The organism is Ottowia thiooxydans DSM 14619, from assembly GCF_000422885.1.
GTDB lineage: Bacteria > Pseudomonadota > Gammaproteobacteria > Burkholderiales > Burkholderiaceae_C > Ottowia > Ottowia thiooxydans.
The window spans coordinates 55,133-112,803 of the sequence record NZ_AUGX01000012.1 but is presented as its reverse complement, the minus strand read 5'-3'; the positions used below and the strand labels follow the sequence as shown (position 1 = coordinate 112,803).

The following is a 57,671-nucleotide window of genomic DNA, read 5'->3' as shown; positions in this document are numbered from 1 at the left end:
GAACTTCTTTCAGCATCGATTCGACGATTTTGTTCGCGGAAAGGACCGAGTCTGTAAGCCCAAGATGCCCATGGCCGACTGTCATATGCAGGCCCGGTAGTCCTGTGCTGCCAATCTTGGGGACCGAATCTGGCATGCAGGGGCGGTGACCCATCCAGTGGGTGGTAGCCATCCCTTCCAGCTCAGGAAATAGATCGCGCGCCATACCTTCAAGAATCAGTGACCTTTTTGCATTCGGTGGGCTCTGAAGCCCAGCGATTTCAACTGTGCCTCCTATCCTCAGCCCGGTTTCCATAGGAGCGAGAAACACTTTTTTGTCCGTGAGAAGAATGGATCGAGAGATGAGCGATCCCCCGCCAATGAACTGAACGTGATAGCCGCGCTGGCTTTCTATGGGCACGTGTATTCCTGCGGTGTGGAGCAACTGCTTAGACCAAGCTCCTGCGGCCACCACCAATTGAGAAAAGTCTTCAGGACCCCGTTCTGAGTGAATGCACCAACCCGCGCTTTCTTTGCGCTCCAGGCGGTGCACTTCTCGCTTCCAAACCTGCCCTCCAGCAGAAACAAAAGCTGCCACGATAGCTTGAACGTATCGCAACGGATTAAGGATGGTCGCGTCGTCGTTCAGAAAAATCCCGACTGGATAGCGAAATCCCATGCGAGGTTCCATCTCTGCGATATCCGCAGCATCGAGCTCTCGAAACTTCAAGCCGTGCTGATGACGCAGCTTCCAGGCGGCTGAGTCGCCTTCCAGAGCAGCTTTTGACGGATAAAGGTGGATTTGACCTCGGTGGACGAGGAGCTCAGGAACACCGATTTCTTTGGTGAGATCCGCGTGTGCTTGAACCGCTCCTGCATGGAGCTTTACCAGCTCAGCAGAGTTTCGGGCCACCACACTTGGGCGGGCGGACATCACAAAGCGCGCAAGCCACGGCGCCGCTTTAGGAAGATAGCGAAGCGGCAAAAACAGCGGGCTGTTGGGGTCACTCAGCATGGACGGCGCAGATTTGATCACGCCAGGCGTTGCCAGCGGCACGATGGAGCTCATGCTGATCGCTCCAAGATTGCCGAAGCTGCAGCCTTCCCCGGGCTCGCCTTTATCAATCAAGACGACGTCAAATCCGCGCTTGTGCAAGGCGTAAGCGGTGCACGCGCCCACGACCCCAGCTCCTATGACGCCGACGCGGGTCATAGGGGGGAGAACTGAATCGCTCATGATCTACTGGCTGAATTCGCGAAGCACACGCATATAGTTGCCGCCAATGATCTTCACCACCACATCCTCAGGCATACCGCGCTGCAGCAGCGCCGCTGTCAGGTTTGGCCACTGATCCCATGTTTCCATACCGTAGGTTTGGGCATTGGGGTCGAACCGATCTTCCGGACGCCAACCGATCCAATTGAATCCTCGTTGCGGTTTCACCATTTCGGGGGTCCAAGTGAGTGCGTTGTAGTACGGCTTGCCCCAGTCTGTGCCAACACCCACATGATCAGTGCCCATCACATTCACCAGGTGAAGGATGTGGTCTACCACCACATCCAAGGTTGCCCAGGAGCGTGGCTTTCCTGCCCTCTCTGCGTTGTCATTGCCATTGGCTCCCACAATGAAAGCTGGAAGAATTACAACGCCGGCATAACCTCCTGTGTCTGAGATGCCTTTGAGCACCTCGTCCCAAAGGCCTCTTCGGTGACCACTGATGTTGCGCGCTGCCGTGTGTGATGCGATGACAGGCCTGCGCGACGCAGCCACTGCATCTTTCGCCGTTCCGGCGCTGGCGTGCGAGAGATCGACTATGATGCCTGTGGAATTCATCTTTTCAATAAGAGCCTCACCAAATCGACTCAGGCCACCATCGTTGGTTTCCAGGCAACCATCTCCAAAACGCGTTCGCAGGTTGTAGGTCAGTTGCATGCTCCGTACTCCAAGCTCGTGCAGCTTGTCGACACGATCCAGATCACTGCCCACCGGCTCTGCGCTTTGCAGATTGAACATGACGACGTGGTGCCGCGCTTTGTAAGCGGCTTCCACCTCGTTGGCCGTGTTGGCAACACTCAGCTCGCCGTTGAAGAGCTGGGCAAATTGCTGGGCTTGCTGCGCGGCTCTCAAGGTCGCTTCATAGGCGGTGTCTGGAGGTCCCGAAGCGTAAAGCGTGTAGTTGCCTGCCGTTACCCCCGCACGATCCCAGTAATCTAGGTACTCCCTGCGGGTCTCATTGTCCTGTGTGCACTGCTCGATCAAGCGGCGTGCCATGGCTTCCTTTATGGCTGGGCGGGTGCCTCCCTTTGCCTGGACCTCTAACCCCACTTCGCGCATGGATGGTGTGACTAACCATTCATCAATGAACCCAGGGGCCAGAGAATCAAAAACAATATTGTTCTTGTGCAAGTCACGTGCATGCTGAACGTATTCATCAGAAGGAATAAACGAATGTTCCATAGATTTCATTGCACCCTTGCGTACTCTTTTAACTATTGCTTTTCGATTCGCGCTACCTTGGCTAAATCGTCAAAAGCGGTGACGTCCTGGCGGATCAGTGTGGCAAACTCTTCCGGTGAGTTGGCCATGACCCTCGCGCCGGAGGCTTGAAGCTTTTGAATGAGGCCGGGGTTTTTCAGTACTTCGGCGAGCTCCTTGCCGAGCTTGTCTACTACTGGCTTGGGCGTACGGGCTGGAGCCAGTATTCCTTGCCAGCTTCGAACCGAATAGCCGCTGAGCCCACTTTCATCGCACGTGGGTACGTTGGGCAACAGGGCTGCACGGCTGGTGTCCCCCACACATAGCGCAAGTAGTGCTCCATCCTTCAGGTAGGGCAAGTACACCGTGGCGGCGTCTACCGTAGATTTGATCTGCCCGGAAATGATGTCTCTGACGACTTCGTTGGTGCCTTTATAGGGCACTTGATTGACCGCAATCCCCGCCATGGTGTTGAACTGCACCTGGGCCATATGCCCTGACGATCCAATGCCAGGTGATCCCATGGTCACGGTACCCGGGTTTGCTTTGACATATTTAATGAAGTCGGCTGTGGTGCGCGCCGGTACTGACGGATGCACCACCAATGCATTCAATGTCTTGGTTGTGGAGCCAATCGGAGAAAAATCTGCAACAGGGTCGAATGGAAGCTTGTTGTAGAGCGCCGAGTTGATGGCCAGAGCGGCCGAGGTGTAGAGCAGGGTGTAGCCATCTGGTTGCGACTTGGCTACTGCGCCTGCTGCAATACTGCCCCCGGCGCCCGGTCTGTTCTCAATGATGACGGTTTGACCCAACCTCTCGGAGAGCAGCTGCGCAATGAGGCGGGCCTGCACATCCGTAGCTCCACCTGCCGAAAATCCGACCAACATCCGAATGGGCCGTACGGGAAAATCGTCTGCGGCATGGGCTGGAATCTGAGAGGTAAAGGCGCATACGGCCAGAAAAATAAGCAGCTTAAGAGTCGACACTTGGCCCATGGATTAACTCCTGCGTTACGCTTGAATCATTTGACGCCGATGCTATCGAGATCACGGCACCTCATCCAATCCTATTTTTCTTTGACCTCATAAGTACAAGATATGGTTTACAGGAACGCTCTGTGTGAGCGATGTGTGCTGTTCACAGGAAATCTCAGAAAGTGAGAGTTGGATGATTAAGTTAAGACAGCTCGAAGCTTTTCATGCGGTGATGCTTACAGGTACTGTGACCGCAGCGGCTGGAAAATTGAAGATTTCACAACCGGCTATTAGCGATCTTGTAGCTCAGCTGGAAGAACAATTGGGTTTCCCGCTTTTCTCCAGAGAGAAAAACCGCCTCCACCCGACCGATGAAGCGCGCTACCTCCATGCATCAGTGGCCAACGCCCTGGATGGTTTGAATGGGGTTGAACGCCTCGCGGAAGACATTCGCAACGCCAATGCCGGAACACTCCGGATAGCGGCCATGCCGATGTTGGCGCTCAATTTTCTTCCGCGTGTTGCATCGGCATTCTTGGCGCGGCATGAAGACGTGAATGTCGTGCTTCAAGCGCGCAGCTCACCCACTGTTGTCAGGCTGATCGCCACGCAACAGTTTGATATTGGATTCGCTGAAGGCGATTTCGACACAGAATGGATGGACGCCCGCCGAATGCGCATGCCTTGCGTTTGCATCCTTCCTGGCGACAGCCCACTTGCCGGAAAATCCGTCATTCAGCCTGAAGATCTCAATGGCCTTCCAGCGGTCATGGCACCGCGGGAACATCTCCGTACCGAGAGTTTGCGGAAAATATTCTCAGAGCGTGGATGTCATCTGAATTTGAAGGTGGAAACACCGCTGTTCACCTCGATGTGCGCATTTGTGGCTGGTGGATATGGCTACAGCATTGTTGATGCAGTAACGGCTCAGACTGCATCTAAGGAAGGTGTTGTGATCAGGGAATTTTCTCCCGGTTTTTTCAATGATTTCGCGGTGCTGTTTCCCAATGGGAAGCCGAAGTCAATCACAGCTCAAAGCTTTATGGGCAGTGTGATGGCTGAGCTCGCCAAGCTGTGCGTGACCGCAGATTGAGAAGTGCATCAGTTCGACTTTGATGTGAAGGCGAACCGACAGTCGGATAACCTCAAGAGCATGAAAAATCCAATTTTCTTTCATACTCCACTGGACTTTCGCTCATGGCTAACCGCGAACAGAGCTACTGCGCTGGAGCTGACCGTGGGTTTTCACAAGGTCGCGACTAATACACCCTGCATGACTTGGTCGGAGTCCGTCGACGAGGCGCTTTGTTTCGGTTGGATAGACGGTGTCCGAAGGCGTATTGATGATCTGAGCTACTCTATCCGTTTTACACCCCGCAAACCAGGCTCCATCTGGAGCGCTGTGAACATGGCCAAGATGGCTCGGCTTGAAGCCGAAGGTCGGATCACAGCCGCAGGGGCTGCTGCGTATGCAAGGCGAACAGCGGCGAAGTCTGCCGTCTATTCCCACGAACAGGAATCGATTGCGGAACTGCGCCCAGGGGAGCTGGCGGCGTTTCGGCGCAACCAAGCGGGATGGACCTTCTTCGAAACCACGCCGGCTGGGTATCGCATGCGCGTATTGCACTGGGTCACTACTGCGAAGAGGGACGATACCCGAGACGGACGGCTTGCCAAACTGATGGAAGCGTGTGCGCAGGGCGCCCGTTTGCCGCAGTTCAAATGAGGTATCTGCAGGTTCCCTGAGTTGTATCTCCGAGCAGTGGGGTACCGGCCAACGCGGGTCAGACGGAGATGAGTCAGAATTCAGACATCAAGCAGGCGTTCGCGCTATCTGAGGAGCCACGTTGGATAGTTTGATTTTGGAGCGGTTGCTCGCGCCGACGCATTTAGGCGCGCAGATTTCACGGCAAATGAAACTGGACGGGGCGCTGCTGCTATCGGCGAGGCCCGAGGACATCGATGCATCGGGTTATCTATCCGACTTGGTCGGAGTCACGTTGATATGGAGCGAGCCGATCGGTGCGCCCACCCGTGCTGTGATGAAGATCTCGCATGCCGGGTTTGGACAGCCCGAGTTGCCTTTTTACGAGAGCATCGCAAGTCACCTGAATTGCAATGTGATTCCTGAGTTTTACGCTGGTGGAGTCGACGAGACCACGGGGCGAACCTGGCTCCTGATGGAAGACCTCTCAAGCACCCATGAGCGCCCCAGTGATGAGCCGCTACCGCCTACGTTTTCGCGGAACGCGAGCATCGTGGAAGCCTTGGCGAAGTTCCACGCTGCTGGTTGGAATAGAAATGATTGGCACGACGTGGGTCCCACGTTGTGGGACCGGCTTCGTTCTTCAGATTGGCTCGAAGAAGCATGTCATTGCTTGTTCGCTCAGGCCGGAGATGCGTTGGACGACCGCGATCGAGACGCGTATGCACGTTTCCTGCGTGGATTTCCAGTACTCATTGAACGAGCCGACCGTATGCAGGGAAGGACCCTCATTCATGGCGATGCGCACGTCTGGAACTGGATGTTGCCTCGGAACGGCATAGCGCATTCGCCGAAACTCATCGATTGGGATGGCTGGCATTTGGGCGTGGGCGTTTGGGACCTAGCCTACATGATGGCCACGCAATGGGATCGCGATGTACGCCAACGGTTCGAGATTCCGTTACTGGAACGCTATCACGCAGCGCTCATCGATGCCGGTGTGACTGCTTATTCGCGGGAGGCGCTTCAGAACGACTACAGGCTCGCGGTGCTACTGCACATGCGAACGCCGATTGCGCGATTTGCACGGAACATGTCGGCTTTCGTGTGGTGGCCGCAGCTTACGCGCATCCAGCACGCAGTGGAGGACCTTCAGTGTCTCGATTTACTAGACTGAGTTGGGTACTTTTTGGGCAGATCAATTTGATGGTGGCTCCCCGTGAAATCGAACGATAAGCTGTGGGGCTGAATTATCTGTTTGTGAGCATCCGCGGGTAAGCCAAAATTAAAAAAAAATTTAAAGTAGTCAACGTACTATTGAGGTGAGGATGAAAACGGAGGAGTGGATGAACGCAAGAGCCTGGATATCCGGCGCAACGTTGATGGCGTTATTCGCCAATACAGGAACGGCGCAGGTGTACCGATGCGAAGTAAACGGAAAGGCGAGTTATTCGGACGAACCTTGTTTGGGCGCCAAACGTGTGGATGTGACACCTACTCGGGGGTTGGACAAGCTTTCCGGGAAGAGCCAGAAGAGCCAGGAGGTTCGCAGGGAAGAGCTCAATAAAGACATGGCTGCTGTCGAGCGACCGCTCCTGCGGCAGACCCCGGAAGAACGCGCGACATGGCGCAGACGCGCCCGCAACCATCTCACTCCTGAGGAAATGGCGGAATGCTACGTGAGAGATCCCCGCATTGAAGGCCTTGAAAAGCAGGAGAAGACTGCGAAAGGGGTTGAACTTCAGCAGGTGCAACAGCAGCTTTTGAAGGAGCGTCAGCGCCAGCGAAAGCTAAAGTGTTGAAAGATACTGAGCGCTGATTTTCCTGCGGAACTTGCGCTCAGCGTGCTGACCATGATTCCCGGGCTTGTGACAGGTGTTGCGCAAGCGGAGAAGCCGCGTCTCAGTCGGGAGTTTTTGAGCTCACCTTTTGCTTCCTCAACCTCTTTTGTGCGTGATAGGTAAGAGATGCACCAATACAAAATGCCAACTCATCCGTGGGCAAATTGTCGGAGATGTTGAACACCAACGCCCGGTTACCTTCAAACTTGAAATCGTCGGGAAACAGAGTGCGAAATGTGTCAACGAGGTTTGTATTGCAATTGAAGTAGAGCGCAAATTGTTCAGGTTGCTTGTTCTTCCAATCCATGCGGATGGTGCTGCCACTCCTGGTTGCAGCCGTCACATAAGCAGGCTCCCCCCATTTGAGGGTTTCCTGGATTTCGCCAACGCCATCCGTCGCTGCCGCCACTTTGAAAATCAGGTTTCGAAGAGACCGCATTTTCTGGCGCACATGCGGTGGATAGGCGTTAAAACGAGCTTCAACGTCAGGGTCTGCAAAGGCTTTCATAAAACCTCCTCAATGCGCCAATCGCTGGCGTATTCTGAGTTTAAACAAGGCTTCGTTGATTGACCACTTGCGAAAGGGCGTGAGCGTCAGTTCGTGAATCTGATGTCAAGCAAGCGAATGCTTCAGGCTGCGGTTCAGGAATTCCAAAGTGCGGGCATCTGCCAGCTCGGCCGATTCGGTGTGGAATTCACTTCGATCGCGGTTCGCAAATCCGTGATCCGCATCTGGGTACACGATGACCTCTGCGTTGTCGAGGCCTGCCAGAGCTTCGCGTAGCGCACGGCGGAACTCTGGTTTGGTGCGATCGTCATGGTAGGCGAGGTGGATTTGCTGCGGTATGCCGACAGTGCTTGCCGTGTCTATTCCGCTAGGGAGGTTGCCTGGGTAGTAGGAGACGATGGCGGAAGCCTTCGCTTGGTTGGCCGCCTGGTACGCATACAACCCACCCCAGCCCAGCGCGACGATGGCCAGTGGCAAGCTGTCGCCTTGAGGAATGTGGGCGCGCAGGGAGTTGGCTGTTTGAGCGATATCTGAGCCGATCAACTCGGACTGCAATTGGCCGATGGCTTTGCGAGCGTTGTCGCGGTCTGCGTACTCAAAGTCCAGGTTGGGCGAAACACGCCAGAGCAGGTCTGGGGCTACGGCGGCGTAGCCTGCCTTCGCAAGCCAATCTGCCACACGGCGCACTTCCTTGTTCACGCCGTAGATTTCCTGCGTGACCACGATCAGGCCTTTGGCGTGGCCTTCGGGCAACGCGAGGTAGCCGCTAAAGCTGCCTTGTTCGGTTTCGATTTTCAATGTCATTTGGTGGGTGTCCTTCGTGCTTTGGAGTGGATCAGTTCGTCATGGCTTCTTCAACGGCAGGTTTTGCGTCTGGGTCTGAGTCTGTGGGCGAGTCAGGCTCAGCAGCGAGCAAGAAGGCATTCACCTTGGTCCAGTCCTGACCAGGTTCTAAAAACAAAGCGCAAGACCGGATGCGGGCATAGTCGATGTTCGCCGCGTCCTGCAAACCCCATGGGGCCTCACCACGTTGAACCGCATCTGCTGCCCTCAGTAGCTGTCGCCTGACGTGGATGATGGTCTTGTCGCTCTGGCTCAGGTATTCACGTGTGCGGTCGACAATAGCCCCCATGGACTCCTGAACGATCATGTCTTCTTCGAAGAAGTGGCGATCTGGAAACCCGCTGAAGTGACCTGCCTTCATGGCCACGCGATCTTGCCCCCACATATCGTCTGGGCCGCTGGTGGGGTTGAGGAAATTGTCGGGGTCAGGGTTGGCATGGCGCCAGAAGTCTTCTATCTCACCAGGCTCGAATGCAGCGTCTGTTCGGTAATTGAGCACCCACTGCGTGCAGGTCTCATCGTCTATGGGAACAGACATAACCAGCTTGCGCCGAGTGGGCTTGCCTGGGAAGCCAGGAAGAAACGAGCAATAGGGTGCCACGAACTCGCGAATCTTGGCGAAGCGGCGGCCATCTCCAAAATCACGGATGGCACCTTCGCGAAAACCGTAGGGCTTTTCGAGAATTTCGAATGTGGGTGAAGAGACGGAAGTGGTCGCGGTGAAGTTGGCTCGCATGCCTTCAGACATGGGAGTTTCGCTCACGGGCCGGCTGAACAGCACTCCGCTATGGAGAAAACTTAGGTGTGCTGAGTCGAGTACCGATTCAAGCAGTTGCAGCCAGTTGCTTTTGATGATGCCCAGGCGCACGTCGATCTGGTCATCTTCCAGGTTGACGAACTCGAACGCCGGGAAGGGCGGTGCTGCATTCTCTTTGTCGATGTGCACCCACACGATCCCCCCCGCTTCACGCACGGTGTAGTGCTTGAGTGGCACCTTCTTTGCGAAGGCTTCTCGGCGTTCGGGTTGCTCTGTGGGAACATCTACCGTCTTGCCGCTGACATCAAACTTCCACCCATGGTAGAGGCAACGCAGGCCGTTGCCTTCGTTGCGTGCCAACGCCAGCGAGGCGCATCTGTGTGGGCAAGCCTCATCGAAGAAGCCCACGCGCCCATCGGTGGCGCGGAAGACGACAAAATTCTGTCCAAGCAGGCGTATGCGCAATGGCGCTCCATCTCGCTCCAAGCGGGCTGATCGCGCAACTGGGTGCCAGTAGCGGCGCAGTGTCTTGCCCATGGGCGTGTTGGGCCCTACCCGGCATAGCTTTTCATTGTCTTCGTGGGTAAGCATCTGGTCTGGCTCCTATGGCGACGCAGGCGTCAGTTGACGCAGGCGCGGTAGAACACGCGAGCTTGTTTGGCGAAATCGCCAATACCGCGGTGCTGTACGGTACGGTTGTCCCAGAGCACCAGGGTGCCGGGCGTCCAACTGAATCGTCCTTGAACCTCGGGTGACTTGATCGCTTCGAACAAGATCGTGAGCAGGCTCTGGCTTACCGTGCGGCTGACGCCTTTGATGTAGGTGGTGTAGGACTCGTTGACGAAGAGCTGCTTCTGGCCGGTTTCGGGATGCACACGCACGATCGATGTTTCGATAGGTGCGTTCAGAGCGCGCTGGCGGGCGTACTCTTGCTTGTCCAGAAAACGGTCGGACATGTGTCCGGTGGCATCCCAGTAGTGCGCTGCTGTCAGTGTTTCCAGGTACGCTGCAAACAAGGGGTCTAGCCGTTCGTAGGCGAGGACCGCGTTGCTGAAAAGCGTGTCACCACCGAACTCCGGAACGGCCTTGCCAAACAGCGCGGTGTAGTTGGGCGGGTTGGGCCGGAAAGCCTGGTCTATATGCCAGATGTAGTTTCGAGCCACTCTTTTATCGGTGGAGTCGACGATGTTGGCTTGGGTCTCTGCGGACACTGCGGGAGTTTGTGGGCCGCTATAGAGTACGACCTCTCCAAAGGCCTCCAGAAACTCCGTAAAGTTCTGCCCGGTTACCGTGCCTGGTTCGAACGAAAGCAGCCCATGCGTGAGCAGCGCTTGTTTCAAAGCGGCTCGAGAGGCCTCCGGTAGCTTGCCGCCGCTGTAGCGCAATCCTTTGACGACAGACCCCACAGCGGGCTGCCAAGGTGTGATTGTGAAGCCCAACGCGGAATCGCTTAACGCGGGAGGGCTTTCTAGAAGTTCGGCTTCAGCAACGGACACGGTGAGCTCCGGAACAGATAGTTGGAAGAGAGCGAAATCGGCTAGTGCCTGAGCACTGCGAAAACAGATTCATTTTTGGTCTCATTGACGTATTTGCGAAGGACGCAGTTCGTTTATGAATAGATGAAATCCGTGCTTTGGGGAGGGAGACGTCGCCTCTATTCTTTGTCGTTCTCTCTTTATTTCACGATGGAGTTTTGATGACACACAGCAAGTTTTCCGCTGTTGGGCTTTGGGCGCGCACAGCAAAAGCTGTTTCTCGTATGGCGCTCATACTTGGGTTGGTTGTGGCCGCCACGACCTCGTTTGCACAGACCAAGATCAAGTTCGGCTTGATCGGGACCAATGAGTCACAGCTTCCCATTTGGGTGGCGGTGAATGAGGGTTTGTTCAAAGCAGAGAAGATCGAGATAGACCCGATCTCGTTTCGCGGGGGTGGCGTTGCAGTGCAGGCGTTGGTGGGTGGCTCGATCGATCTCGCGGCCTTCGCCACTGACCACGTGCTTCGCTTGAACAATAGAGGCGTGGAAGCGCGCTACCTGATAGGTATCGACCGTTTCATTACGCACATCCTGGTGATTCCAGCAAACAAGGAGTACAAGAGTCTCCGGGATCTAAAGGGCAAGAAAATTGTGGTCTCAGCACCAGGCAGTTATTCCGACAACGTACTGCGATGGTCCATTAAAGAGTTGGGCCTTGATCCAGACAAGGACTTCACCATCCTCGGTACGGGCGGTGCCACAGCGGGCCGGGCGGGCTTGGATTCGGGGCAGGTCGACGCGCTCATGTCAACCACGCCTGACTTCATCAATGATGAGCTGGAATCCCCAGGCAAGTATCGAATCCTGTATGACTGGCGCACCATCCCGCATTCTGGCCAGGCGGTCGTTGGCAAAAAGGACTGGATTGATAAGAACCCCGAGGTTGCCAAAGGCGTCGCACGCGCGATCTACAAGGCAGAGCAGTTGATTCAGACAGACCCAGCGGTGACGCAGCGCGGGGTGAAGAAACTTTTTCCTGAGCGCAGTGATGAGTTTGTGAAGCGCTTCGCCACGGTGGCGCCGAAGATTTTGTCGACCGATGGCAAGATATCTTCGCCCGGGTTCTTGAAAATGATCGACATCTTGCGTTCGGTGGAGCCTGATCTCAAGCCTATCAAACAGGCCGATGTGGACTTGACGGACAAGCTCTTGGGACGTTGATCGGGGCAGTCCGTTTGCTCCGGAAATGCCAAGCGCAAGCTTGGCATTTTTTTGCGTTGGTGGATGGGTCGTCATGCCGAACTCATGCTCGGCACTGCCGCGCTTGAAGAGACTTCTGTGAACCGATCTGGAACTGGGTGGCGCCCGGCGTCCGACCAGGTCGCCCGCACCGAAAAGTCGTGCTCGCTGTCTCAGGCGATTGAAGATAAGCTTGTTTGAGCCAGCTGGGTGCGCGCTCAATGGCCTGGGCTGATCTGATGAAGTTGTGTGCCTGAAAGCGGCCTACTACCCGCTGCACATCAACGGGAACGCATCGAGAAGAGGGCCAACTTCATAGCCCGCGTTCGGTGGCGCATCGCGCGTATGGTTCAGCGCTCGCGCTAATTTTGGTTCAGTGTCCTGGTCGCCAACTGGTCGCGCTGGTTCCCCTGATCGGGGTCTGCGCTCCAGGTACGACAGCGGCTTAGCTGGCTCGCACGGTTTCGGTCATGATGTCGTTCCAGATAGCATCGACATACTGATGGAACGCAGGCAGCTTGCGCACGTTGCGTGAATCACGTGGGCGCGGCAGGTCGATTTTGTATTCAGATTTGATGCGGCCGGGGCGCCCGGTCATGACCACTACTCGGTCAGACATGCCGACTGCCTCTTCGATGTCGTGCGTCACAAAGATGATGCCCTTGCGGAAGCGGCTCCAAAGGCTCAGCAGTTCCTGCCCCATGAGAAGCTTCGTCTGCGCGTCCAATGCGCCAAAGGGTTCATCCATCAGGTAGATGTCTGGTGAGTACGCCAGGAGGCGGCACAAAGCTACGCGCTGGCGCATGCCTCCCGATAGGGCGCGTGGATAGTAAGCGCCAAATTGTTCCAGGCCAATGAGGGCCAGCAGTTCGTCGATGCGCTGCTCCCGGTCCTTGGCCGGGTAACCAGCGCATTCCAGTCCGACAGCGATGTTCTCGCGCACGGTGGCCCATGGCAGCAGCACGTCGCGCTGAAACATGAAGCCGATACCTGGCGGTGTCCCCCTGACGGGCTGGCCACGCACTAGAACCTCGCCAGCGGCAGGTTCGGCGAGTCCAGAGATTAGCTTCAACAAAGTGGACTTGCCGCATCCGCTGGGCCCAACGATGGACAGGAATTCACCTTCCTTCAAGCTGAGGCTGACGTCCGTGAGGGCCAGCACTGTGCCGCCGTAATCCATGGCGACGTTCTTGATCTCCACCGCAGGTGCGAGGGAGTTCGCGGCGGCTTGCCGCAAAAGTTCGGGGTCGGAAACAATGGCGTTCATGGCGTCAAATCCAAAGGAATCAGTAGCGGTTGCGTATCAGGCGGACTTCAGCCAGCTTGACCAGCTCGTTCAACACAATGCCGACCACCATCAAGATGACCAATCCGGTGAAGACGCCAATGACGTCTATTCGCCCAGCGGCATGCTCCACATACCAACCCAGCCCTCGGTTGGAGCCCAGCAGTTCTCCCACTACCGAGCCAATCAATGCCAGACCCACGCCTACGCGGATAGAAGCAAAAATCCACGGCACGATGGATGGCAGCGTGACCTTGCGAAAGATGTAGGCACGTGAGGCACGCATGGCCTTGAGCATGTCGACGAGGTCTTTATCTACACCGCGCATGCCTTCGTAGGTGTTGAGGATGACCACGAACACCACGAGCGAGAATGCCATGACAATCTTCGACATCGGGCCTATGCCGAACCACAGGATGAAGAGCGGTGCGAGCGCGATACGCGGAATGCTGTAGAGACCCAGGAAAAAAGGCTCCAGCACGCGCTCAACGAACTTGCTGTAGGCAAACAGCAAGCCCACGGGAACGCCCACCACCAAGCTGAGCACAAGCCCGGCGGCTGCCTGGGTGACCGTGGGTGTCATATGCCAGAGAAGATCGTTGGAAACGATCAGGCCCCACAGCCGTTGAGCTACTTTGCTGGGCTGACCGATCCAGAATGGATCCATGAACCAGCGTGCCGCAGCTTCCCACAAAAGCACGAACACCACTGCGAAAATGATACGGGCAATGATGACGCGTCGGTTCTCCTGGCTCGCCTTGGATTTCACGGATGGAGGCGCCGCAGCGGGGGCAGGAGTTGATGGGTTTGGCTGTCCTTGCTCAGGTAGAGGGTCCAGTGGCTTCGCTCGGAAGATGAAAGTTGGCGCGGTGCTCATGCCTTGGCCGCCACTGCTTGCGCGGAAGACGCCGTGGGCGCTTGGTTGCGAACAGGTCGTTCCACCGGGAGGTCCTCACGGTTTCCCCACTCGCCCCAGGAACCGGTGTAGTTGCGCGGTGTAGGGTAGCCCGCAATCTTCAGCGCGAAATACGTGTGCGCCGCGCGCACGCCGCCTCCGCAGTAAACCGCGACTTCACGCTCTGGTTGCAGGCCCAGACTTGAGAAAGCCGCTCGCAGATCGGAGGCCGGTTTGAAGCGACCAGACACATCGATGTTGTCTACATAGTCGAGGTGTGACGCGCCGGGTATGGCGCCTGCCCGGTTCGCACGAATTTCCTCACCGAAGTATTCCGTGGCACGGCGGGTGTCGAGAATTTGCAGCTTGGAATCATCGCGGCGGGTCAGGATTTCAGCGTGACCAATTACCGCTTGTGCCACCGGCGTCGCCTTGAAGCGGAATGGTGCATAGGCGGGAGCTTCGGTTGTGAGCGCTGTTTGGCGCAAGGCTGACAAACCGCCGTCTAATATGGAGACCGCTTCATGTCCAAGATACTCCAGCAGCCAGGCTCCACGCGCCGCGCGCGAATCGGAGCGGTTCTCGTAGAACACGACGCGTTGGTCCCGCGAGACGCCCAGTAAAGAGAAGATCCATTCATACTGGGAGACCAGAGACGTCAGCCCAGCGGGGGAGGTGTCATAGTGGGAGAACAGGCTGGTGTCCAGGTGGCGCGCACCAGGAAGATGGCCTTGCCAGTAGTCGTTTGCGGACCGCGTGTCGATCAGCACCACGCCGGGGTCGGACAAGTGGCTTGAGAGCCATTGCTCATCGACCAAAAACAGATCGAGATCGCCTGAAGCGCCTTCGTTCTTGAAATTTACTGTGCTCACGCGGGCTACTCCTGAAACATTGAAGCTGAAAGGGCGTTCAATGAGAATAGGATTTAGCGAGACGCGTAAAAAGGACTATTTCCGTATATCTTTATTTCAAACGGGATTGGTGATGGGGCTTTGAGACGCGTCGGCGCTCTCTGAGACTGTCCTGGAAGTCGGCATAGGTGCCAGGCCACTGATGTTTAGATTCAGCGCACGGGCTTGCGCAGGGCCTGAATGGTGTTGTGCTTGCGAATCGGACTGGACAATACCAACGAGGTCGTCACCGAGCCGTATACGGCCAAGGCGTCCACTACGCGCTCCAAGTCGGCAGGTTCTGCAATGGCGCAGCGCACTACAAAGCAGTCTTGCCCCGTCACGCGATCGACCTCCAGCACTTCGGGCATGGTTTCGAACAACTTCAAATAGGGCGCTATACCTTTGTGATCGGTTTCGATGCGGATGATGGCGTTCAGGCTCACGCCGATCTTGCTCAGGTTCACGCGTGCGCTGTAACCTGCGATCACGCCCGCTTCTTCCAGTTTTCGCACGCGTTCGCTCATCGCCGGCTGTGACAGGCCAATGAGCTTTCCCAGTGCGGCCATACTCTGCCGCGCATCTAGTTGCAGCGCCTGAACAATCAGCCAGTCTTTCTTGTCGAGTTGCATGGATTCAAAAGGCAATTGGTGTGCTGCTGTCAAAGGAGGCCGATGATTTATCGGTATGCAAGGCATGTTTCCGATGTCTTGCCCTGTCCTAACCAAGCTTCGCCGCCTATCGTACAAGCCAGGAGACCACTCCTGCCCACTCTATTGGAAAACTTCAATGCAACTCATCGGTATGCTCGACTCACCCTACGTTCGCCGCGTGGCCATCTCTCTGCATTTGCTGAAATTGCCGTTTGAGCACCGACCGCTCTCTGTTTTCAGCACCTTCGAGCAATTCAGCCAAATCAACCCAGTCGTGAAAGCGCCTACGCTGGTAACCGATGATGGCACGGTGCTGATGGATTCAACACTGATCGTGCAGTGGGCCGAGTCACTCTCTGGACATCGGCTCGAGCCAGTCGACTCGCGAGAGCGGCTGCGCGACCTGCGGCGTATCGGGCTGGCTCTTGCCGCGTGTGAAAAGGCCGTGCAAATGGTCTATGAGCGCCAATTGCGGCCCTCCGAAAAACAGCACCAGCCGTGGCTGGATCGTGTGGGCCGCCAGTTGGATGCGGCGTATGCAGCTCTGGAGGCAGAGGTTTTGGCTAGTTCAGAGGGAATCGAATCTCACCAAGTGACGCACGGCCAGATTGCCACGGCTGTGGCTTGGAGTTTCACTCAACTGGTGCTGCCTGGGCGTGTATTAGCGTCGGCTCACCCTGCAATTGCCCAATTCACCGCCGCAGCCGAAGAATTACCCGCCTTCCGTGCCTGTCCTCAAGTGGAGTCCGCTTCATAACCTCAGGAGCCGAGGAAAACGTCGATACCCTCAAGACTCAGTTTTGCAACCGCATGGGTCCATCTGCTGGTTTGGAAGAGATTCTGTTTTGACCGATATGGGGTTTCGAGCCATTGGGGAGACTGCAGGAACAGCGGATAGGGTCGAGATAGCGCTTTCAGCGCACCTCATCCACGAGAGCTCGAAACTCGTCAATATCCTCGAAGCTCCGGTACACACTTGCAAAGCGTACGTAAGCGACTTTGTCCAGCTTCTTCAACTCCCGCATCACTAGCTCGCCAATGCGAGAGGAGGGCAACTCGCGCGCTGCGGCGGACAAGAGCTTTTCCTCTATGCGCTCAATCGCGCTATCTTGCTGTTCCGTACTGACCGGGCGTTTGCGCAGCGCGAGGTCAAGCGAAGCTTGTAGTTTTGCGCGGGCATAGGGTACGCGCCGGCCGTCTTTCTTGACGATGCTCGGGAAGCTGACGTCAGGCCGCTCGTAAGTGGTGAAACGTTTGGCGCAGTGCGCGCATTGGCGGCGCCGGCGGATGAAGTCACCATCGTCAGAGACGCGCGTGTCCGCCACTTGCGTCTCGTTGTGGGCACAAAAAGGGCACTTCATCTGTTTGATCAGTAATGACCGGCGCTACCGGCGTCACCGCCGATGGAAAACGACGGATAGGCCATGGTAGCGCTCATTGGTCATCAATGCCAAGCAGCGGGGAAGCTGCCGGTTAGCCGCGGTACACCGGGAAGCGACGTGTCAGTTCAGCCACCTTGGCGCGCACGGCGGTCAGGTTGGCTTCGTCACGCGGATTGTCCAGAACGTCGGCCACCAGATTCGCCGTGGCGCGAGCTTCTTCCTCTTTGAAGCCACGTGTGGTCATGGCGGGCGTACCCACGCGCACGCCGCTGGTCACCATTGGCTTTTCAGGGTCGTTGGGGATGGCGTTTTTGTTGATCGTCATGTGCGCCGCGCCAAGAACGGCTTCGGCTTCTTTGCCGGTAATGCCTTTGGGGCGCAGATCGACCAACATCACGTGGCTTTCGGTTCCGCCGCTCACGATGCGCAAGCCGCGCTGGGTCAGCGTTTCGGCGACGACCTGTGCATTTTTGCGAACCTGAAGGGCGTACTGCTTGAACTCAGGTGCCAGCGCTTCTTTAAAAGCGATCGCTTTGGCTGCAATGATGTGCATCAGCGGGCCGCCCTGCAGGCCAGGGAATACCGCGCTGTTGATTGCTTTTTCGTGCTGAGCCTTCATCAGGATGAAGCCCGAACGAGGCCCGCGCAAGCTCTTGTGCGTGGTGCTGGTCACGATATCGGCATGCGGCACCGGATTGGGGTACTGGCCGCCGGCGATCAGGCCCGCGTAATGAGCCATGTCCACCATGAAGATGGCGCCCACATCCTTGGCCACTTTGGCGAAGCGTTCGAAATCGATAGCTAAGGAGTAGGCGCTGGCACCTGCCACGATCAGTTTGGGCCTGTGCTCATGCGCCTTTTTTTCCATCGCGTCGTAGTCGATGGCTTCTTGCGCGTTCAGGCCGTAGCTGACGACGTTGAACCACTTGCCGCTCATATTGAGTGGCATGCCGTGTGTCAAATGGCCGCCTTCTGCCAGGCTCATGCCCATGATGGTGTCGCCGGGCTTCAGGAAAGCGAGAAACACGGCTTCGTTGGCTGAAGCGCCGCAATGTGGCTGCACGTTGGCGGCATCGGCGCCAAAGAGCTGCTTCACGCGGTCGATCGCCAATTGTTCCACGACGTCAACGTGCTCGCAGCCGCCGTAGTAGCGCCGGCCTGGGTAGCCCTCTGCGTATTTATTAGTCAATTGCGTGCCAGCGGCTTCCAGCACGGCGGGGGACGCGTAGTTTTCGCTGGCGATCAGCTCGATGTGATCTTCCTGGCGCTGGTGCTCAGCCTGAATGGCGGCCCATACTTCAGGATCGGTTTGTGCGGTGAGATTTTTGCGGTCGTACATGATGTGGCAGTCCTTCAGTAGAAGGGAACGTCCCGGGGACGCGATTGATTAAAAGCGTCCCTTGCGGGCTGCCCAGGCGAACGGCTGAAACGCCAGCATGAAGTGCCAGCGGTGCGCTTCCCAGTGGTGTTCGGAAGGCAAATGCTCCGGATCCACGTCAGCGGCCTGAAGGTCGCCTATCGCCAGTTGCGCACGTTGATAAGTTTATCCGACAGCGATGCCCATAGGCAGTCGAGTGTCGTTTTTTGTCTGTGCGCTATCACTTCACGTGAGGCGTGTCATTTTGTTCATGCTATATTAGAATGAGAATGACTTTCATTGTCATTTGCATTGGTGTTCGTATTCAATGCTTGGCTACCATCAAAAATATCACCCCACCTGTCATGCCTGTTTCTTCTTTTCGCTCCGCGCGTTGGCTGCTCCCTTGGCTAGCGGTGGCCTCCGCCCAGGCGCAGTCGCAGCCACAAGAAGTGGAGCCGGTTACCTTGAAGCCTGTCGTGGTGACTGCCACGCGCACTGAACGCGACATAGACGAAGCGCCAGTGCGTACCGAGGTTGTGACGAGAGAGGAAATCGAAAACACCAATGCTCGCACGCTCAAGCAAGCCCTGGAAAACGTGCCAGGCCTGCAGTTGCGCGAGGTTTTGGGCAAGTCGGGCTATGAGCTGTCTCTGCAAGGGTTGAGCGCAGACCAGGTGCTGGTGCTGATCGATGGATTGCCCATCACAGCGAGCACCAGCTCCACCGTCGATCTAAGCCAGTACCTTCTGGATGAGGTGGAACGTGTAGAGGTGGTGAAGGGGGCGAGCTCAGCTCAGTATGGAAGTTCAGCCATGGGTGGCGTGGTCAACGTCATTACGCGGCGGCAGGCTGCGGGGTTTGGTGGTACGGCTTCGGTTGACGCAGGCAGTTACGGCAGCCAAAACGATAGTGGGCGTTCACTTAATGCGAACAATCGCAACGCCCGCTTTAGTCTGGGCGGGGGCGGCGAGAAGTGGCGCATGTCTGTTTCGGGCGAGCGGCTGGATAACGCCGGCTTTGGCATCAATCCCAGCAGCTATCCACGTCAGGGCGACGCCAATCTGCGTCAGCAGTTCGCGGCTCGGGGTGAGTGGATGCCCAGCAAAGATGGGCGCGCCTGGCTTGAGGCATCGCATTACTCGGAAGACGATACACAGCGCTACAACCTGTTTGTGCCGCCCAATCAGGTGCCGCAGCGCAAATTGGAGAGCATCACTCGCGACCGCGTGAGCGGCGGAGTGGATTGGCGCTTTGCTAACGGCATGCGGGCCCAGGTTAAAGGGGTGAATGAGCGCTACGACAGCCATTCTCCCGGCTATTCCAACGAGGTATTGGCTACTGACCGCCGGTCAAGCCAGCGCATGCAGCACTTGAGCACGCAGCTTGAATTGCCGGCCTGGGGGCGCCAGCTCTGGATGGTGGGCACGGATTGGCACCACGAAACTCTGTCGCAGACCAGCAATGGCTCTTCGGAGCTGGGCACTTTGGGCAATGCCAAGCGCACCAACGCGGAAGTGTTCGTGCAAAACGACATCATCCTGAATGACGCCTGGGAAGTGTTGTTTGGTCTGCGCGGCCAGAATGATTCCGACTTCGGCAGCCACTGGGCGCCCAAGGTCAGTGTGCGGGCCAACCTTTTGAATGGTGCCGAATGGAAGGGCGTGTTTCGCGCCAGCCTGGGACAAGGCTACCGTGTTCCCAATCTGAAGGAGCGGCATTACCTGTTTGACCACAGCGCCCTGGGCTACAAGGTGGTCGGCAATCCCAATCTCAAGCCAGAGTCTTCTACCAGCCTGCAGTTGGGCGCTACCTTTAAGCGGGGATCGCGTTTGACGATTGACGTCAATGGTTTCTACAACCGCGTGCGTGATCTCATTCAGACCGATGAGGCCAATACCTCCGTCGTAGATGGCATTACCCAATATACCTACGCCAACATAGCGCGTGCGCGCACCAGCGGCCTGGATACCAACCTGGTTTGGCGTGCGAACTCGGTGCTTTCGCTCAACGCCGCGCACACCTACACCTCCACGCGCAACGAAACCACTGGCCAAGAACTTACGCGCCGCCCGCAACAGATCGTGCGTCTGGGGGCTGACTGGCGCGTCCAGCCGAACACGATGCTGGGCCTGCGCGTGCGGCACCAAAGCAGCGAACTGGTGGACACCGCCACGCGCGCTCGCTCGCCAGGTTGGACCACATTGGATTTCAGCCTGAATCATCGCATTGGCCGTGAGGTGACGCTGTTCTTCGGTATCAACAACATCACCAATCGTCAGCGCGACTTCGTCAACACCAACGATTTCGGGCCCATTGCTGGCCGCTACATCTATCTCGGTGCCCGGTTTGCATTTGGCAACGCCATTAAGTAACACATCAACAGTAAGGAGCTAGTCATCATGAAATCCTCATACCTGAAATACGTTCCCGCGGCTTTGGCCGTTTTGGCTCTTACCGCGTGCGGCGGTGGCGGAGATGATTCTCCTGCTCCGGCACCAACTCCTGCACCAACCCCAGCGCCAACTCCCGCACCTACACCGGCGCCAACGCCTGTGCCCACGAGCAAATTCACGCAAACCGCCACTTGGGCTGTCGTTTTGCCTGCCACTGGCCAGTCCGTTTGCTATGACTTCGACGCCAAGGCAGAGGCCGCTTGCAGCGGCGCCGCTTGGGATGTCAAGCTGGTGAGCGGCGGCCGTTCGGCCAGTATCTTCACCAACAGCGGCCCTAGCGGCAGTGGCACGGGCGGCGCATTTGGTAGCCCGTTCACCCACAAATGGTCTGACCTGCAAAAGTGGAACGATGCGTTGGCCGATCCTGCAGGTGGTGCTATTCCTGCCACGCTGTACGCAGCTGACACGGCCAAGAGCGCTTTCTCCGGCACCAATGAAATCCAGGCTGCGGCGTTTGAGTATGACCTCTCCGGTACACATCAGCTGCACCCTAATTTCCGTGTCTTCCTGGCTACTACGAACAGTGCATCCGCAGACATCACGGGTACGGCCGGTGCCGTGTTTGCGTTGCAAATGACGGGCTACTACGGAGGCGCTACCGGTACAGCTTCCGGCTGGCCTTCGTTCCGTTGGGTCAATACGGCCAATCCATCCGTGGTGAACACCGCCAGTGTGGATGCAAGCGCTGGCTGGGTTTACTACGACTTGGCTACGAAGAGCGTTTCCACTCAGGCCGGTACATGGCACGTTGCGTTCAATCGGTATAACGTCAAACTCAATGGTGGTACCTCCGGCAGCAGCAAGGTGGCTGGCTTCCTGAGCAAAACCCCAGCGGGCTTCTACGCAGCCGACGGCAAGACACCAGTGGTCGCGAAGTTCAATTCCACCACCAACCTGGCCGATACCCTGGCGGACCTCACCGGTGCATTGACAGGCCCAACGGCAGCTTCGGGCTGGGTGGTGGATTCCATTGGTTCGCAGCTCTCGCCAACCTACACCGGCACTTATCCAAATGCGCTGAACTACGGCTGGTTCAGCTACTACCCCACTGACGCTGCAGCGGCTACCGTAGGCTTGACTCAGCACATGCTGAAGGCAGACCCCGAAGCGGCTTCACTGGTCAAGTCCAGCACGGGTAACAGCTATGCGCGCATGCATCTGGCCAGCATTGCGTATGCAGCGGCTACGCCGGCCTACGCCGGTGCGCAAACCTGGACCTTCGAGTTCGGTATTCAGCCAGCTACGCCTTGATTTTTTGCTCCGCAAGCACCCGGGCCGTATGCGGCCAGGGTGCTTGGCAGTCATTCAAACTCTAACTATCCCATCCCATGAACGTAGACATATTGAGAACTCGTTTCGCGCAAGCCCGCGCTGCAGGCAAGCGAGCCCGTGACGCCGCCGAATCGATCGGTGTGAGCGAAGGCGAAGCCGTGGCGGCCCACGCCGGAAACCACGAAGGCCCTTTGAAGGCCGTTCCGCTGGGCAAATCCTGGCTGGAAATACTGAAGGCCCTCGGCGAGTGTGGTCCCGTTCTCGCGCTGACGCGCAATGAAACCACTGTGCATGAGAAAACCGGGGTTTATGAAAACGTCTCAGCCGCTGGCCCTGTGGTGGGCTTGGCGCTGGGTGGCCCCATCGATCTGCGTTTGTTCTTCATGCACTGGCATGCCGGCTTTGCTGTCACGGAAGCGGCTGCTCAGCCTAACGTGCCGGCCTCGCTGAGTTTGCAGTTCTATGACGCGAGCGGTCTGGCCGTGCACAAGGTGTTTTGCCGTGAAGCAACGAACAGAGCTGCCTTTGAGGCGCTGATGCAGCGCTTTGCCGATGCTTCCCTCAGCCCTGAGTTCAAGCCAAAGGCACCAGCTCCTGCTATTCAGGACGACGAAGCCATTGATGCTGATGGCCTGCTGGAAGCCTGGGGCGGCATGAAAGACACCCATGACTTCTACGAAATTCTGAAGAAATTCGGCGTAGAACGTCAGCAGAGCTTCCGTTTGGCCGATGGGCGTTTTGCACGCCGCGCTTCACCGAGTGTGGCTCGTCAATTGTTGCAAGAGGCTGCATTTGACGGCGCGCCCATCATGGTGTTCGTCGGTAGCTTGGGCTGCATTCAGATTCACTCCGGTCCGGTGACTCGCATAGAACCTATGGAGATTCGCGGGGTTCAGTGGCTCAACGTGCTCGACCCAGATTTCAACCTGCACATGCAGGAAGACTCCATCGCGAATGCCTGGGTGGTGGAAAAGCCCACAAGTGACGGCATCGTGACCTCCGTCGAATTGTTTGACGCCAAGGGCGAGCTGATGGCCATGTTCTTTGGCGAGCGCAAACCGGGCAATCCGGAGCGTGAAGATTGGCGCGCCATTGTGCGCAAGGCAGCGCCGACTTCGGCTGTGGCTGCGTAAAGGTGGGAGCGGGACGGCCCATGTTTTCAACTCCTTCGCGCCGTCAAGTGCTGGGCGCGGCTCTTGCCGCGGGCCTGCCGCTGGCGGTGAAAGCTCAGCCTGCAGGGGCCCGCCTGCCGCGTCTGGTTACTATCAACGGCGCCATCACTGAAGTGGTTTATCTACTGGGCGCAGAAGCCCAGTTGGTAGGTACGGACACCACCAGCCTTTTTCCGTCTGCGGCACAGAAAACGCCCAAAGTCGGTTATTTGCGCCAGCTCTCAGCGGAAGGTGTGCTTTCGCTGAAGCCTGATGCTGTGATCGCTACCTCGGATGCCGGCCCTCCGGTAGTGCTGGATCAGCTGCGCAGTGCTGGTGTTCAGGTGGAATTGGTGAAGTCCGAATACACCTGGAACGACGTGAGCAGCAAAGTCCAAGCCGTAGGGCGTGCGGGCCGTCGAGAAACCGCTGCGCGTGAGCTGCAGGCACGGCTGGATGTGGAGTGGGCTCAGGTTAACCGCCAGGTGGCAGGTGCGAGCCGGGCCAAGCCGCGTGTGCTGTTCATTCTTTCGCATGGGCCGTCGCCGCAGGTCGCAGGGCAGGGTACCGCAGCGGAAGCCATGATTCGTTTCGCGGGTGGAGTGAACGCGCTCTCTGGTTTCCAGGGTTACCGGCCCATGACGGCCGAAGCCATGGCAAGCGCCGCGCCGGATGTCATTCTTTCCACAGATCAAGGCATCGAAGCGTTGGGCGGTATCGACAAGCTCTGGCAGCGGCCGGAGTTGGCGCTTACGCCAGCTTATCGCCGGCGCGCTTTGGTGTCTCAAGACGCTCTTTTGCTGCTGGGTTTCGGCCCACGCCTGCCCCAGGCTGTGCGCGAACTCCATAGCCGGTTTCACGCGTGAGTGGCCTGGTTTCGCCAGCAAGGCTGGCGCCTCGCAGCGCACTGACGCTGGGGTTGCTGCTGGTCGCGTTGGCCTTCCTGGCGGGCAGTGCAAGTGGGGCCTATCACATCTCGCCCGCGCAGCTGCTGCGGCTGCTCGGTGAGGCTCTGTCTGGCAGCATTACAGATTCGCCAGAGCACCTGGTGTTTCTTAATATCCGCCTGCCGCGTCTGGTGTTGGCTGTGGCAGCGGGTGCGGGCTTGGCTATGGCCGGGGCACTGATGCAGGGGATGTTTCGCAATCCTCTTGCAGACCCAGGGCTTATTGGCATCAGCAGTGGCGCCGCACTGGCCGCAGGGGTGGCTATCGTGCTGGGCCAGAAATGGTTTCCTGAGCTTCCGCATTCGCTAGGTAGCTGGACCCTGATGCTCGCGGCCTTCATTGGTGGCCTCCTGGTCACGTTATGCATTTACCTTTTCGCGCAAGGGCCTTCAGGTACCCACATTGGGGTCATGCTGCTGGCGGGTGTGGCCGTGAATGCTTTGGCTGGAGCGGGGCTGGGGTATCTCAACTTCGTTGCCACAGACGAGCAATTGCGCAATATTCAATTTTGGTTGCTGGGGAGCCTGGGCGGCGCGCGATGGAGCGCGGTGGCGCTGGTCGCTGCAGTGGTGGCGGCGTCCTGCGCAGCGGCTATGGCGTTGGCTCGGCCACTCAACGCCATCGCACTGGGTGAGGCGCAGGCGGAGTTGCTGGGAGTCAATGTAGAACGTACCAAACGGGCGGTGGTGGTTATCACCGCGTTGGCAGTAGGAGCCGTGACCGCCACGACGGGCATCATCAGCTTCGTTGGGCTGATTGCGCCGCATTGGGTGCGTCTGATGGCTGGGCCTGATCACCGTGTGGTCTTGCCCGGGTCCGCGTTGCTGGGCGCGGCGCTTGTATTGGCAGCCGATGCTGTGGCTCGCACAATAGTGCAACCGGCCGAAATGCCTCTGGGTGTCCTCACAGCCTTCATTGGTGGACCCATGTTCCTATTGATGCTGCGTCGGTTCAGGGGGCGGGTATGACACTGCAGTGTATTGATGCCCGGGTAAGTCTGAATGGCCGTACTTTGCTGGAAGGGGCCTCGGCTACGCTCCACCCAGGGCGATTCACCGTCATTCTGGGGCCGAACGGCGCCGGAAAATCCACGCTTCTTTCATTGTTGTCGGCACAGCGCCGGCCCGAGGCCGGAAAAGTACTGCTTGATGGCCAACCGTTGGCATCGATGTCCGCGCGCACGCTAGCCTTGCGACGTGCGGTGATGCCGCAGGAAAGTGCGGTGGCTTTCGATTTCACGGTACGCGAAGTGGTGGAGTTGGGCCGCTACCCCCACCGCCAACATCCTGACGCCAACGAGGCGGGGATTGTTTCGAAGGCTCTCGAGGCGACTGATGTGGCTTCACTGGCTCCGCGGATTTTCAATACGCTATCCGGCGGTGAAAAAGCGCGAGTGCATCTTGCCCGTGCCCTGACCCAGGTCTGGTCTCCTAGGCCTGATGGCGCGGCACGTTGGCTGTTATTGGACGAGCCCACTGCCGCCCTGGATCTGTCGCACCAGCACCAGGCGTTGGGGTTATTACAGGATCGGGCTCGGGAGGACGGGATTGGCGTCATCGCCGTTCTGCATGATCTCAACTTGGCGCTGAGGTATGCTGACGATGCCCTCCTTCTGGCGAATGGAGAGGTCGCCGGGTTCGGCCCGGTAGCCGAAGTGCTCACTCCGGAGCGAATGGCACACATCTGGGGTGTTGTTTGTACGCCAGTAAACAACGCTCAGGGCTTGTTACAGTACCTTTTCGAACCTGCGTCTCGTTGACAACCGTGCACGAAACCTTTAATCGGGATATACTTCATCATCGACCTAAGGCGTGTTCGCTGCCTTGGGTCAGTGTTTGACCTTACGGAAGCCCTTGCTTCTGTCGCTTGGTGATTCATCCCCAAGCCAAAGACCGTCATCCCCCGCTTTTGGCGAGCTTCACTCGTTTCGTAGAAACGTCTACGGATCGATCCCTCCTGACCCACAGCAAGCGCCTTTCGGCCCGGGTTCTCAAGAACCGCTGTGCACGCGTCGGGCTCCTTATTAGAAAGTTAAATGGTTACCACAACAGCCCACAGTATTGGGCGGTACCTTGTCACGCCGATTACCCGTCGCACAGATTCTGGTCTTTACCAGGCGTCGGTATCGATCCGTCGTGGCATGCATGATCGGATTTTTCGTTTCATTCCGCAGTTTTGCAGTGATAGCGGTGCCCAAGTCTATGCAATGGCCCAAGCCCGCAGCATGCTGCTGAACCAGCAAATCGGCTGAACCGCCTTCTCCATTCCCCAATTTTAAAAGGACATTAATGGCCAAAGAAGAACTCATCGAGATGCAAGGGAAGGTAGACGAGGTTCTGCCGGATTCGCGTTTTCGCGTTACGCTGGAAAACGGTCACACACTCGTCTGCTATGCAGGCGGGAAAATGCGCAAGCACCGCATCCGCGTGCTGGCGGGCGATCGTGTATCCCTCGAAATGTCGCCTTACGACCTGAATAAGGGACGCCTTACCTTCCGCCATCTTGAGCCGAGAAATAACTCTTCGAGCAATTCTCGGCCGGCCGGGCCGCGCCGCTGATCTTCATTGCCCCATTTTTAGCAATCCTTTCAACCTAGATTTTTCCCGAGGACTTTTATGAACAACAAACTTTACGTCGGTAACCTTTCCTACAACACCCGTGACGAAGACCTGCAACAGGCGTTTTCGTCTTTTGGTACTGTCAACTCTGCCAAAGTCATCATGGAGCGCGACACTGGCCGCTCTAAAGGCTTTGCATTCGTTGAAATGGGTAGCGACGATGATGCTCGTGCAGCCATCGAAGGCATGAACGGCAAAAGCGTTGACGGCCGTGCCGTGACCGTGAACGTTGCTCGCCCAATGGAGCCACGTAGCAACGACCGCTCCGGCGGCGGCGGCTACGGTGGTGGCGGTGGTGGCGGCTACGGCGGCGGCGCTGGCGGCGGTCGTAACCGTTATTGATTTTTAGTCGCCCGAGTATCGGGCGCGAAAAAGGCCTCTGCGGCCAATGCAGCTCAGTTAAGTCAGAGCAGCGTGGCCGCAGAGGCCTTTTTTCGTTAACGGCTCATGCGTCTTCTGGAACCCCAGCCCATCAGGGCAACCAGCAAACTCATGAGCATCAGACCAAGCTCAGATACCGAAGGTACAGGCTCCACGCGTGATGATCCCCCACCCCCGGTAAGTGATGTGCGCACACATAACGGGTCTCCTGCTGTGCACTGTGCCGCCGGAGTGCAGGTGGATCCACTGCAGTTCGGTGGGGTGGGTGGTGCTTCACACGTGGCTCCGGTGCAGCTGGCAGGTGCCGTGGCAGCGTTCACGATCTGCGACAGGCTTGCTGGCACAGACGCCAACACCTGGAAGGTCACCGTCACAGAAACGCTGGCACCTGCAGAAACCACAGGGAAGCTGATGTTGCAGAGCGTGCCAGCAGTAGCGCCCGCAGCACAAGCCGAGGTGCCGCCACTGACTGATACCCAACGCGTACCGGTCGGTACGACTTCGTTCATGCTGTATCCGGTGACGGGGGTGCCGCCCGTGTTGGTGGCTGTGAGCACGTAACTGACGGTTTGGTTCAGCGTCAAGGGCACCGCAGTTCCCGGTGCCAGCGTTTTGCTGGCTGTGACGCTCGCGCCTGCGGGTACGGCAATGAGCAACTCTGCGCAATGTCCAGGGGCGGCCGGGTCGAGCGTGGTGCAGGCACTTCCAGGCGCCGGCGTGACGCTGTTGTTGAACGGATCTCCTCCACCAGCCACAGACGCTTGGCTAGGTGCTGCGGTTGCCAAAGGAGCCGTGATGCTCATTGGCAAGGGGATACTGCTGGTGGCCCCGTTTGCCAAAGCGGTAGTGGAAGTACAGCTGACGGTCTGCCCAGCCGCTGTACAGCTCCAGTTCCCGAAAGTCTGTGTGCCTGTCCAGCCAGGAACGATCCCTGCTGGCAGGGTGTTGAGAACCGTCATGGTGCCTGTGGTGCTTGCTGCCCCAACGTTGTTCACTGTGAGTGTTAGCACAGCGCCGGTTTGGCCAATGGTCCATGGACCGTTAGCGCTGTTCGTGATCTGCAGTTGCGGTGCGTTAACGTCTCTGACCACGGTGCTGGTGCAGTTGACCGCGTTCGGGCAAACCGGATCGCCTCCGCCCAGAACCGTGGCCGTGTTGCTCACGCTTGGCGCTGCAGCAGCTGTGGGCGTCACGGGAATGGTGAAACTGACGCTTCCTCGTTGTGCCAGGCTAGCTGTTTGGGTGCAGGTGACCTGCTGACCGCTGCGCACGCAACCGGAGGGCAGGGTGCCGATGGTCAAGCTGGCAGGTATGACGTCGATCACGGAAATATCGCCCACCGTCGCAGCGCTTCCTGTGTTTTCAACCCGCAAAACGTAGCTGCCCGCGACGCCAACCGCGAAGTTATCGCTTGCAGTCTTGGTCAGCGTGAGCTGCGGTGCACTGATGGGGGTCGTGACCGAGCCTTGGCAGCGGGCAGGCAGTGAAGCGAGTGGTGTCCCTACGGGGCAGCCAGGATCGCCTCCGCCTGTAGCCGAGGCGGTGTTCTGTATGGATTGACCGTTGATGGAGTTCTGCGCCGTCACGGGGATGGTAAAGCTGGTCGTGCCGTTGATCGCGAGGCTACTGATGGTGCAACTCACGGTTTGCCCGGTGGCGCCGCAACCGGACGGCATGCTGCCAAGCGTCAAGCCTGTGGGTACCACGTCGCTGACGGTGATGGCCGCATTGGTTGCCGCGCCGCCGTTGTTGGAGATGGTCAGAATGTAGTTCGCGCTTTGGCCTACGACCAAGGTGCTGGGCTCAGCGCGTTTGGTGATCAGCAACTGTGGGGCGGTGATGGTGCCGCTGGAGTTGCCTGAGCAGTTGGTGCCGGTGGGGCAGGCTGGATCGCCACCACCTGTCACGGTTGCGGTGTTGTTGGCCGCTTGGCCTACGGCGCTGGACAAGGGCGTGACAGGCAAGGTGTAGCTGACCTGCCCTCCGGTGAGTACGCCAGCAGGCACATCGCAGCGCACCCCTTGCCCGCCCGTGCTGAGGCAACCTGCAGGGAGGGTGCCAATAGCAAGCGTAGAAGGGACCACGTCATCGATAAAGCCAGCCAAAGTAGCGGCTTGGCCGTTGTTGGTGGCCGTGATCACATACGCATTGGGAACGTCTGCCACGAGGGCGCTGTTCTGGAGCGTCTTGCTAACATTGAAACTAGGTGCGTTCACTGGGGTGACCACGGTGCCCTGGCAATGCGGTGCAAGCGTTCCGGTGACCGGGCATTGCGCGTCTCCACCGCCCCTGACGACAGCGGTGTTGGTGGCAGGCGAGCTGACTACTGCAGCAATGCTCACAGGGATTGAGATACTTGGCGCAGACGTGCTGAACAGCAATGCTGCTGTCCGCGTGCAAGTGATGGCAGTGGTCGTGCTGGTACTGCAGTCCCAGCCCGTGCCAGTGGGTAGGCCGGTCGCCGTGATCCCTGGTGGGAGCGTGTCGGTCACGGTGATGGTCCCGCTGGTAATGCTCGTGCCTGTATTGCTCACCAGGAGCGTGTAGAAACCGGTCTGGCCCACCGCAAACGCCGTGGGCGTTGCTGCTTTTGTGATCGTCAGTTGCGGGGTTCCCGCATTGGTATTGGTGACGGTGGCGGATTTCTCGCACGGGACCGTCGTGCAGCTCGTGGTGGCTGGTGGCGTCGCAGTGACCGAATTGACGATGTCGCCCAAGGCAGATGGGGATGCCGTGCCAGTGACGATGATGGCGATTGCAGAACCAGCGGGCAGCGTCACGTTGCCGAGGCTGATGTTGTTACCGGTGCCGTTGGAGTTGACCGTAGCGCCGTTGCAAGCGCCGCCTGCGTTGCCAGCGCAGGTCCATGTGCTGACGTTGACGTTCGCTGGAACGTTGTCGGAAACGTTGACGCCTGCGAGATCGCTGGGGCCGTTGTTCTGCACCGTGACGGTGTAGTTGAGCGCCTGGCCGGGCAGGTAAGTGCCATCAGTGGGTTGCGTGGCCGCTTTAGTCACCACCAGGTCGGCTCTGGGCAAAAAGCTGTTGCTGTCTTGGGCGCTGACGCTGCTACCTCCTGCGGGCGTCGCAGAGGCGGTGTTGACAAGGGGATTCGTGCTCAGCGTGGATGCAAAGCGAACGGGCAGGGAATAGGTCAGCGCATTGCCCGACCCGGCCGTAATGCTGGCCCCCGTAGCTCCGAATGAACTGCCACCCGTTGCGCCCGAGATGGTTCCGCAAATCGCTGAACCTGTAGGGGTGCAAGTGGGCGTTCCAGTCAACGTGACGCCTGAAGGCAGCGTGTCTGTGACGGCGATTCCCGTCGAATCGCTGAGGCCGATACTATTGACGGTGATGACATAGGTTCCCGTGTCCCCGGGCGCGTAGGTCGTGCGGTTGTCGGTCTTGGTAATCGACAGCCGCGAATCCACGATCACCGTGTCGGTGTCCGGGGCAGTGTTGTTGGCGGGATTGGGGTCTACCACCGTGCTGGGAGGAAAAACGGTGGCTGTGTTGGTTATGGTGCCCGTTGCGCTACTTGCGATTTGCGCGTTGACCGTGAAAGTGACGGTGCCCACACTGGCGGGAAGCGTTACCAGGCCTGATATGGGGCCGCTACCACTTGGTGCGGGGCACAATGCGCCTCCGGAAGGGACACATGTCCAACTGGTGAAGGTCATGCCGGCAGGGGGCGTGTCGGTGAACTGGGCGCCAGCCACACTGCTGGGGCCTGCGTTTCGCACGACTACGGTATAGACCGTGGTGCCGCCTGCTGTGACCTGCGAGACACCATTAGTCTTGGTTACGCTCAGATCACCGCTACCAGTGGCTGACAATGTTGCAGACACGGGGTTTAGGTTGCTCGGCCCCTGATTGGAGGTGAGGCTGCCGGCTGGAATGTTGTTGATGAGGTTGCCAGCATCGTTGGCCCGAACATTCACAGTGAGCGTACATACGCTGCCAGCCGTGATGCTCGCGCCGGCGCCTATCAGAGCGACCGTGCCGCTTCCCGCTACAGCGCTGATCGTTGCCGCTGCGGCCGTACAGCCAACGCCGGTGAAAGAGGCGGCGGGTGGTGTAGCGACCACCATGCCGCTGGGCAGCGTGTCGGTGAGTCGAACGCCAGTCAGATTGATGGCGCCAAGGCTGTTGTTAAGAATTTGCAGCTCGAGTTGTGCCACACCGCCCATGGCCACGATGGTGGGGTCGAAGCCCTTGGCCAGGTTGACCGACGGATCCCTGGCAACCAGGACGGCTGAGGCAGCTGCCTCGTTCCTGACGGTTTCGTTGCTGGAAGTGACGGAGCCCACCGCTAATGTATTGGTGGCAGAACCATTGGACAGCGCGGGTGCCGTGACGGGCACTGTGACAGTGCACGAAGTCTGGGCACCGCCCACTCCCGCAGGCAGCACGGCGCCACTCAAGCTCACGCTGCCACCTCCCATAGGTGCTGTGACGGTGCCACTCGCACATGTGGTGGAAGCTGCACCGGCCACCACCATGGTGTAGGGGGCTGTCGGAAGCAAATCAGTGAACGCGAGATTGGTCAGCGCCGTGGCGCCTGCAGCCCGAGTCAAGGTAATGGTGAGAGTAGAGTTTTGCAGGCCGGAAGCGATCGGGCTGACTGAGAACGACTTGGCGACGGTCAGGGCACGGGCCACGGTGATGGCAGCGGTAGCGCTCGAGGTGGTGTTACCCAATGTGGTTACCAACGCGCCGTTGGCTATGGTGTTGGTGCGAGTGGTCAGCGCGGCATTGCCTGCTATGCGCACCGGTACTGTGATGGTGCACGTGCTCGCGGCCGGTATGGTGCCACCGGTCATGGAGATCAGGGTAGCTCCCACTGTGGCGTTTAGCGTACCTCCGCAGGTGGTGCTCGGGGGTGGGGTGATGCCTATGCTGATCCCGGCGCCCATGGTGTTCAGATTGTCGGAGAATGATGTAATCCCGGCGGGCGTGGCGCTGCCGTTTCTCAACGTGATGGTCAGTGTCACGGTGCCGGTTTGTACTGGCGTACCGGAAAATACCTTGCTGGCATACACGTTCCCTACGGGGTTGATCAGCACCGAGGCCGCCACGACGGTGGGTGTTACGACGCCGAAATCCACACCGCTGAACTGAGCTGCTCCGTTGGTGCTGGTGACGGCTGCCCCGCCAGGGTTGTTGGCGGTGTAGTTCACAGTCAGCACACAGTTGGTAGACCCGGAGCCTGCTGGCGCTGCGTTCACGCTGCCACCCGTCAGTGAGACTGCACTGCCCGAAATACTGGGTGTTCCACCGCAAGTGTTGCTGGCAATACCGGTGGGCACAACACCTGCCGGTAGCGTGTCAGTGAAATTGATCGGCATCGCCGCACCGACGTTAAAGTTCTGGATGGTGATGGTCAGCGTGGAAGCGGTGCCGTGAAATACCGGGCTGGCGGCGAAACCCTTGACGATGCGGGCTCCCGTTTGAACTGCGACATTGGCGCTGAATGGTGCGTCATTGCTGGCAGCTGGGCCTTCAGCAGTGGTCACGGCCGCCAGTGGAATGGTGTTGGTGGCCGTAACGCTTTGATAGGTATTGGAGGTGGTAGGCCGCACTTGTACCGTGACTGTGCAACTTGAATTAGGTGCAATCGTGCCTCCTGTCATGGAGACTGAAGTGGCATCGGCAACGGCCGTAACCACTGCACCACAAGTGGTGGTGGGATTGGGCAGCGCTGCGAGTCTCAGTTGCGTAGGCAAATTGTCGGTAAACGCAACGTTGTTGAGTGCAATCGTATTGTTGTTGCGCAAGGTGATCGTGAGTGTGCTTGTGCCGTTGCCATGCGCGACAGTTGGCGAGAACGCCTTGCTCCCTATGACTGGTACGACGCCCATGACAGTCAAACTGGCATCTGCTGCCTGTGCGTTCGCGCCTTCAGAAGAGGTGAGTGCCCCTATGGGAATCTCGTTGAGATAGGTTCCGCCGGATGCCGCAACTACATTGACAGTGAAGGAGCAGACTCCAGGCCCTGTGGACGAGGGCGGTACGGTGGCTCCGCTCAATGCAACAGAGTTACTTCCTGCCACAGCGGTCACCGTCCCTCCCGCACACGTTGTACTGGCGTTGGGTGGGTTGGCGATCAACAAGCCCGGAGGCAATGAATCGACCATGGCAGCGCCGGTTGCCGCGACGGTATTCGAGTTGAAGAGAGAGACCGTCAGCGTGGAGGGTTCGTTGACCGCTGTCGATATGGGGTCGAAGCTCTTATTGACCCCGACGGCTGAGTGTGCGGGGCCGAAAAAAATGAGAGCCAAGCTGAAGGCAAGGAATCTGGGTGATAGTGCTTTCGCGGAAACACGGAACATTCTTGCTCACTCCTGCCATGGGTTTGAGAGATTGACGACCTACGACAGACTCATTAATTCTGTAGAGAGATGAATTAAGAAAATAATCTGGCAGGCGACCACTTTGCTTTAAATCAGATTTCTTTGATTTAATTAATATTTGTGATTTATATGCAGGCCCTATTAATTTTTTAATACGACTTAGCACATGCCAAATTGATTTTAGGTACAAGCTCTTTCAAAGCAAAAATTTTGATACAGAATCTATGACTAACCGTGACTTTGTTCTCGCTAAACGTTTGAGCTTGAGCGCGCAAGTCAATTTACTCGCAGGAATAGCCGCGAGCACGTGTTAGTAGAAACCGAGGGGTAGAGCGGGCCGCTTGGGTGGGCTGGTGTGCACGACACCATGGCGGCGGTGGACAGCTTTTAGCTTGTCGCAGGCGCGGTAGCGCTAAGATTTGATTTAATTCCAATCAAGCCAACTTGCTGTTGGAGTGGAAGAAAATTTAATATACCAACCGAGTTTTTATTCAAAGATGAATTAATACTTTCATGCTCAGAAATGAGGTGCTGAGCAATCGAAATTACAGCGGTAATTTGGGTTTTATGTGCTGCGGCAAGAAACCAAGAAAACGCTGCGCAACCTATAACCGCTATGGGATGCCGATTACCCTGTCAATCATGATTGATTTCAGCGTTCTCGGAATTCGCGATGTAGACTTTGGTGGTGCTTGCAAAGCTTCGCTTAAAGGGAAAGCGAAAACAGCGGGGCGCTGCTCATGGCGCCCCTCCGAGGTAGGTCAGCAAGCCCGGGGCAATCCGCCAGCGCACTGGCTCTCAGGAGAGCGAGGCGACCTTGGTATCCGTGGTATTTGTGGCGTCGACTGGCGGCGTTGCAGGCATTTGCGTGCGCGGCGGTGCGATAACTGCCCGCAAACCGGGTGTGTTGTTTGGCAACGGACGGCCTTTTGCTACCTGATACAAGCGTGAGTGCTCCTGAAGTACCTTCTGAGCGTAGCCACCATCGCTTGGCAAATTGGCTGCTCCCACGTAATAGCGCAGTCCGCCCTCGACCGAGCCGGCACGCGCGATGTAGTCCTGCAGAATCTTAACCCCAACGCGTAAGTTGGTCTTGGGGTCGAAGGCAGCGTATTGGCCGCCGTAATGCATGTACTTGTCAGAATGGATTTCGGTCATGACCTGCATCAGTCCTTGCGCCCCGACCGAGCTTTGTGCAAATGGATTGAAACTGGACTCGACCGCCATCACGGCCAGGATCAGTGTGGGGTCCACCTGGCTACTGCGACCCACGTCATAAGCCTCTGCAACGAGGGCCGCCAGGGGTTCAGGAGCTATACGGTACTTCTTGGCGATCCAGAAGGCCACATTGGCTTGCTCACGCGGCAGCTCGCCCGGATTGGCCGCTGTAGCGCGGTCGATGGCACCAGGCTCGGGCCGGATGCCCGTGGCTGCCACTTTGCGCTCGGTCAGCCACGTGGTGAGGCGTTCCTCGCCCTGTGCACGCAAATCGGGCCGGGTGCTCAGCATGACAATGCCGAACACCACAGCCAAGCCTACCAACGCGAAACCGTTGTGCATGATTTCGAAGAAGCCTTCGGCTACGTCACCGCAGAATGTGCGTATGCCGCGCGCCATGCGGCTGGAACCAGATGCGTTCATAGCATTCCTTATCTTGCCGTCAACGCATCGCCCGAGCCCTGGCGCTTCATCTAAGTGGCCAAGGGGGCGGTGCTCGTTGACGGAGTCGCTTAAGAGGGTGCCCGTACGCGCGCGCCGGAAAAATGACCGGCGCTGCTTGCGTTCTATCTTTTGAACGGGCCTGCCAGGATTGGCAGCAGACCAGGGTATTCCTGGGTTTTGATCGAATGGCGCGATTCTAGAAGCGGTACATATACTCAGTCAATAATAAAGACTTGAGTAAAACCTCTAAATTCGGTATAAAAAAGTCTCAAATTGTGTCCGGAAGCCGCTTGCTGAGGCTCTTTTGGGCATTGAAACCTTCAATCGCTTCCCCCTGCAGATTGATACTTTCATTTGACTGTTTACGGCCTGGAGGTTTAAAGTGAAGTCGTTCGATGCTCTCGGACACTCTAGGCACAAAGGAGCCGTCTGCTGTAGACGATACATCGGAATAGCTACCTTGAGCCAACCCCTGAAGGCAATACCTTGCCTTCTACCGCCTTCCAGGAACATCAAGCTTCCAGGAAGCGGAAAACGGTGGTATTTGACGCTTTTGTCACACCGCCTAAAGGCCCGGCGCTCTCGACTTCAGGTTGAGTCGCTGGGCCTTCTGCCTTAAATTTTTCCTAAAGTTGCACTTGGTATAGCTTTATTTCACATGAGGCGCTCCTGGATGCATGGACAATCCAGCCCTAATGGAAGAAAACGGCTCTAACGACATTTCCCCGCCCAAGGCCCAAGGATTTCTTGCGAACCGCTGGGTTCGCCGAGGGGCTTACACGCTGGGATCCCTGCTGGCTCTTTGGGTCCTGGCCTGGTTGGCCGTGCCACCGCTGGCCAAGTGGCAAGGAGAAAAGATCGCCAGCGAACAACTGGGCCGCCGGGTCAGCATTGGCGCCATAGATTTCAAGCCCTGGACGCTGGAGCTCACCCTACGAGATGTGGCGTTGGCCAGCGCTGACGGAAAAACCCAGCAGCTCACGGTGAAGCGTTTGTACGCAGACGGGGAGCTGGAGTCGCTGTGGAGGCTCGCGCCGGTGGTGGATGCCATCCAGATCGAGGAACCCGTGCTGCATGTGACCCATCAGGGCGATGGCCGCTACGATTTCGATGACATCCTCTCGCGCCTGGCTGCAAAGCCGAAAAAGGAAGATGACGGCAAACCGGCGCGCTTTGCGCTTTACAACCTCGACTTAAAGGGGGGCTCGGTCGATTTCGATGATCAAGCTGTAGGCCATAAGCACGAGGTCCGCGATCTGCAACTGGCCTTGCCCTTCATTAGCAACTTGCCATCCCAGCGTGAGATCAAGGTTTTGCCGCATCTCGCCTTTGTGGCTAACGGCAGTCGCTTCGACTCGACCGCACAGACCTTGCCTTTTACAGATTCTCGCAAGACCGACGCCGTCATGCGTCTCGCGAAACTGGATCTGGCTCCTTATCTTGGCTACATCCCAGCCGGCCTGCCTGTGTCGCTGCGGCTGAAGGCGGCCGTTGTTGATGCTGATCTGAGCTTGGGATTCGAGCAAACACCACAGCCGTCGCTGCGCCTGGGTGGAAGCTTCGAAGTCAGTGGATTGAAAACCGTAGACGGGCAAGGAGCAGATGCGCTCTCGTTCGACACCTTAAAGGTCGAGCTGGCGGATGTACGTCCCCTGGAGCAACGAGTGCATTTGGCATCCGTTGAGTTGAATGGGCCAAACCTGGCTGTGCACCGAGATAAGCAGGGGCGGATTAACCTTCTGGTGGCCACTAACGAGGAAGCTGGATCAAAGGCGATTGCCAAGGCAGAAGTTCCCGCGAGTGCCGCAGCGCCAAACGACAAACCCGCAGCTGGCTGGCAAGTTTCGATCGACAAGTTGGCAGTGCACGGCGGTAAGGCAGGCTTTACTGATGAAATGCCAGTAGAAGGGAACGGGCCCACAGCCAAGTTCCAGCTCGATCAGTTCGAGTTGGCAGTGGATTCAATAGGTTATCCGTTTACCAAGCCGCTTTCCTTCAAGGGCTCTGCCGCACTGGTCGGCGCAGAAGGGCTAACGCCTTTGCTGTCGTCACCGGTACCTGCGCCGCCTGCAACGGGGCGGCGCCAGTCCAAGCCGCCTGTGACGCAAGTGGTTCGCGGAGCGCCCGCGCTGGCGTTCGAGGGCACAGCGACTGACAAGGTGGCTGAAGTTTCGGCCAGCATCGATCGCGTGCCCTTGGCACTGGCGGCTCCTTACCTTGCGCAAGCCATCCATCCCCGCTTAACCGGCAACCTCGATGCCAAAGTGGCCTTGCAATGGGCGGCGCCCAAGACACCTGAGTTGCCGGCGGAGATCAAACTGAAAGCAGAGCGAGTGGCGCTCAGCGATCTGATGTTGACTGACACCAGTGCGGCCGGGCAAGCCGTAAAAAATACAAATGCGGAAAGCCGAAGGCAGTCGCGTGCAACGTCCAGACGAGGCGCTCTGGCCTCGGTGCGCCAGATTGAAGTGGTTGATGCCCAAGTGGATTTGTCTGCCAGAGTCGCCAACCTCGGCAAGCTCACTATTTCCGAGCCTAACGCGGACGTGGAGCGCGATTCTGCCAAGCGCTGGATGTACGAATCCTGGCTGCGCAAGCCTGTTGAAGCGGCGCCTGCACCTACTCCGGACGCGAAGCCGCAAGGAGGCTCGCAAGCTGATGCGCCGTGGAAATTCGCAATCGACGAGTTCGCTCTGAGCGGCGGCACGATCGGTTGGCGTGATGCAGCCACCGCGCGGACGGTGAGGGCTGAGCTGAGCCGCCTCAAACTGGAAGTGCGGCAGCTCAACCTTGACTCTGGCAAACCCATGCCGGTTGCACTGTCCGCTGCATTGGGTGCTGGCCGGGCTGAGCCTGGTCTTATTTCGTGGCGGGGCACTGTAGGCTTGGCGCCGCTCACTGCAAAGGGTGACGTGGAGGCGCAGCGCCTGCCTGTGCACGCGTTTGAGCCTTATTTCGATGATGCAGTCAATATAGACATTCTGCGAGCTGATGCCAGTTTCAAAGGGCAGGTCGCTTTTAGCGATTCGCCGCAGGGACCTCGTCTAAAGCTAAGCGGCGATGCGCAACTGGAAGAGTTGCGAACCCATAGCCGACCTATCTCCACAGCGGGCACTGGCGTTGCGCAGCAGGGCGAGGCGGAGCCCTCAATTCGTTCTGTGGGCGCCAGCGCGGTGGCCGCAGCCGCACAGCCGTCATCCAGCACCCGAGCAGAGACGCGCCCGCAGGTGGGTGGGGTTTCAGCATCACAGGCCTTGGTCGCGCCGTCTGCGCCTGGCGCCGGCACGGCTTCGGCCGGTGGCAGAGGCCTGGGCGAAGAGTTGCTGAGCTGGAAGCTGCTCAAGCTCGCAGGGCTCGACGTGGCGCTGGAGCCAGGGCAGCCGCCTAGAGTGGAAGTTAAAAACACTCTGCTGTCGGACTTTTACGCCCGGCTCATCATTGACCCGAGCGGTCGCATCAATCTGCAAGATCTGCTGAAGTCAGGAAAGAACGACGCTGCCACTTCCGCTAGCACGCCTTTGGCTACGGTGAGCGCCGGTTCAGGAGCCAATGGCATGCCGGCGGCGGGGGAATCTTCGGCTGGGGCTGGGGGGGCGGTTGCCGCATCGGCTCCCGCCTCGGCGCCCGTGGCCAGTGATCCCAATGCCCCGGTGATTCTTTTTGGACCAGTTCAGCTGGTCAACGGAAAAGTGTTGTTTTCAGACCGCTTTGTCCGTCCGAACTACTCGGCTGACCTGACCGAACTGAACGGCAGCTTGAGCGCGTTCTCTTCAATCGCTCCCGCTGGAGCGCCGCAAATGGCTGATCTCAAGATCGTCGGGCGAGCCGAAGGAAGTGCGGCGCTCGAAGTGACCGGTAAGCTCAATCCGCTGGCCAAACCATTGGCATTGGATATCAAAGGTAAAGTGACCGATCTGGAGTTGCCGCCCCTGACACCCTATTCCGTCAAGTACGCAGGACACGGCATTGAGCGGGGCAAGCTCAGCGTGGACGTGTCCTATGCCGTGCAGCCTGATGGTCGCCTTACCGCTACCAACCGTTTGGTGTTGAATCAACTCCAGTTCGGTGAACCGGTAGCCGGGGCGCCTGCAAGTCTTCCGGTGAAGCTGGCTACGGCGCTGCTAGCCGACAGCAATGGCGTGATCGACCTTGATCTGCCGATCAGCGGCTCCTTGAATGATCCTCAGTTCAGCCTCGGACCTATTATTTTCAAGGCCGTGATCAACCTGATTGGGCGAGCCATCACTGCCCCATTCACGCTTTTGGCACGCGCACTGGGTGGCGGCGCAGGCGGCGATGATTTGGCGCAGGTCCCGTTTGCCCCCGGCAGCGCCGCTTTGAGCACGGATACGCGCGAACGACTGGACAAAATTGCCAAGGCGCTTAACGATCGTCCGGCCTTGAAGCTTACGGTGGTTGGCACCGCCAACCTGCCTGTAGAAGCTGACGCCTGGCGACGGGAGCGGCTGAAAGCCTTGGTGGCAGCGGAAAAGCGCAGCGAGGGCAGTGCGGGTGTTGCGGGTGTTGCGGGTGTGGCTAGCCGGCCAGTGGAGGCGAGTTCCTTGCCGAGTGCCGCCTCTGCGCCGTTACCGGCCGCGAGCGCGGCCCAAGGTACGGCTACAAGCGTAGCGTCTGCCTTGGGTGAGGCCGACTACCCGGCACTGCTCAGGCGCGTGTACCGGCGCGCGGATTTGCCGAACAAACCGCGCAATGCCGTGGGTTTGACCAAGGATGTTCCTGTGGCCGAGATGGAAGCGCTTTTGCTGGCCCATATAGATGTGGGCGAAGATGCCATGCGCCAGCTTGCCGTTCAGCGCGGCGTGGCTGTGAAGGACTACTTGGCGAGCAAGAAACTGCCGACGGAGCGCTTGTTTCTGGGGGCTGCGCGGACCGGTGGGACCGCTCCAGAAGGTGCTGCAGCGCCCGCGAGTGCGGCAGGCGGGTCAGGCGAGGTGGCCAAGTGGTCTCCCCATGCCGAGCTGAACTTGAGCGCGAAGTGATCAGCCTTGCGCGCGTGTCTGGAAGTTGTCACGGCCGACGCGCCATGCTCGGCAAGGCCAGCTCGATGCGATGAAAACATCCAATGAAAGTACTCTTTAAAGTGGTCGAAGAAGGCATCTGCCTAATGCCCTTGTTGGCAATGTTCAATAATTGATCCACTTTCCGTATGGGAATGCGCGATGGAGCGGTGAGAAAATGCCGCGTTGACTGCGCTCTCCTGCCCGTGAATTCCACTCCAGCAGCGATGTTGAATGGGTGGTTTCTCACCGCCAGTTTTACTGTTTTAGCCAGGGTTTGTGCAATCCGGCGAAAATAGCGTGTTCGAGCCGCTTCGGCTCCTCTTTTTTTTAGACCTATGTTTCCCTTTTCTCGCGATCACAAAGAACAGCCAGAAGAACCGCAGGCTGCCCCCAAGCCAGCGCCGGAGGTGCATCCGCTTGATGCGCTCACTGGTGGCGTTTTCTCCGCCGCTACTTCGGGTGAGCGCGCTCAGCGCGTGCGCGAGTGGCTGACGACTGAGCCCTCTGCCGATCAGATGCAGGAGGTTTTCAAGGAGCTTTCTGGCAAAGACAAGGGCGCCGCCAAGGCACTGCGTGAAAAGCTCGATGAGCTGCGCCGGGCCAAAGGTCAGGAGGCCGTGGCTGCAGAATGGGCGAGCAAGGCAGAGGCCTTGCTGAAATCCTCACGCCTGAACATTGCTGACGCTCTGGCGTGGCAGCGCGATGCCGCCAAGGCTGGCGCGCCGCTTTCGCGTGAGCCCCTGTCGCTGCTGCGCGCCGAATTGGTCGAGCGCATCAAGACGGTGGAAGATCTTCAGCAGCGCGTGATGGTTCAGCGTGAAGCAGCCATGCTGATGGCTCAGCGCATCGAATTGCTCTCCACCAAGCCATGGCGTGACGCCCAGGCTGCCCAGCCCACGCTCGAAGCAGACGTGGCGCGTTGGCTTGGTGAGGCGCGTGCGCTTCCGCAAGATTCCCAGTGGCTTAGCGTTGATGTGCGCTTTCCGCCGCAACTGGAATCTGCACAAAGCCAGTTGAATGCTGTGTGGGAGGCTTTCAGCGCTGTGCTTGCGCAAGCTGTGATGGCTGCGCAGGACAAGAGTGCTCCGCTGCCCGCCGTACCCGTCTGGGCCGACGAATTGCGTGCAGACCGCGGCGAGTCCGCCGCCCCTGCCGCAAGCGACAAACCCGAACGCCCGGCAAAACCCGCCGTGGCACCAGAGCAGCGCGCAGCAGCCAGCAAGGCTGTAGAAGCTGGCGTCATGCTGCTGGAGCAGGCCGTAAGCAGCGGCAACACCAAAAATACGCACAGCGCCACCGCGGCCCTGCGTCAATCACTGAAGGCCCATGGCCGTTTGATAGACGATGCCCTGGAAGCCCGTGTGCATGGCGCGCTGGTGTCAGCGGGCGAGCTGGAAGGTTGGCAACGTTGGAGCGCAGATAAGGTGCGCGAGCAACTGGTGGCCAAGGCGGAAGCCTTGTTGGTCAAGCGCAAGTTGAAAGGGCCGCGTCCTGCGGCCCCTGAATTGCCAGTTCCTGAAGCGGCTTCCGAGCCAGCCACTGAGCAGGCTCATGAGCCTGCGGCTGAAGTTGCGGCAGAGGCGCCCGCCGCAGAGCTAGCCGCTCCGTCCGAAGCAGCAACCGCAGACGCGGAATCCGCTCCCGCGCAAGCTGACGCGGAAAACACTGCGTCTGCTGATGAAGCGGCCCCTTCAAACGTAGAAAAAGCAGACGAAAAGCAAGCGGCAGCCGCTGCTGAAGCGTACGAAATCGTGCCGGCCATGGGCGGGCGCAAGCTGCAGGAAACCATTCGCAAGCTCCGTGAGGAGTGGAAAGCGACCGATCAGGGTGGCGCGCCCAACCACGGCCTGTGGAAGCGCTTCGACCGTGCATGCAGCGAAGCCCACAAGTTCGTCGAACAATGGCTGTCTACCGTGCGCGCGGAGGCTGCAGCGCATAGAGCTGAGCGCCTGGCTTTGATTGAAGAGGTCAAGGCTTGGGGCGCTAAAAACGCCAGCGCTGGAGAAGGCGCTGATTGGAAATCTGTTAATCGCCATTTGCACCAGTTCTCCGAACGTTGGCGCAATGCGGGCCACTTGGCCGAAAAAGCGTTTGCCGAATTGCAACCCCAGTGGAAAGACGCCATTCACACGGCGGCAGCTCCCCTGGAAGCCGCTCAAAAGTCCAGCACCGAGCGCCGCCAGGCCATGATTGCCGAAGCCGAAGCACTGGGCGCCGCACCAATGCTGCGCATTGACGCTGTCAAGGCGCTGCAGCAACGGTGGCAGGCTGAGGCGCAGACCGTGCCTCTGGATCGGCGTTTCGAGCAAAAGCTCTGGGATGCGTTCCGCAAACCGATTGATGAAGCATTCAACCGCAAAACTCAGCAGCGTGAGCAAGTCAGTGCGGCGATGAGCGCCCATGACCGGGCCGTACTCGACGCCGCCAAGGCCCTGGAAGCGGCCAACGCCAGCGGCGATGGTCAGCGTATCCGTGCTGCCCTGGCGCAGTTAGAGGCTGCCACGCGTGGGGAAGCCGTGGTGACCCCGGACGCTGGCCCTAAAGCCGCTCCTGAGCAAGCTGCCGTCGCCACCGAATCCGCACCAGCGGCTGACGGGCAGGCGGGTGACGCACCGGCGGGCGATGCTCCTGCAGACGACGCTGCAGCGGAATCCGCTCCAGTGGCGGCCGCTCCGGTTGCACCGCCAAAACCGGCCAAGCCTTTGGTCGCCATGCGTGGTGATGACCGTCCTGGCGCTCGGAAAATCGAACCGGCCGCTCCGGCGCGTGGTGGCAAGTTCGGTGATCGCCGAGATGGCCGCCCGGGAGATCGGCGCGATGGTCCAGCGAAAGGTGGCTTTGGCCGCGATTCGCGCGGCCCTGGTGCTCCAGGCGGTCCTGGCGGCTTTGGCGATCGTGGTGGTCGTTTCAATGACCGTCCCGAGCGTGGTCCACGCTTGGGAGATGCTGCTTTCCGTGCGCAACGGGACGCCATGGACCATGCACAGGCCCAACTCCGTAAACTGGCAGCGCAAGCGCACGGTGAGACCCTCACGCAACTGCTGGGCGCCTGGGCTGCACGCCAGCCTGAGCAACTGCCGAGTGCGCAGGAGCTGGGCCGTGGCGTAAGTGGCGGTGCGCGCAGTACCTGGGTTCAAGCCCTGCAAGCTGCGCCGCAAGGCAGCACTTCAGAGCCGTTGCTGCGTCTGGAGATGGCCGCTGAGGTGCCAACACCCGCCGAACAACTCGATGCTCGCCGTGCATTGCAACTGCAGCTTCTGACACGTCGTAATGAGCCAGGTCCTGCGGACACATGGGCAGCTGACGCCGGTAAGGTGCTGGCCGCTCCGCATGATGAAGCTGCGGCGCGGCGTTTGCAGAATGCGTTGAAAGTGTTGATGCGCAAGTAAGCAAGAGCAGGGGGGAAGTTAAAAACTTCCTCGTGCCCTGGAAGCAAAAAGCCCGGCGAGTTGCCGGGCTTTTTGCTTTTCTGATCCCGCGAAATTGACTGTTCCGTGGGGCTTCTGAGCGTCAGTTTGGCGTACTAGAGGGGTTCCGAGCGTCGCAGTCGTCGCCCTTGCTGCCGTCCACGCTTCTAGAGCTCGTTCAACATCAGAACGCTCACCTCTTCGCCCGCCGCTACATCACGCTGCCCATGTGCCAGCACGATCAGGCCGTTAGCTTGCACCATGGATGAAAGCACCCCGGAGCCTTGGTTGCCTGTGGTTCGCACGCTCAAGTGACCATCGGCGCGTTGGCTCACGACGCAGCGCTGGTATTCGGTACGGCCGGGTTTCTTGCGGATGGTTTGTTCGCTTGCGGCCCGAAGCAACACAGAGGCTTCGGGCTTGGCGCCCATCATGCGCAGCAGGGCAGGGCGCACGAAGGCGATGAACGTCACCATGACAGCGACCGGATTTCCGGGAAGACCAAAAAGCACCGCGCTTGAAGGTGAAGGAATTTGGCCTACTCCATCTGCTTGTCTGTCTTCACAGCCTGTAGAGATGTGTCCCACGGCCATTGGGCGACCGGGTCGCATGGCTATGCGCCAGAAAGCGACGTCGCCAAGTTTTTTCATCATGGCGCGTGTGTGATCGGCTTCGCCGGTACTAACACCGCCGCTGGTGATCACGGCGTCGGCGCGGGCCGCAACCTGAGTAAACGCAGCTTCGAGCAGAGCGGGGTCGTCTCGGACAACTCCAAGATCGATCACCTCGCAGCCCAGTTGCTTGAGCATGCCAAAGACGGTGTATCGATTGCTGTCGTATACAGCACCTTCGCGCGGTGCGTCTCCTGCGGAGAGGATCTCGTCACCAGTGGAGAAGTAGGCGACACGTACGCGCCTATGAACCCGTACGTTGCGTAGCCCCAAGCTGGCCAGCAGCCCCAGCGCTGCAGGGCCCAGGCGCTCGCCTTGCTGGAGGGCCGCCTTGCCGGCCATGAGGTCCTCACCGCGAAGGCGGCGATTATCGCCAGCCTTGAGAAGGTCAGCAGGAATGCTGATGGTGTGGCCTTCAGTCCGCGTGAATTCCTGGGGCACCACGGTATCCAGGCCCGGCGGCATGACAGCGCCAGTCATGATTTTCACGCATTCCCCAACGTGAACTGTGCCTTGCCAAACCTTTCCGGCCAAGGCGGTGCCCACTATGCAAAGATTCAGAGGCAGGCCGGGTTGCAACTCCGAGCCGTGGAAGGCGAACCCATCCATGGCGGAATTGTCGTGCGGAGGCACACTCAGGGGGGAAATGATGTCTTCGGCCAGCACGCGGCCGAGGGCGTCGAACAACTCTACTTGCTCCGTCTCCAAGACGGGCTCCACCAATTCGCTCAAAAACGTGCTCACGCGTTCGGTGGTCAGCGCGTGCGGGTCGTAACCCTGTAGTTCCGCCGCGATTTGCGAAATGCTCTTGCTCAAGGCATCTTCTCCCACCACTGCAACTCTGCCAGCGTATGGCCGGGCACAAGCACACGCCCGGAGATATTTTTAGCGATAGGCGCGGCAGAGTCAGGCAAGCCGGGTTTACTCATAGAAAGGAAAGGAGAGCTCATGGGATCACCAACTGCCAGCAGCCGCTTCGAGGCTTAACCGCCGATATAGCTCATCTCCACTCGCCGAGAGCTTTTCTGCGGTGATTTTTCCGGCAGACTGGCCCGCAACTCGCTGTAGCGGTCGGTGCGTCCTTGCCAGATGGCTGAAATAGCCTCTTGAATTTCATCGTCGCTTGCGCCGCCGCGCAGCATGGAACGCAGGTCGTATCCCTGGCCAGCGAAGAGGCAGAGGTACACGCTTCCTTCGGTCGAAAGCCGGGCGCGGTTGCAGTCACCGCAAAAAGCATGGGTGACACTGCTGATCACGCCAATCTCTCCTAGAGCTGGGTCGTATTTGCCATCCAAGCCAGCGTATCCCCAGCGTTCCGCGGTCTCGCCAGTGGTAGTGGGCTCCAGAGGGATCAACGCAAATTCTGATTGAAGTTGGCGCACCACCTCCGACGAAGGCAGCACCTCATCCATTCGCCAGCCATTGGTGGCGCCGACGTCCATGTACTCTATAAAGCGCAGCGTGATGCCCGTGCCGCGAAAGTGCCGTGCCATGGGCAAAATCTGGTGATCATTGGTGCCGCGCTTGACCACCATGTTCACCTTGATCCGATCAAGGCCTGCCGCGCTGGCTGCGTCGATCCCGGCCAACACATCGGCCACTGGAAAATCGACGTCATTCATGCGGCGGAACACAGTGTCATCCAACGCATCGAGGCTAATGGTGACCCGGTTCAGGCCAGCTGCCTTCAGGGCCTTGGCTTTGCGCTGTAGGAGGGCGCCGTTGGTGGTCAGCGTGATGTCGAGAGGATCCCCCTCGAGTGTTTGCAATGTGGCCAACTGCTCGATAAGCGCTTCCAGGCCTTTGCGCAGAAGCGGCTCGCCGCCGGTTAGCCGCAGCTTTCGTACACCCTGGCCAATGAATAGCCGTGCCAGGCGAGTGATTTCTTCGAAAGTGAGCAGGCTGGCATGCGGCAGGTATTGGTGGTTCTTGTCGAACACCTCCTTAGGCATGCAATAGCTACAGCGGAAGTTGCAGCGGTCTGTCACGCTGATGCGCAGATCGCGCAGTGGACGGCCTCGAGTGTCGACCAAATGCCCGGGTGCAAGAAACGGCTGTGCCGCGCGCGGCACATCAAGAGGCCGGCTGCGCTGGTCTATCAGTGGGATCACGCGTTCAGCCATACAGACTCAATTATCCCCGACTACGCATTGACCCGTGATGAACTAGGTCAAGTTGCGCGTCGGCGGTACTATTGCCCTAGTTGACCATCCTGAAGATTGCCATGCCTTTATCTCGCCGCCGCTTTGTTCAAGGAGCCTGTCTCGCTGCGCCATCGCTCGCGGTGCAAGGGCAGAAGCCGGTAGCGGCTCCCATGCCCGCGACGGGTACGGTGCTCCGCCTAGGGGCTGTGCCCTTGCTGGATGGTGGGCGCTTTGAGCCTGCGCAGGCACAGGGGAAGGTACTGGTCTTGTATTGGTGGGCCAGTTGGTGCCCGTTCTGCGCTATGCAGAGTCCAGAGATGCAAAAACTTTGGGATGCGCAGCGGGGGCGTGGCTTGCAGATACTCGCTTTGTCGATCGACAAAAAGCCTGAAGAGGCTACTGCTTACCTGAAGAAAAAGGGCTATACCTTTCCGGCGGCTTGGTTGAGTCCAGCGGATGCTCGCCTGTACCCTAAGCCCGAGGGTCTGCCGGTGACTATCGTGGTTGGGAAGGATGGTCGGGTGGCGCAGACGGAGAAGGGGCAGTTGTTTCCGGAGGATGTGGAGCAGCTGGCGCGTTGGATTTGATTTTTATTGCATTCAGGGTGGTTTACTTCCTCCCCCTCTGGGAGAGGCCGATGCAGGCGCGCCTGCCGACGTGAGTCTCAGAACCCGAGGCTGTGAGCTGGTTTACACCTTCCCCCGCTGGGGGAAGGTGGGGATGGGGGCAAGCGGCGGTGGTTTGTTCGAGGCGCTTGATTACTGTCTTCTGCTCATGGGATGGCCGGCCCCTCGATCTTCGCTTGTCAGCGCGGTCAGAGGGGTGGGATACCCGTTCGGGCCATAGCTGCGCTCGGCCTTTGGGTATTATTCTTTCCCTATTGGGAAAGAATAAATTCAAGACTCTGAATGGCTTGGCTTTACACGCAACGCGCGCCATCCACCTCAATGCACACGCCGCTAATAAACGCAGCCTCATCGCTCGCGAGATAGAGTGCCGCATTCGCCACATCCAGCGCCGTGGAGAAGCGCCCTAGAGGAATAGTCGACAGGAATTTGCCCCGCCGAGCTTCATCCAGAGGCCCACCAGCAAACTCGGCTGAAAGCCCGGTATTGGGGTTGAACACGGGGTTGATGCAATTGACGCGAATGTTGTCCGGGCCCAGCTCAGCGGCCATCGATTTTGATGTAACGATCACAGCCGCCTTGCTGCCGTTGTACCAGGTAAGGCCTGGGCGTGGCCTGACTCCCGCAGTGCTCGCAATATTGATGAAGCTGCCACCACCGGTCTTTTTCATCGCTGGCACGGCATGGATGGCACTCCAATAAATGCTCTTCATGTTGACGGCATAGACCTTGTCGAAATCGGCTTCGCTCACCTCCAGCATAGGGCGGTTGCGATGGGTCCAGCCGGCGTTGTTGATCATGGCATCAAGCTTGCTATTGAGCTGGAGCGTGGCAGCTATCAGCGCCTGCATCTGTGCGCCTTGGGTCACGTCAGCAGCCACGAATGCGGCTTGACCCCCTGCGGCACGGATGGCCGCGGCGACTTGCTCGCCTAGTTGGGCATCGATGTCATTAACGATCAGGCTTGCACCTTCCTCAGCCAGCCGCTCGGCAATGCCCCTGCCAATGCCGCTACCTGCTCCTGTGACGATGATGGATTTTCCTGAAACGCGCACGATGTGGACCTCGTTGAAAAAGGGATGGAATGCGGGGTGGGGTGCTGCAAACGCCTTGGGCGTTCACACCGTCTCAGTTTATGAATTCGTTTTCAGAACTAATCATGCTTGATGGCCACGGTTTTCAGAGTGGTGAACCCATGGAGCGCTTCCAGTCCCTTCTCGCGTCCATACCCGGATGATTTAACGCCGCCAAAAGGCAGTTCCACCCCACCACCAGCGCCGTAGTTGTTGATGAACACTTGGCCGCTTCGCACCTTGCGTGCCATGCGAAATTGGCGCCCACCGTCTGCTGTCCATACGCCGGCCACGAGGCCAAAACGGGTTGCATTCGCCAGCTCCACTGCATGACTTTCGTCCTTGAATGACATGGCTGAAAGCACGGGGCCGAACACTTCTTCTTGCGCCAGCCTATGCGTGACCGGTACATCGGCCAGCAGAACGGGTGCCTGATAAAACCCCGATTCAGGCGCCTGCTCCACGACTACGCCCTGCGCCACCAGCGGAATGCCCGCAGCTTGGGCATCGCTTAGAAAATCCCATACGCGTTGCTGTTGGGTCTGACGGATCAGCGGGCCCACGTCTAAATCCATCGCTGCCGGGCCCACTCGCAGCGCTTCAAATGCCTGGCACAAGCGGCCGAGCACTTTTTCATAGATGGCTTGTTCGATCAGCACGCGGGAACCGGCCGAGCATGTCTGCCCGGCGTTTTGCACGATCGCATTGATAACCACCGGGATGGCGGCGTCCAGATCGGCATCGGCGAAGATGATCTGGGGGCTCTTGCCCCCAAGCTCCAGCGTCACCGGGCAGTGCCTTTCAGCGGCTGCCTGCTGGATAAGGGTACCCACGCTGGGGCTCCCGGTAAAGCTGATGTGGTCTATTCCCGGATGACGCGCCAGCGCATTGCCCACCTCATGCCCATAGCCAGTAACTATATTGATCGCGCCAGCAGGGAAGCCTACCTCGGCGGCCAGTTGTGCCACCCGGATGACGCTCAGGCATGCGTCCTCTGATGGTTTGACCACGCAGCAATTGCCCGCCGCCAGCGCACCGCCCACGCTGCGCCCGAAGATCTGCATCGGGTAATTCCAGGGGATGATGTGCCCCGTGACCCCATGCGGTTCGCGCCAGGTGAAAACGCTGTAGCCCGCTTGGTAGGGCAGAGTTTCGCCGTGCAGCTTGTCGCAAGCACCTGCATAGAACTCAAAGTAACGGGCCAGGGCGGTGGCGTCTGCACGAGCCTGAGTGGTGGGTTTTCCGCAGTCGCGTTGCTCAAGTGCCGCCAGCTCTTCGACATTTTCCAGGATCTTGTTTGAAAGCGCTGTCAGCAGGCGCCCGCGTGCGGCTGCAGACAGGGCGCTCCAGGGTCCCTCGAAGCATTGGCGTGCGGCGCGTACAGCTGCGTCAACGTCGCGTTCATCGCTGCGCTGAATCTCATCGAAGGGCTGACCATCCGATGGATCGATCACCTGCAGGGTTTGGCCCGAAAGCGAGGCGATGGCGCTGTTATGAATGAAGTTGAGCTGCATGTCAGCCATTGTGCGCTGGATGCTCTCGCGTGTTTCAGACCTTTGGAAAGTGCTTGGAGAATATTTACCTCCTCCACGCTCCCAGCCATCCTAGTGCGCGGCGGTGGCTGCTCCCAAACGGGTAGGGCCCACACGTGCCTCGATCTCTTCCTGCAGCTGGCGACGGAAACCGAGGAGAAACAACAATTCGGCGGCAACGAACAGGGGGCCAATCACCAAGCCCATGATGTCGTCGACAAAAGCGGGTTTGCGCCCTTCATAGATATGGCCTACGAACTGGATCACCCAACCCACAAGAAACAAGCCCACGCCAATCCAGAGCCACGTAGCGGTGCTCTGGCGGGCGGCTGCTTCTGCCACCAGCAAACCAATGAATAGGCAGCCAGCCATGAGCAATCCCAGGGGCTTGTCGAGTCGGAGGTAATACAGCGCAGTCAGAACGCTGGCCGCAAAGGCAAGCGTCAGCGGCAGAGGGCCCAGCATCAAAGTAGGGCGTGCCAGCAACACCTGCACGGCTAAAACGATCATGGGAATGCCCACGAAATGGGTGGCAATGTTGCGGCGCTCCCGGTGATAGGCGGCGTAGTTTGCCAATTGATCGACCAAGGTTTTCATGTGGCGCTTCCCTGTTTGAGTGGGTGCTTAGACACTAGGGCGTGTTCACACTAAATTCACCCCCGCGCCGGGGTGAATTTAGTGTGAACACGCCCTAGCATCCTAAGACGGAATCCGCACACGTTCAACCGGGTGATTCCCAAGGTCTGAGATCCAGGAAGCGTTGCCAAAGCTTCAGCCATGGCGCCCATTGGTGACCGCCTGGGGTCACGAACACCCGCTCGGTAGGCAGACCGGCCGCCAAAAGGCGGTGGCTGAAGGCGAATCGGTCGCTCTCTCCATAGCCCAGGTAGAGAGGCATGCGCTCACCTGGAGACGATGCATACGCTCGCAACCAGCGCCAAAGCGCCAGGTCATGCGCATCGGCATTGGGCATCTGCGCATCCCAGGCGGCCAATCCGCCCGCGCTATGAATGGCTGCTGGCAAGTCTCGCCGGCCCAGGAATGGCGCCATGACGAACACGCCATTGATCATGGCGGTGTGTTCGAGGGCAAACAGCAACGAGCCGTAACCACCCAGGGAAATGCCCGCCATCCAGATCCGTTTGTAACCCAGTGCGCGAGCCGGTGCGATCACCTCATTTTGCAGGCGTTGCACGATTTGCTGAGCGGTGTAGTACCCCGTGTGCGCATCTACCAGTTGTAGATCAACCAAGATCTTTCGTTCGCGCACGGCCTGTACGAAGCCCTGATCCACGAAGTCCTGGGGCGCGTCGTACGCGCCGGGTAGTACAACGATCAGCGTATCGGAACGGCGTGCGGGGTCTGCCCGCTCCATCATGCTTTCCATAGGTGTTTTGAGCGGACGTGGCAGCAGGGCGCAGGCAGGAAGGCATGTCAAAACGCTTCCTAGCGCTAGCGCGGCGGTCAATCTTCGCCGGTTCGAGCAAGGGAGAGCTTCAGTGCCGCCAGTCATCATGGTGCCTGGTAAGTGGGCCTAAAGCGGTTTGCGAGCCCGGTATTCCGAGAAAATGCCCAGCTCCACATACCGATTCACCTCCGCCAACCCGGCGGTGCTCATGGTTTCCATGATCCGTGGGGGCGGTGCGCAGGCTTCGATGCTGTCCCAGTAGTAGCGCCAAATGCGAGGCGTGTGAGCGCCGGCTCCACGCAGCTTGGCTACCAGGGGCACCCATCCACGCATGTAGCCTTTCAGGAGCACCGTGCCCAAACCACTTTCCGGTTTGGTGATCTCCAGAACGCACAGACGCCCACCTGGTTTCAGCACGCGGTGAAATTCGCTGAACGCCGCGCTCAGGTCACTGATGTGGCGTAGCGCATAGCCCATGCTGATGAAATCGGCACTGGCATCTGGAAGTGGAATGCTTTCGGCTTTGCCTTCGACCAGCTTGACCTTTGAAGCCAGGGGGCTGGCGCCCATCATGGCCGGGCTGGGGTCTACGCCAGTCAGCAGGTCGGGGCTGCCGATGATGCTGATGGCCTGAGTGGCTACCAAACCTGTTCCAAACCCTACATCTACTACCCGCATGCCTGGCTGTAATCCGGCGCGTTCGAGCGCTCGGCGCCTGTACCAGGGGCCACTACCCAGAGCCAGGGTGCGTTCTACGCGGTCGTAGTCGGCTGCGGTGCTATCGAATATTTCGCGCAAAAAGCCCGCACGCTCCTCCTCAGTGCGGTAGTAGCCTTCTATGGGCTGATGCGGTGCGCGCACTGGATCTGCGGATTCTTTTGAAGCGCTCATGAAAGGGTACCGGTTGTGTGTTTGGGTGACTGCAGCACGAAAGCCAATCAACCTATCTTGCCATGGCGGTTGATCCGAGCTGGAAAAACGCGAAGGCCGCGTGATTCCGCTGGAGCCACGCCAGCGGGGAGTGCGGGTGCGCTGCGATCATTTTGGCGTCTGCGTGGCACGCCGCTGTACGCACGCCACATAGGCGTTTCCATCGGGTGCCTGGCGGCGGCTTTGCGCGTCGGCCAGCATCTGGCCCAGGCATTCCATCACCTCATGATGAGCATCATGCAAGCTACCTCGCTTGGCGGCCAGCAGCTCTACCGCTTGCCGTATGCCCCTGGGCTGATCGATGCTGCACTGCTCGCTGATCGCCAGGTGCATGGACAAATGCAGAAATGGATTACCACCTACGGCGCCGTCCCCGTATTCACGGGCTACAGCGGCCTCGGCATCGGCGAAATCAGGGTGCCATTCAGGGTGCTCGGCCATCCAGCCGGCAGCCAGCGTTTCAATGGCTTCCAACGGTTGGCCTGCTTGTGATTTGGCCCAGGCGCCGCAAAAAAAACGGCGAACATCGGCTTGGCTGGGGTTGAACATGGGCGGCAAGCGTAGCACGCGGCGACAACGCTCTTATGCACAATCGCATAACATCGTCGGTAGATACGCTAGTTAACCGTTCCAAAGAGGAGAAATTTTCCGTGAAACAAGCCTTCATCTGCGACGCTATTCGTACCCCTTTTGGCCGTTATGGCGGCTCGCTCAGCGGCGTGCGTACTGACGACTTGGGCGCTGTCCCCCTCCGAGCACTGATGGCCCGCAACCCCAATGTAGATTGGCAGGCCGTGCAGGATGTGATCTATGGCTGTGCAAACCAGGCCGGGGAAGACAACCGCAACGTGGCCCACATGAGCAGCTTGCTCGCTGGCCTGCCTATCGAGGTTCCAGGCGCCACCATCAACCGCCTGTGCGGCTCGGGCCTTGACGCTGTGGGTACTGCAGCACGGGCCATCAAGGCCGGAGAGGCGCTGATGATGATCGCCGGCGGTGTGGAAAGCATGAGCCGCGCGCCTTTCGTCATGCCGAAGGCCGAGAGTGCATTCAGCCGGGCCAATGCGGTCTATGACACCACCATAGGCTGGCGCTTTGTCAACAAGCTCATGAAGGCTCAATATGGCGTGGACTCCATGCCCGAAACGGCGGAAAACGTAGCCACTGACTACAAAATTGAGCGTGAAGCCCAAGACAAAATGGCCATGAACAGCCAGTTGCGTGCTGTGGCAGCCCAAAAGGCCGGCCACCTGGCACGGGAAATCACACCGGTCAGCATCGCCCAGAAAAAAGGCGACCCATTGATCGTGGACAAAGATGAGCACCCCCGTGAAACCAGCCTCGAAAAGTTGGGAGCTCTGAAGGGCGTGGTTCGGCCAGACGGCACCGTGACCGCTGGCAATGCCAGCGGCGTGAATGACGGCGCCTGCGCCCTCCTGCTGGCTGATGAAGCCAGCGCTGCTAAATACGGTCTGACACCTAAGGCACGCGTGGTCGGCATGGCGACGGCGGGCGTTGCTCCCCGTGTCATGGGTATTGGCCCCGCGCCGGCGACCGAAAAAGTGCTGGCCCTTACCGGCCTGACACTTGATCAGCTCGATGTGATTGAGCTCAACGAAGCCTTCGCCGCGCAAGGGCTGGCCGTGCTGCGCATGCTGGGTCTGAAAGACGACGACGAGCGCGTTAACGCCTGGGGCGGCGCGATTGCACTTGGCCATCCGCTGGGTGCTTCAGGTGCGCGTTTGGCTACTACCGCCGTTAACCGGTTGCACACGCAAGGTGGGCGTTATGCGTTGTGCACTATGTGCATTGGGGTGGGACAAGGTATTGCACTGATTCTCGAGAAGGTGTGAGAGCAGGGCTTCCGCGCGGTAGTAACTGCGCGGAAGCCCCTGTCCTTCGCGATGTGCCGGGAATCGTGACATCTCCTTTAGGGGGAAAAGAATGAGTACCGAGAAGCGTTTGAATATTCTATTCACCAATAATACACTTGATATTAGAGGTGGATCAGAGATGGTTATCCTCGATTTGGCGAAAGAATTTCGCCGTCGAGGCCATTTTCCTGTCGCTTTCAGCACAAAGATCGGGCAGATCGAGAAAGAGCTCAAGCAGGCGTGCGTACCGGTAGTGTCAAATCTGGATAATATAGGAGATGTTCCAGACATTATTCACGGCCAGCATCATCTGGAAGCTATGGCCGCGATGACGTATTTTCATAATACGCCTGCTGTTTATGTGTGCCACGGGTGGTTTCCCTGGATGGAAAAGCCGCCCATATTTTCAAATATAAAAAAATACGTAGCCGTTGGGGAGCTGACGCGCGAGAATATTTCAAACAATTGCGCGGTTAAGCGAGAAGATGTTTCGATTATTTCTAATTTCGTGGATTTAGAGAAATTCAGTCTCAAGGAGAAGGTAAATAAAATTCCCGTCTCTGCCGCGATATTTGGAAATAGTATTGGGAAAAATAGTACCCTGGTGCAATTCGTCGCTGAGGCGTGCAACCGGATGGGCTTGAAACGACTGGATTTGTTCGGGTTGCGAAACGGAAACCCCATCAATAATCCGCAAGATGTGTTGCCGCAGTACGATATTGTTTTCTCGGCTGGGCGATGCGCGATCGAGGCAATGTCAGTGGGTAGTGCGGTCATCGTCTGCGATGAAACTGGCGTCGCTGAGATGATTCGTCCGGAAAACATGACCAGCATGTTTGGGCGGTTTGGCTCCAGCTCTGTCAGCAAGGAGCGGCTGAATATTGATTTTCTCTGTGGGGAAATCAGAAAGTACGATGCTGCGGGGGTCAGGCAGGTGGCCGAATGGATTCGAGGAAAGGTTGATCTTCGCCATGCTGCTGACCGCTACGAAGGCGTTTATCGCGAAGCCATAGAACTCTCAAAAGCTGAAGCCAGAGGAGACTTTTTGGAGAAGGATCAGCGTTTTGTTGATGTGGGTAAGTATCTGGCTTCGCTCGCTTCGACGATAAAAGGCTATGAAGCGGAAAGCTACAGGCTGAACCAGTTGGTTGAGGAGTTGCAAGCCAAGCGCACTTGAAACGGTTGATCAACTGCGCCAAACCGGCAATTGCCAGCCATAGCGCACGGACAACATACGCAGCCCGGCCGTGACCGAGACCGTCACGGTGAGCGCGATCCAGGCCGGAATTCCAAAGGTGAGCATCAACACATGCAGCCAGCCCCCCACGAATGCCCAAAGTGCATAGGGGCGGTGATCTCCCAGTGCCCGGGGAATTTCGTTGCAAAGGATGTCGCGCAACACCCCGCCAAATACGCTGGTGGTCACCCCCATCAGCACCCCAATCAGTGCCGGTTGCTGGAGGCTCATGCTCAGATCAACCCCTACGGCGGTAAATAACCCCAATCCGATGGCGTCAGGCCACAAAATAGCCCGCTCGGTCAGTTGGAGGTGGCGCTGGCGCATGAAAAACATGGCGAGCACGCACAAAGCCAGTGTGGCCCATAGAAACTCAATGTGCCGTACCCAGAAGAATGGGCGCTGATCCAGCAGTAAATCGCGCAGCGTACCGCCCCCAAAGGCCGCAGCGAATGCAAGTACGCACACGCCCACGGCATCCAGTCGCTTGCGCGCCGCCTCAATGACGCCCGAAAGCGCGAATGCCAGCGTAGCGGCAAATTCCAGCGCTATGCGCAGATTGGAGCCCCAAATGGGCAGTGGCTGGTCCGGGAAGTTCATGGGCAGCTATTGTGCCCATGAACCCGCTTATTTCCGAATGAGCCCTAAGCTGCGCACAAAGTCTGGAGCGCGTACAGTGGCGCCTCCTTGGGTGCGCTACCCACGGTCAGAGGAAAGCTTTTTTTGAATCTTCCACTTATCACTGATTGGCATTTCTACGTTGTGGCTGTTCCGGCGGTTGTGCTACTGGGTATAGGCAAGAGCGGCTTCGGTGCGGGCTTTGGCTCCTTGGCGGTGCCGCTCATGGCCCTGGCCGTGAGCGTGCCTCAGGCGGCGGCGATTTTGATGCCCGTTCTTTTGCTCATGGATCTGCTGGGCCTTGCTGCGTTTCGCAAGGATTTTGATCGAACTCTGCTCAAGTTTCTCTTGCCCTGGGCCTTGGTCGGCACCGTCATTGGCACGTTTTCATTCAAATTGCTCGAACCGCGTTGGGTGGCCGGCCTGGTGGGCGTGTTCACGCTCCTGTTCCTGGCACAACGCCTGTTGTTCAAGCCCAAGGCGGATGGCCGTCCTCCTCCGCGTTGGGTAGGGGCCATACTGGCATCCGTTTCTGGTTTTACGAGTTTTGTCGCCCACTCGGGAGGGCCTCCAATGAACGCCTATGTGATTCCTTTGGGACTCAAGCCGGTGGTGTTCACCGGAACCATGGCGTATTTGTTTTTCGTCGTCAACTTATCCAAGTGGGTTCCATACGCCTGGCTTGGCTTGCTGGATTGGCGCAACATGATCACCTCACTCGTGCTTTTGCCGCTGGCACCGTTGGGGGTGTGGCTGGGCATTCGCATTGCTCGCCGAATAGATCAGAAGCTTTTCTACCGGTTGATCTATTCGGGGATGTTTCTCACGGGCGTGAAGCTGGTGTGGGATATGTTTTAGGGCTTGGCTTCAAGGCTTGGTTTCAGGGCCTGTTTCCGGGGAAGCTTTGAAAGCGGTCCACGTGAATCAAGCCGCACCTTGAGTGGGAGGGGGCGATGGCACCTTCTCAGCGGTATCTTCCGTTTTTTCCTTGGCCGCATTGGCAACCCGCGTAGAACGGTCAGCCGCCATTTGGTCTTGCAATTCGCGCCGGCCACGCCGGTTGAGCGCGAGTACTGCTTCTTCGTCCCGGTAGACCGGGTGGGTAAGTTCCAGATGGCGCAGGTTGTGCTCCCGGAAGCTGCGTACGCGGTCATCGGCCTCTTCATCGTCCATGCCAAGCGCTTGCATGACATCCCGGGCAGACCGCAGACTGCTCTCAAAAACCTCGCGTTGCACGTAGCTCACGCCTCTGTCCCGGATTTCGTGCCACTGAGTCACGTCACGAGCACGGGCCACGATTTGCAACTGCGGAAACTGCTCCTGGGCTAATTCAATGATCTTTAAAGCCTGCTCCGTATCATCCACAGCCACCACGAGCACCTTGGCCGTGGCCGCGCCCGCAGTGCGCAGCAAATCCAGGCGGGTGGCATCGCCATAGAACGTTCTATAGTCGAAACGGCGGGTTTGCTGAACCAGTTCGGCATCATGGTCAAGCACGGTGACTTTCAGCCCATTGGCAAGCAGCGTGCGGCCAACGATCTGGCCATAGCGCCCGAAGCCAGCAATGATGACCGACGCCGATTGCTGCTCAGACAACTCCTCCAGTGAGCCAGGGGGCCGTGCCAGGCGCGGCAGTACCAGCCGATCGACCAGCAGCAGAAGAACCGGAGTGAGCAACATGGACAGCACCACGGCGCCCGTGAGCAATGAGGCGGTGGCCTGAGGGAATACATGGACTCCAACGGCGGTCTGAAACACCACGAAGGCAAACTCGCCCCCCTGCGCCAGGAGTAACGCGAAGATAGGCCGCTCCTCGCGTGGCAAGCGCATCACGCGTGCCAGTAGCGTGATGAACACCATCTTGGTGAGCATGAACCCGGCCAGAATGCCAAGCACCTTGAGCGGCGCTGCCAGCAGCACCTGAAGATCCAGGCTCATACCCACGGCCATGAAAAACAAGCCGAGCAGCAGCCCTTTGAAAGGCTCTATATCGGTTTCCAGCTCGTGGCGGTATTCGCTGTCTGCCAAC

General features: G+C 58.5%; 46 protein-coding genes and 1 riboswitch (2 of these 47 running past the window's edge). Of the genes, 20 read left to right on the top strand and 26 right to left on the bottom strand.

Going from position 1 to position 57,671, the window contains the following annotated elements; translation table 11 throughout:
- The 3 genes in view from G518_RS0111435 to G518_RS0111425 are tightly spaced (at most 32 nt apart) and all read right to left on the bottom strand, a layout consistent with a single transcriptional unit that may run on beyond the window.
- A protein-coding gene (locus tag G518_RS0111435; protein WP_028602665.1) for an NAD(P)/FAD-dependent oxidoreductase crosses the window boundary here: on the bottom strand, nucleotides 1-1,216 show its 5' portion. Its footprint begins 11 nt before the window's first position; the window shows 1,216 of its 1,227 coding nt (coding positions 1-1,216); its start codon is at nucleotides 1,214-1,216; its stop codon lies beyond the left edge, outside the window.
- Between the two features lie 3 nt (nucleotides 1,217-1,219).
- Nucleotides 1,220-2,437, bottom strand: coding sequence for a dipeptidase (locus G518_RS0111430; RefSeq protein WP_028602664.1), 1,218 nt, complete (start codon nucleotides 2,435-2,437; stop codon nucleotides 1,220-1,222).
- 32 nt (nucleotides 2,438-2,469) lie between these two features.
- Complete coding sequence (locus tag G518_RS0111425) at nucleotides 2,470-3,450, bottom strand: Bug family tripartite tricarboxylate transporter substrate binding protein (protein WP_028602663.1); 981 nt, start codon at nucleotides 3,448-3,450, stop codon at nucleotides 2,470-2,472.
- A gap of 124 nt (nucleotides 3,451-3,574) precedes the next feature.
- Between G518_RS0111425 and G518_RS0111420 the strand changes: the two genes are divergently transcribed.
- From G518_RS0111420 to G518_RS40635, 4 genes are all read left to right on the top strand, one after another.
- Nucleotides 3,575-4,522 carry a LysR substrate-binding domain-containing protein gene (locus tag G518_RS0111420; RefSeq protein ID WP_156909340.1) on the top strand — a complete coding sequence of 316 codons (948 nt, stop codon included), beginning with the start codon at nucleotides 3,575-3,577 and terminating at the stop codon, nucleotides 4,520-4,522.
- A gap of 60 nt (nucleotides 4,523-4,582) precedes the next feature.
- Nucleotides 4,583-5,155: a YdeI/OmpD-associated family protein gene (locus G518_RS0111415; protein ID WP_028602661.1), complete on the top strand. Its 573-nt coding sequence runs from the start codon at nucleotides 4,583-4,585 to the stop codon at nucleotides 5,153-5,155.
- A 121-nt stretch (nucleotides 5,156-5,276) separates the two neighbouring features.
- Nucleotides 5,277-6,311: a phosphotransferase family protein gene (locus G518_RS0111410; RefSeq protein WP_028602660.1), complete on the top strand. Its 1,035-nt coding sequence runs from the start codon at nucleotides 5,277-5,279 to the stop codon at nucleotides 6,309-6,311.
- A 151-nt stretch (nucleotides 6,312-6,462) separates the two neighbouring features.
- Nucleotides 6,463-6,936: a DUF4124 domain-containing protein gene (locus G518_RS40635; RefSeq protein WP_051236448.1), complete on the top strand. Its 474-nt coding sequence runs from the start codon at nucleotides 6,463-6,465 to the stop codon at nucleotides 6,934-6,936.
- A 100-nt stretch (nucleotides 6,937-7,036) separates the two neighbouring features.
- Here the strand turns inward: G518_RS40635 and G518_RS0111400 are convergent, their stop codons facing one another.
- The 4 genes from G518_RS0111400 to G518_RS0111385 form a co-directional block, all read right to left on the bottom strand.
- Nucleotides 7,037-7,483 (bottom strand): DUF1801 domain-containing protein, encoded by a 447-nt coding sequence (locus G518_RS0111400; protein ID WP_028602659.1) that lies wholly within the window; start codon nucleotides 7,481-7,483, stop codon nucleotides 7,037-7,039.
- Nucleotides 7,484-7,588: 105 nt separating this feature from the next.
- On the bottom strand, nucleotides 7,589-8,287 hold the full coding sequence (locus G518_RS0111395) for a dienelactone hydrolase family protein (RefSeq protein ID WP_028602658.1): 699 nt from the start codon (nucleotides 8,285-8,287) through the stop codon (nucleotides 7,589-7,591).
- Nucleotides 8,288-8,318: 31 nt separating this feature from the next.
- Nucleotides 8,319-9,674, bottom strand: a complete 1,356-nt coding sequence (locus tag G518_RS34755) for a Rieske 2Fe-2S domain-containing protein (protein ID WP_084651705.1) — start codon at nucleotides 9,672-9,674, stop codon at nucleotides 8,319-8,321.
- 29 nt (nucleotides 9,675-9,703) lie between these two features.
- Nucleotides 9,704-10,579, bottom strand: a complete 876-nt coding sequence (locus G518_RS0111385; RefSeq protein WP_051236445.1) for a TauD/TfdA dioxygenase family protein — start codon at nucleotides 10,577-10,579, stop codon at nucleotides 9,704-9,706.
- A 200-nt stretch (nucleotides 10,580-10,779) separates the two neighbouring features.
- Between G518_RS0111385 and G518_RS0111380 the strand changes: the two genes are divergently transcribed.
- Complete coding sequence (locus tag G518_RS0111380; RefSeq protein ID WP_028602656.1) at nucleotides 10,780-11,781, top strand: ABC transporter substrate-binding protein; 1,002 nt, start codon at nucleotides 10,780-10,782, stop codon at nucleotides 11,779-11,781.
- Between the two features lie 463 nt (nucleotides 11,782-12,244).
- Here G518_RS0111380 and G518_RS0111375 read toward each other — a convergent pair whose 3' ends face one another.
- The 4 genes from G518_RS0111375 to G518_RS0111360 all read right to left on the bottom strand — a co-directional run bounded on the left by G518_RS0111375 (nucleotide 12,245) and on the right by G518_RS0111360 (nucleotide 15,501).
- Nucleotides 12,245-13,066, bottom strand: coding sequence for an ABC transporter ATP-binding protein (locus tag G518_RS0111375; protein WP_084651703.1), 822 nt, complete (start codon nucleotides 13,064-13,066; stop codon nucleotides 12,245-12,247).
- Between the two features lie 19 nt (nucleotides 13,067-13,085).
- The gene (locus G518_RS34750; protein ID WP_211231705.1) at nucleotides 13,086-13,853 is read right to left on the bottom strand and encodes an ABC transporter permease; all 768 of its coding nucleotides are present in this window, start codon (nucleotides 13,851-13,853) and stop codon (nucleotides 13,086-13,088) included.
- A gap of 104 nt (nucleotides 13,854-13,957) precedes the next feature.
- On the bottom strand, nucleotides 13,958-14,851 hold the full coding sequence (locus tag G518_RS0111365) for a sulfurtransferase (protein ID WP_028602654.1): 894 nt from the start codon (nucleotides 14,849-14,851) through the stop codon (nucleotides 13,958-13,960).
- A 191-nt stretch (nucleotides 14,852-15,042) separates the two neighbouring features.
- On the bottom strand, nucleotides 15,043-15,501 hold the full coding sequence (locus G518_RS0111360) for an Lrp/AsnC family transcriptional regulator (RefSeq protein WP_028602653.1): 459 nt from the start codon (nucleotides 15,499-15,501) through the stop codon (nucleotides 15,043-15,045).
- A gap of 157 nt (nucleotides 15,502-15,658) precedes the next feature.
- Here G518_RS0111360 and G518_RS0111355 point away from each other — a divergent pair, with 157 nt between their 5' ends.
- A complete protein-coding gene (locus G518_RS0111355) occupies nucleotides 15,659-16,279 on the top strand; it encodes a glutathione S-transferase (RefSeq protein WP_028602652.1) in 621 nt (206 codons plus the stop codon).
- Between the two features lie 157 nt (nucleotides 16,280-16,436).
- On the opposite strand, the gene nrdR is transcribed toward G518_RS0111355, so the two are convergent.
- A complete protein-coding gene (gene nrdR, locus G518_RS0111350; protein ID WP_028602651.1) occupies nucleotides 16,437-16,883 on the bottom strand; it encodes a transcriptional regulator NrdR in 447 nt (148 codons plus the stop codon).
- Between the two features lie 112 nt (nucleotides 16,884-16,995).
- Nucleotides 16,996-18,243 carry a serine hydroxymethyltransferase gene (gene glyA, locus G518_RS0111345; protein WP_028602650.1) on the bottom strand — a complete coding sequence of 416 codons (1,248 nt, stop codon included), beginning with the start codon at nucleotides 18,241-18,243 and terminating at the stop codon, nucleotides 16,996-16,998.
- A gap of 63 nt (nucleotides 18,244-18,306) precedes the next feature.
- Nucleotides 18,307-18,443, bottom strand: a riboswitch (ZMP/ZTP riboswitch).
- Between the two features lie 183 nt (nucleotides 18,444-18,626).
- Here glyA and G518_RS34745 point away from each other — a divergent pair.
- From G518_RS34745 to G518_RS34740, 8 genes are all read left to right on the top strand, one after another.
- A complete protein-coding gene (locus G518_RS34745) occupies nucleotides 18,627-20,636 on the top strand; it encodes a TonB-dependent receptor plug domain-containing protein (protein WP_084651733.1) in 2,010 nt (669 codons plus the stop codon).
- 27 nt (nucleotides 20,637-20,663) lie between these two features.
- The gene (locus G518_RS0111335; RefSeq protein ID WP_028602649.1) at nucleotides 20,664-21,968 is read left to right on the top strand and encodes an HmuY family protein; all 1,305 of its coding nucleotides are present in this window, start codon (nucleotides 20,664-20,666) and stop codon (nucleotides 21,966-21,968) included.
- 77 nt (nucleotides 21,969-22,045) lie between these two features.
- The gene (locus G518_RS0111330; RefSeq protein ID WP_028602648.1) at nucleotides 22,046-23,122 is read left to right on the top strand and encodes a hemin-degrading factor; all 1,077 of its coding nucleotides are present in this window, start codon (nucleotides 22,046-22,048) and stop codon (nucleotides 23,120-23,122) included.
- A 20-nt stretch (nucleotides 23,123-23,142) separates the two neighbouring features.
- On the top strand, nucleotides 23,143-24,006 hold the full coding sequence (locus G518_RS0111325) for a heme/hemin ABC transporter substrate-binding protein (RefSeq protein WP_028602647.1): 864 nt from the start codon (nucleotides 23,143-23,145) through the stop codon (nucleotides 24,004-24,006).
- On the top strand, nucleotides 24,003-25,055 hold the full coding sequence (locus G518_RS0111320; RefSeq protein WP_028602646.1) for a FecCD family ABC transporter permease: 1,053 nt from the start codon (nucleotides 24,003-24,005) through the stop codon (nucleotides 25,053-25,055). Before G518_RS0111325 ends, G518_RS0111320 begins: the two co-directional genes overlap by 4 nt.
- Nucleotides 25,052-25,846, top strand: coding sequence for a heme ABC transporter ATP-binding protein (locus tag G518_RS0111315; protein ID WP_036594382.1), 795 nt, complete (start codon nucleotides 25,052-25,054; stop codon nucleotides 25,844-25,846). Before G518_RS0111320 ends, G518_RS0111315 begins: the two co-directional genes overlap by 4 nt.
- Before the next feature lie 529 nt (nucleotides 25,847-26,375).
- A complete protein-coding gene (gene infA / locus G518_RS0111305; RefSeq protein ID WP_028602643.1) occupies nucleotides 26,376-26,645 on the top strand; it encodes a translation initiation factor IF-1 in 270 nt (89 codons plus the stop codon).
- 57 nt (nucleotides 26,646-26,702) lie between these two features.
- Nucleotides 26,703-27,047, top strand: a complete 345-nt coding sequence (locus G518_RS34740) for an RNA recognition motif domain-containing protein (protein WP_036594379.1) — start codon at nucleotides 26,703-26,705, stop codon at nucleotides 27,045-27,047.
- Between the two features lie 95 nt (nucleotides 27,048-27,142).
- On the opposite strand, the gene G518_RS38410 is transcribed toward G518_RS34740, so the two are convergent.
- Nucleotides 27,143-33,367: an IPTL-CTERM sorting domain-containing protein gene (locus G518_RS38410; protein ID WP_211231704.1), complete on the bottom strand. Its 6,225-nt coding sequence runs from the start codon at nucleotides 33,365-33,367 to the stop codon at nucleotides 27,143-27,145.
- 870 nt (nucleotides 33,368-34,237) lie between these two features.
- Nucleotides 34,238-35,080, bottom strand: coding sequence for a lytic transglycosylase domain-containing protein (locus G518_RS0111290; RefSeq protein WP_028602642.1), 843 nt, complete (start codon nucleotides 35,078-35,080; stop codon nucleotides 34,238-34,240).
- A gap of 698 nt (nucleotides 35,081-35,778) precedes the next feature.
- Here G518_RS0111290 and G518_RS0111285 point away from each other — a divergent pair.
- Both G518_RS0111285 and G518_RS0111280 read left to right on the top strand, forming a co-directional pair.
- Nucleotides 35,779-40,101, top strand: coding sequence for a DUF748 domain-containing protein (locus tag G518_RS0111285; RefSeq protein ID WP_084651699.1), 4,323 nt, complete (start codon nucleotides 35,779-35,781; stop codon nucleotides 40,099-40,101).
- Between the two features lie 356 nt (nucleotides 40,102-40,457).
- The gene (locus tag G518_RS0111280; RefSeq protein WP_028602640.1) at nucleotides 40,458-43,511 is read left to right on the top strand and encodes a DUF349 domain-containing protein; all 3,054 of its coding nucleotides are present in this window, start codon (nucleotides 40,458-40,460) and stop codon (nucleotides 43,509-43,511) included.
- Between the two features lie 185 nt (nucleotides 43,512-43,696).
- Here the strand turns inward: G518_RS0111280 and moeA are convergent, their stop codons facing one another.
- Genes moeA through moaA form a run of 3 tightly spaced genes read right to left on the bottom strand, consistent with a single transcriptional unit; the run spans nucleotide 43,697 to nucleotide 46,323 of the window.
- Nucleotides 43,697-45,016 (bottom strand): molybdopterin molybdotransferase MoeA, encoded by a 1,320-nt coding sequence (moeA, locus tag G518_RS0111275; protein ID WP_036594412.1) that lies wholly within the window; start codon nucleotides 45,014-45,016, stop codon nucleotides 43,697-43,699.
- Entirely contained in the window at nucleotides 45,013-45,150 is a 138-nt protein-coding gene (locus tag G518_RS39915) for a hypothetical protein (RefSeq protein ID WP_156909339.1), read from the bottom strand. Before G518_RS39915 ends, moeA begins: the two co-directional genes overlap by 4 nt.
- A 33-nt stretch (nucleotides 45,151-45,183) precedes the next feature.
- Nucleotides 45,184-46,323, bottom strand: coding sequence for a GTP 3',8-cyclase MoaA (gene moaA, locus G518_RS0111270; protein ID WP_028602638.1), 1,140 nt, complete (start codon nucleotides 46,321-46,323; stop codon nucleotides 45,184-45,186).
- 101 nt (nucleotides 46,324-46,424) lie between these two features.
- Between moaA and G518_RS0111265 the strand changes: the two genes are divergently transcribed.
- The gene (locus G518_RS0111265; protein ID WP_028602637.1) at nucleotides 46,425-46,931 is read left to right on the top strand and encodes a TlpA family protein disulfide reductase; all 507 of its coding nucleotides are present in this window, start codon (nucleotides 46,425-46,427) and stop codon (nucleotides 46,929-46,931) included.
- Nucleotides 46,932-47,263: 332 nt separating this feature from the next.
- Here G518_RS0111265 and G518_RS0111260 read toward each other — a convergent pair whose 3' ends face one another.
- From G518_RS0111260 to G518_RS34730, 6 genes are all read right to left on the bottom strand, one after another.
- The gene (locus G518_RS0111260) at nucleotides 47,264-48,025 is read right to left on the bottom strand and encodes an SDR family oxidoreductase (protein WP_028602636.1); all 762 of its coding nucleotides are present in this window, start codon (nucleotides 48,023-48,025) and stop codon (nucleotides 47,264-47,266) included.
- Nucleotides 48,026-48,123: 98 nt separating this feature from the next.
- On the bottom strand, nucleotides 48,124-49,557 hold the full coding sequence (locus G518_RS0111255; protein ID WP_028602635.1) for an aldehyde dehydrogenase family protein: 1,434 nt from the start codon (nucleotides 49,555-49,557) through the stop codon (nucleotides 48,124-48,126).
- A 90-nt stretch (nucleotides 49,558-49,647) separates the two neighbouring features.
- Nucleotides 49,648-50,172, bottom strand: a complete 525-nt coding sequence (locus G518_RS0111250) for an Mpo1 family 2-hydroxy fatty acid dioxygenase (protein WP_028602634.1) — start codon at nucleotides 50,170-50,172, stop codon at nucleotides 49,648-49,650.
- Nucleotides 50,173-50,296: 124 nt separating this feature from the next.
- Complete coding sequence (locus G518_RS0111245; RefSeq protein WP_245597957.1) at nucleotides 50,297-51,013, bottom strand: alpha/beta hydrolase-fold protein; 717 nt, start codon at nucleotides 51,011-51,013, stop codon at nucleotides 50,297-50,299.
- A 96-nt stretch (nucleotides 51,014-51,109) separates the two neighbouring features.
- Nucleotides 51,110-51,874, bottom strand: coding sequence for a class I SAM-dependent methyltransferase (locus G518_RS0111240; RefSeq protein WP_028602632.1), 765 nt, complete (start codon nucleotides 51,872-51,874; stop codon nucleotides 51,110-51,112).
- Between the two features lie 147 nt (nucleotides 51,875-52,021).
- Nucleotides 52,022-52,462, bottom strand: coding sequence for a DUF1841 family protein (locus G518_RS34730; protein ID WP_036594375.1), 441 nt, complete (start codon nucleotides 52,460-52,462; stop codon nucleotides 52,022-52,024).
- 101 nt (nucleotides 52,463-52,563) lie between these two features.
- On the opposite strand from G518_RS34730, the gene pcaF reads away from it, so the two are divergent.
- Together pcaF and G518_RS0111225 are read left to right on the top strand one after the other, a co-directional pair.
- Nucleotides 52,564-53,766: a 3-oxoadipyl-CoA thiolase gene (pcaF, locus tag G518_RS0111230; protein ID WP_028602631.1), complete on the top strand. Its 1,203-nt coding sequence runs from the start codon at nucleotides 52,564-52,566 to the stop codon at nucleotides 53,764-53,766.
- 160 nt (nucleotides 53,767-53,926) lie between these two features.
- Nucleotides 53,927-54,964, top strand: a complete 1,038-nt coding sequence (locus G518_RS0111225; protein ID WP_028602630.1) for a glycosyltransferase — start codon at nucleotides 53,927-53,929, stop codon at nucleotides 54,962-54,964.
- Between the two features lie 9 nt (nucleotides 54,965-54,973).
- On the opposite strand, the gene G518_RS0111220 is transcribed toward G518_RS0111225, so the two are convergent.
- Entirely contained in the window at nucleotides 54,974-55,624 is a 651-nt protein-coding gene (locus G518_RS0111220; RefSeq protein ID WP_036594373.1) for a trimeric intracellular cation channel family protein, read from the bottom strand.
- A gap of 123 nt (nucleotides 55,625-55,747) precedes the next feature.
- Here G518_RS0111220 and G518_RS0111215 point away from each other — a divergent pair, with 123 nt between their 5' ends.
- Nucleotides 55,748-56,500, top strand: a complete 753-nt coding sequence (locus G518_RS0111215; protein WP_028602628.1) for a sulfite exporter TauE/SafE family protein — start codon at nucleotides 55,748-55,750, stop codon at nucleotides 56,498-56,500.
- Nucleotides 56,501-56,566: 66 nt separating this feature from the next.
- Here G518_RS0111215 and kefC read toward each other — a convergent pair whose 3' ends face one another.
- Nucleotides 56,567-57,671, bottom strand: partial view of a glutathione-regulated potassium-efflux system protein KefC gene (gene kefC, locus G518_RS34725; protein WP_051236436.1) — the 3' portion only. Its footprint extends 755 nt past the window's final position; only the last 1,105 of its 1,860 coding nucleotides appear in the window; its start codon lies beyond the right edge, outside the window — the gene reads right to left on this strand; its stop codon occupies nucleotides 56,567-56,569.

Bases quoted from the DNA above. Each gene is read 5' to 3' on its own strand.
- G518_RS0111400 (WP_028602659.1), bottom strand. From the start codon at position 7,483: ATGAAAGCCTTTGCAGACCCTGACGTTGAAGCTCGTTTTAACGCCTAT.
- G518_RS0111360 (WP_028602653.1), bottom strand. From the start codon at position 15,501: ATGCAACTCGACAAGAAAGACTGGCTGATTGTTCAGGCGCTGCAACTA.
- G518_RS0111250 (WP_028602634.1), bottom strand. From the start codon at position 50,172: ATGAAAACCTTGGTCGATCAATTGGCAAACTACGCCGCCTATCACCGG.
- G518_RS0111395 (WP_028602658.1), bottom strand. From the start codon at position 8,287: ATGACATTGAAAATCGAAACCGAACAAGGCAGCTTTAGCGGCTACCTC.
- G518_RS39915 (WP_156909339.1), bottom strand. From the start codon at position 45,150: ATGAGCTCTCCTTTCCTTTCTATGAGTAAACCCGGCTTGCCTGACTCT.
- G518_RS34740 (WP_036594379.1), top strand. From the start codon at position 26,703: ATGAACAACAAACTTTACGTCGGTAACCTTTCCTACAACACCCGTGAC.
- G518_RS0111330 (WP_028602648.1), top strand. From the start codon at position 22,046: ATGAACGTAGACATATTGAGAACTCGTTTCGCGCAAGCCCGCGCTGCA.
- G518_RS0111375 (WP_084651703.1), bottom strand. From the start codon at position 13,066: ATGAACGCCATTGTTTCCGACCCCGAACTTTTGCGGCAAGCCGCCGCG.
- G518_RS34730 (WP_036594375.1), bottom strand. From the start codon at position 52,462: ATGTTCAACCCCAGCCAAGCCGATGTTCGCCGTTTTTTTTGCGGCGCC.
- infA (WP_028602643.1), top strand. From the start codon at position 26,376: ATGGCCAAAGAAGAACTCATCGAGATGCAAGGGAAGGTAGACGAGGTT.
- G518_RS0111240 (WP_028602632.1), bottom strand. From the start codon at position 51,874: ATGAGCGCTTCAAAAGAATCCGCAGATCCAGTGCGCGCACCGCATCAG.
- G518_RS0111430 (WP_028602664.1), bottom strand. From the start codon at position 2,437: ATGGAACATTCGTTTATTCCTTCTGATGAATACGTTCAGCATGCACGT.
- G518_RS0111255 (WP_028602635.1), bottom strand. From the start codon at position 49,557: ATGCAGCTCAACTTCATTCATAACAGCGCCATCGCCTCGCTTTCGGGC.
- G518_RS0111335 (WP_028602649.1), top strand. From the start codon at position 20,664: ATGAAATCCTCATACCTGAAATACGTTCCCGCGGCTTTGGCCGTTTTG.
- G518_RS0111285 (WP_084651699.1), top strand. From the start codon at position 35,779: ATGGACAATCCAGCCCTAATGGAAGAAAACGGCTCTAACGACATTTCC.
- G518_RS0111290 (WP_028602642.1), bottom strand. From the start codon at position 35,080: ATGAACGCATCTGGTTCCAGCCGCATGGCGCGCGGCATACGCACATTC.
- G518_RS0111225 (WP_028602630.1), top strand. From the start codon at position 53,927: ATGGTTATCCTCGATTTGGCGAAAGAATTTCGCCGTCGAGGCCATTTT.
- G518_RS0111425 (WP_028602663.1), bottom strand. From the start codon at position 3,450: ATGGGCCAAGTGTCGACTCTTAAGCTGCTTATTTTTCTGGCCGTATGC.
- G518_RS0111355 (WP_028602652.1), top strand. From the start codon at position 15,659: ATGCAACTCATCGGTATGCTCGACTCACCCTACGTTCGCCGCGTGGCC.
- G518_RS0111325 (WP_028602647.1), top strand. From the start codon at position 23,143: ATGTTTTCAACTCCTTCGCGCCGTCAAGTGCTGGGCGCGGCTCTTGCC.
- G518_RS40635 (WP_051236448.1), top strand. From the start codon at position 6,463: ATGAAAACGGAGGAGTGGATGAACGCAAGAGCCTGGATATCCGGCGCA.
- G518_RS0111220 (WP_036594373.1), bottom strand. From the start codon at position 55,624: ATGAACTTCCCGGACCAGCCACTGCCCATTTGGGGCTCCAATCTGCGC.
- G518_RS0111280 (WP_028602640.1), top strand. From the start codon at position 40,458: ATGTTTCCCTTTTCTCGCGATCACAAAGAACAGCCAGAAGAACCGCAG.
- G518_RS34745 (WP_084651733.1), top strand. From the start codon at position 18,627: ATGCCTGTTTCTTCTTTTCGCTCCGCGCGTTGGCTGCTCCCTTGGCTA.
- G518_RS0111380 (WP_028602656.1), top strand. From the start codon at position 10,780: ATGACACACAGCAAGTTTTCCGCTGTTGGGCTTTGGGCGCGCACAGCA.
- moaA (WP_028602638.1), bottom strand. From the start codon at position 46,323: ATGGCTGAACGCGTGATCCCACTGATAGACCAGCGCAGCCGGCCTCTT.
- glyA (WP_028602650.1), bottom strand. From the start codon at position 18,243: ATGTACGACCGCAAAAATCTCACCGCACAAACCGATCCTGAAGTATGG.
- G518_RS0111415 (WP_028602661.1), top strand. From the start codon at position 4,583: ATGAAAAATCCAATTTTCTTTCATACTCCACTGGACTTTCGCTCATGG.
- G518_RS0111265 (WP_028602637.1), top strand. From the start codon at position 46,425: ATGCCTTTATCTCGCCGCCGCTTTGTTCAAGGAGCCTGTCTCGCTGCG.
- G518_RS34755 (WP_084651705.1), bottom strand. From the start codon at position 9,674: ATGCTTACCCACGAAGACAATGAAAAGCTATGCCGGGTAGGGCCCAAC.
- G518_RS0111315 (WP_036594382.1), top strand. From the start codon at position 25,052: ATGACACTGCAGTGTATTGATGCCCGGGTAAGTCTGAATGGCCGTACT.
- nrdR (WP_028602651.1), bottom strand. From the start codon at position 16,883: ATGAAGTGCCCTTTTTGTGCCCACAACGAGACGCAAGTGGCGGACACG.